Source organism: Brevibacillus brevis, assembly GCF_031583145.1.
GTDB lineage: Bacteria > Bacillota > Bacilli > Brevibacillales > Brevibacillaceae > Brevibacillus > Brevibacillus brevis_E.
On record NZ_CP134050.1, the window covers coordinates 1,894,558 to 1,952,228 of the forward strand.

Annotated in this window: 51 protein-coding genes, 1 pseudogene, 1 riboswitch and 1 other annotated feature (2 of these 54 only partly in view); of the genes and pseudogenes, 39 read left to right on the forward strand and 13 right to left on the reverse strand. The window is 56.5% G+C overall.

The features are described 5' to 3' along the window. The 3 genes in view from RGB73_RS09475 to RGB73_RS09485 are tightly spaced (at most 13 nt apart) and all read left to right on the forward strand, a layout consistent with a single transcriptional unit that may run on beyond the window. A protein-coding gene (locus RGB73_RS09475) for a GerAB/ArcD/ProY family transporter (RefSeq protein ID WP_310771270.1) crosses the window boundary here: on the forward strand, nt 1-861 show its 3' portion. It extends 300 nt beyond the left edge of the window; only the last 861 of its 1,161 coding nucleotides appear in the window; the start codon falls outside the window, past its left edge; the stop codon is at nt 859-861. After that, nucleotides 854-2,014 (forward strand): Ger(x)C family spore germination protein, encoded by a 1,161-nt coding sequence (locus tag RGB73_RS09480; protein ID WP_310771272.1) that lies wholly within the window; start codon nt 854-856, stop codon nt 2,012-2,014. The genes RGB73_RS09475 and RGB73_RS09480 overlap by 8 nt, the downstream gene beginning before the upstream one ends. 13 nt (nt 2,015-2,027) lie before the next feature. Further along, a complete protein-coding gene (locus tag RGB73_RS09485) occupies nt 2,028-3,179 on the forward strand; it encodes a GerAB/ArcD/ProY family transporter (protein ID WP_310771274.1) in 1,152 nt (383 codons plus the stop codon). Between the two features lie 46 nt (nt 3,180-3,225). On the opposite strand, the gene sspI is transcribed toward RGB73_RS09485, so the two are convergent. Continuing rightward, nucleotides 3,226-3,465: a small acid-soluble spore protein SspI gene (gene sspI, locus RGB73_RS09490; RefSeq protein ID WP_310771276.1), complete on the reverse strand. Its 240-nt coding sequence runs from the start codon at nt 3,463-3,465 to the stop codon at nt 3,226-3,228. A 168-nt stretch (nt 3,466-3,633) separates the two neighbouring features. Between sspI and RGB73_RS09495 the strand changes: the two genes are divergently transcribed. Together RGB73_RS09495 and RGB73_RS09500 are read left to right on the forward strand one after the other, a co-directional pair. Further along, a complete protein-coding gene (locus tag RGB73_RS09495) occupies nt 3,634-4,287 on the forward strand; it encodes a potassium channel family protein (protein WP_310771278.1) in 654 nt (217 codons plus the stop codon). Between the two features lie 4 nt (nt 4,288-4,291). Next, nucleotides 4,292-5,119, forward strand: coding sequence for a TrmH family RNA methyltransferase (locus RGB73_RS09500; protein WP_310771279.1), 828 nt, complete (start codon nt 4,292-4,294; stop codon nt 5,117-5,119). Here the strand turns inward: RGB73_RS09500 and RGB73_RS09505 are convergent. Continuing rightward, nucleotides 5,116-5,835: a DUF2225 domain-containing protein gene (locus tag RGB73_RS09505; protein ID WP_310771281.1), complete on the reverse strand. Its 720-nt coding sequence runs from the start codon at nt 5,833-5,835 to the stop codon at nt 5,116-5,118. The two genes, RGB73_RS09500 and RGB73_RS09505, sit on opposite strands and share 4 nt — an antisense overlap. A gap of 172 nt (nt 5,836-6,007) precedes the next feature. Then, nucleotides 6,008-6,286: a binding site (T-box leader), on the forward strand. 51 nt (nt 6,287-6,337) lie between these two features. Between RGB73_RS09505 and pheS the strand changes: the two genes are divergently transcribed. From pheS to larB, 5 genes are all read left to right on the forward strand, one after another. Beyond that, nucleotides 6,338-7,372, forward strand: coding sequence for a phenylalanine--tRNA ligase subunit alpha (pheS, locus tag RGB73_RS09510; RefSeq protein WP_310771283.1), 1,035 nt, complete (start codon nt 6,338-6,340; stop codon nt 7,370-7,372). Nucleotides 7,373-7,387: 15 nt separating this feature from the next. Then, nucleotides 7,388-9,811 (forward strand): phenylalanine--tRNA ligase subunit beta, encoded by a 2,424-nt coding sequence (pheT, locus tag RGB73_RS09515; protein WP_310771285.1) that lies wholly within the window; start codon nt 7,388-7,390, stop codon nt 9,809-9,811. An 83-nt stretch (nt 9,812-9,894) separates the two neighbouring features. Next, nucleotides 9,895-10,173 carry a cell division protein ZapA gene (zapA, locus tag RGB73_RS09520; protein WP_310771287.1) on the forward strand — a complete coding sequence of 93 codons (279 nt, stop codon included), beginning with the start codon at nt 9,895-9,897 and terminating at the stop codon, nt 10,171-10,173. A 66-nt stretch (nt 10,174-10,239) separates the two neighbouring features. Then, on the forward strand, nt 10,240-11,085 hold the full coding sequence (gene larE, locus RGB73_RS09525) for an ATP-dependent sacrificial sulfur transferase LarE (protein WP_310771288.1): 846 nt from the start codon (nt 10,240-10,242) through the stop codon (nt 11,083-11,085). Next, the gene (gene larB / locus RGB73_RS09530) at nt 11,078-11,824 is read left to right on the forward strand and encodes a nickel pincer cofactor biosynthesis protein LarB (protein WP_310771290.1); all 747 of its coding nucleotides are present in this window, start codon (nt 11,078-11,080) and stop codon (nt 11,822-11,824) included. The genes larE and larB overlap by 8 nt, the downstream gene beginning before the upstream one ends. Nucleotides 11,825-11,872: 48 nt before the next feature. Here larB and RGB73_RS09535 read toward each other — a convergent pair whose 3' ends face one another. Continuing rightward, nucleotides 11,873-12,247, reverse strand: coding sequence for a phage holin family protein (locus tag RGB73_RS09535; RefSeq protein ID WP_310771292.1), 375 nt, complete (start codon nt 12,245-12,247; stop codon nt 11,873-11,875). A gap of 212 nt (nt 12,248-12,459) precedes the next feature. On the opposite strand from RGB73_RS09535, the gene RGB73_RS09540 reads away from it, so the two are divergent. The 4 genes from RGB73_RS09540 to RGB73_RS09555 all read left to right on the forward strand — a co-directional run bounded on the left by RGB73_RS09540 (nt 12,460) and on the right by RGB73_RS09555 (nt 17,183). Next, a complete protein-coding gene (locus tag RGB73_RS09540) occupies nt 12,460-14,817 on the forward strand; it encodes an endonuclease MutS2 (protein WP_310771294.1) in 2,358 nt (785 codons plus the stop codon). Between the two features lie 16 nt (nt 14,818-14,833). Then, the gene (locus RGB73_RS09545) at nt 14,834-15,244 is read left to right on the forward strand and encodes a DUF350 domain-containing protein (protein ID WP_310771295.1); all 411 of its coding nucleotides are present in this window, start codon (nt 14,834-14,836) and stop codon (nt 15,242-15,244) included. 35 nt (nt 15,245-15,279) lie between these two features. Beyond that, entirely contained in the window at nt 15,280-15,594 is a 315-nt protein-coding gene (locus tag RGB73_RS09550; RefSeq protein ID WP_310771297.1) for a 2Fe-2S iron-sulfur cluster-binding protein, read from the forward strand. Nucleotides 15,595-15,884: 290 nt separating this feature from the next. Then, entirely contained in the window at nt 15,885-17,183 is a 1,299-nt protein-coding gene (locus tag RGB73_RS09555) for a nucleotide sugar dehydrogenase (RefSeq protein WP_310771299.1), read from the forward strand. Between the two features lie 56 nt (nt 17,184-17,239). On the opposite strand, the gene RGB73_RS09560 is transcribed toward RGB73_RS09555, so the two are convergent. Continuing rightward, the gene (locus tag RGB73_RS09560; RefSeq protein WP_310771300.1) at nt 17,240-17,407 is read right to left on the reverse strand and encodes a hypothetical protein; all 168 of its coding nucleotides are present in this window, start codon (nt 17,405-17,407) and stop codon (nt 17,240-17,242) included. Between the two features lie 136 nt (nt 17,408-17,543). On the opposite strand from RGB73_RS09560, the gene RGB73_RS09565 reads away from it, so the two are divergent. Beyond that, nucleotides 17,544-17,744, forward strand: a complete 201-nt coding sequence (locus RGB73_RS09565) for a cold-shock protein (protein ID WP_310771302.1) — start codon at nt 17,544-17,546, stop codon at nt 17,742-17,744. A gap of 142 nt (nt 17,745-17,886) precedes the next feature. Here the strand turns inward: RGB73_RS09565 and RGB73_RS09570 are convergent, their stop codons facing one another. Both RGB73_RS09570 and RGB73_RS09575 read right to left on the reverse strand, forming a co-directional pair. After that, nucleotides 17,887-18,714 carry a M55 family metallopeptidase gene (locus RGB73_RS09570; protein WP_310771304.1) on the reverse strand — a complete coding sequence of 276 codons (828 nt, stop codon included), beginning with the start codon at nt 18,712-18,714 and terminating at the stop codon, nt 17,887-17,889. A 153-nt stretch (nt 18,715-18,867) separates the two neighbouring features. Continuing rightward, nucleotides 18,868-20,001, reverse strand: a complete 1,134-nt coding sequence (locus RGB73_RS09575; protein WP_310771305.1) for a glycosyltransferase — start codon at nt 19,999-20,001, stop codon at nt 18,868-18,870. 128 nt (nt 20,002-20,129) lie between these two features. Between RGB73_RS09575 and RGB73_RS09580 the strand changes: the two genes are divergently transcribed. Beyond that, nucleotides 20,130-21,488 (forward strand): glycosyltransferase family 4 protein, encoded by a 1,359-nt coding sequence (locus RGB73_RS09580; protein ID WP_310771306.1) that lies wholly within the window; start codon nt 20,130-20,132, stop codon nt 21,486-21,488. A gap of 59 nt (nt 21,489-21,547) precedes the next feature. Continuing rightward, on the forward strand, nt 21,548-22,699 hold the full coding sequence (locus RGB73_RS09585; protein ID WP_310771309.1) for an MFS transporter: 1,152 nt from the start codon (nt 21,548-21,550) through the stop codon (nt 22,697-22,699). A 48-nt stretch (nt 22,700-22,747) separates the two neighbouring features. On the opposite strand, the gene RGB73_RS09590 is transcribed toward RGB73_RS09585, so the two are convergent. The 3 genes from RGB73_RS09590 to RGB73_RS09600 are packed head-to-tail and all read right to left on the reverse strand — an operon-like array spanning nt 22,748 to nt 26,452. Next, entirely contained in the window at nt 22,748-23,563 is an 816-nt protein-coding gene (locus RGB73_RS09590; protein ID WP_310771311.1) for a hypothetical protein, read from the reverse strand. Beyond that, nucleotides 23,556-25,184, reverse strand: a complete 1,629-nt coding sequence (locus RGB73_RS09595) for a hypothetical protein (RefSeq protein WP_310771313.1) — start codon at nt 25,182-25,184, stop codon at nt 23,556-23,558. Before RGB73_RS09595 ends, RGB73_RS09590 begins: the two co-directional genes overlap by 8 nt. A 5-nt stretch (nt 25,185-25,189) precedes the next feature. Beyond that, complete coding sequence (locus tag RGB73_RS09600) at nt 25,190-26,452, reverse strand: O-antigen ligase family protein (RefSeq protein ID WP_310771315.1); 1,263 nt, start codon at nt 26,450-26,452, stop codon at nt 25,190-25,192. Between the two features lie 169 nt (nt 26,453-26,621). Between RGB73_RS09600 and murJ the strand changes: the two genes are divergently transcribed. Next, nucleotides 26,622-28,148 (forward strand): murein biosynthesis integral membrane protein MurJ, encoded by a 1,527-nt coding sequence (murJ, locus tag RGB73_RS09605; protein WP_310771317.1) that lies wholly within the window; start codon nt 26,622-26,624, stop codon nt 28,146-28,148. Here murJ and RGB73_RS09610 read toward each other — a convergent pair. Next, complete coding sequence (locus RGB73_RS09610) at nt 28,123-29,502, reverse strand: phenylacetate--CoA ligase family protein (RefSeq protein ID WP_310771319.1); 1,380 nt, start codon at nt 29,500-29,502, stop codon at nt 28,123-28,125. The two genes, murJ and RGB73_RS09610, sit on opposite strands and share 26 nt — an antisense overlap. A 176-nt stretch (nt 29,503-29,678) precedes the next feature. On the opposite strand from RGB73_RS09610, the gene RGB73_RS09615 reads away from it, so the two are divergent. From RGB73_RS09615 to RGB73_RS09625, 3 genes are all read left to right on the forward strand, one after another. Continuing rightward, complete coding sequence (locus RGB73_RS09615) at nt 29,679-31,316, forward strand: putative polysaccharide biosynthesis protein (protein WP_310771321.1); 1,638 nt, start codon at nt 29,679-29,681, stop codon at nt 31,314-31,316. Between the two features lie 225 nt (nt 31,317-31,541). Further along, complete coding sequence (locus RGB73_RS09620; protein ID WP_310771323.1) at nt 31,542-32,132, forward strand: TetR/AcrR family transcriptional regulator; 591 nt, start codon at nt 31,542-31,544, stop codon at nt 32,130-32,132. Between the two features lie 33 nt (nt 32,133-32,165). Beyond that, nucleotides 32,166-35,348, forward strand: a complete 3,183-nt coding sequence (locus RGB73_RS09625) for a bifunctional cytochrome P450/NADPH--P450 reductase (RefSeq protein WP_310771325.1) — start codon at nt 32,166-32,168, stop codon at nt 35,346-35,348. A 59-nt stretch (nt 35,349-35,407) separates the two neighbouring features. On the opposite strand, the gene RGB73_RS09630 is transcribed toward RGB73_RS09625, so the two are convergent. Next, nucleotides 35,408-36,655: an MFS transporter gene (locus RGB73_RS09630; protein WP_310771327.1), complete on the reverse strand. Its 1,248-nt coding sequence runs from the start codon at nt 36,653-36,655 to the stop codon at nt 35,408-35,410. Nucleotides 36,656-36,789: 134 nt separating this feature from the next. Here RGB73_RS09630 and RGB73_RS09635 point away from each other — a divergent pair, with 134 nt between their 5' ends. Then, nucleotides 36,790-37,668 carry a LysR family transcriptional regulator gene (locus tag RGB73_RS09635; protein WP_310771329.1) on the forward strand — a complete coding sequence of 293 codons (879 nt, stop codon included), beginning with the start codon at nt 36,790-36,792 and terminating at the stop codon, nt 37,666-37,668. 95 nt (nt 37,669-37,763) lie between these two features. Here the strand turns inward: RGB73_RS09635 and RGB73_RS09640 are convergent, their stop codons facing one another. Together RGB73_RS09640 and csaB are read right to left on the reverse strand one after the other, a co-directional pair. Then, on the reverse strand, nt 37,764-38,612 hold the full coding sequence (locus RGB73_RS09640; protein WP_310771331.1) for a class I SAM-dependent methyltransferase: 849 nt from the start codon (nt 38,610-38,612) through the stop codon (nt 37,764-37,766). Between the two features lie 21 nt (nt 38,613-38,633). After that, a complete protein-coding gene (gene csaB / locus RGB73_RS09645) occupies nt 38,634-39,737 on the reverse strand; it encodes a polysaccharide pyruvyl transferase CsaB (RefSeq protein WP_310771332.1) in 1,104 nt (367 codons plus the stop codon). Between the two features lie 436 nt (nt 39,738-40,173). Between csaB and RGB73_RS09650 the strand changes: the two genes are divergently transcribed. The 17 genes and pseudogenes from RGB73_RS09650 to RGB73_RS09730 form a co-directional block, all read left to right on the forward strand. After that, a complete protein-coding gene (locus RGB73_RS09650; RefSeq protein ID WP_310771334.1) occupies nt 40,174-41,097 on the forward strand; it encodes a 50S ribosomal protein L11 methyltransferase in 924 nt (307 codons plus the stop codon). Between the two features lie 75 nt (nt 41,098-41,172). Next, nucleotides 41,173-42,348, forward strand: a complete 1,176-nt coding sequence (locus RGB73_RS09655) for a thiolase family protein (RefSeq protein WP_310771336.1) — start codon at nt 41,173-41,175, stop codon at nt 42,346-42,348. A gap of 131 nt (nt 42,349-42,479) precedes the next feature. Continuing rightward, on the forward strand, nt 42,480-43,469 hold the full coding sequence (locus RGB73_RS09660) for an LCP family protein (RefSeq protein ID WP_310771338.1): 990 nt from the start codon (nt 42,480-42,482) through the stop codon (nt 43,467-43,469). Nucleotides 43,470-43,677: 208 nt separating this feature from the next. Further along, a complete protein-coding gene (locus tag RGB73_RS09665) occupies nt 43,678-45,378 on the forward strand; it encodes a long-chain-fatty-acid--CoA ligase (RefSeq protein ID WP_310771340.1) in 1,701 nt (566 codons plus the stop codon). Nucleotides 45,379-45,566: 188 nt separating this feature from the next. Further along, nucleotides 45,567-46,157 carry a fatty acid metabolism transcriptional regulator FadR gene (locus RGB73_RS09670; protein ID WP_310771341.1) on the forward strand — a complete coding sequence of 197 codons (591 nt, stop codon included), beginning with the start codon at nt 45,567-45,569 and terminating at the stop codon, nt 46,155-46,157. Nucleotides 46,158-46,266: 109 nt separating this feature from the next. Beyond that, nucleotides 46,267-47,040: an enoyl-CoA hydratase gene (locus tag RGB73_RS09675; RefSeq protein ID WP_310771343.1), complete on the forward strand. Its 774-nt coding sequence runs from the start codon at nt 46,267-46,269 to the stop codon at nt 47,038-47,040. A gap of 42 nt (nt 47,041-47,082) precedes the next feature. Next, nucleotides 47,083-47,850 (forward strand): electron transfer flavoprotein subunit beta/FixA family protein, encoded by a 768-nt coding sequence (locus RGB73_RS09680; RefSeq protein ID WP_310771345.1) that lies wholly within the window; start codon nt 47,083-47,085, stop codon nt 47,848-47,850. 20 nt (nt 47,851-47,870) lie between these two features. After that, nucleotides 47,871-48,830 carry an electron transfer flavoprotein subunit alpha/FixB family protein gene (locus RGB73_RS09685; RefSeq protein ID WP_310771347.1) on the forward strand — a complete coding sequence of 320 codons (960 nt, stop codon included), beginning with the start codon at nt 47,871-47,873 and terminating at the stop codon, nt 48,828-48,830. 220 nt (nt 48,831-49,050) lie between these two features. Further along, a complete protein-coding gene (gene trxA / locus RGB73_RS09690) occupies nt 49,051-49,368 on the forward strand; it encodes a thioredoxin (RefSeq protein WP_310771349.1) in 318 nt (105 codons plus the stop codon). A gap of 300 nt (nt 49,369-49,668) precedes the next feature. After that, nucleotides 49,669-50,865 carry an ABC transporter substrate-binding protein gene (locus RGB73_RS09695; RefSeq protein ID WP_310771351.1) on the forward strand — a complete coding sequence of 399 codons (1,197 nt, stop codon included), beginning with the start codon at nt 49,669-49,671 and terminating at the stop codon, nt 50,863-50,865. Between the two features lie 258 nt (nt 50,866-51,123). Further along, nucleotides 51,124-51,990 carry a branched-chain amino acid ABC transporter permease gene (locus RGB73_RS09700; RefSeq protein WP_310771353.1) on the forward strand — a complete coding sequence of 289 codons (867 nt, stop codon included), beginning with the start codon at nt 51,124-51,126 and terminating at the stop codon, nt 51,988-51,990. A gap of 12 nt (nt 51,991-52,002) precedes the next feature. Further along, complete coding sequence (locus RGB73_RS09705; RefSeq protein ID WP_310771355.1) at nt 52,003-52,962, forward strand: branched-chain amino acid ABC transporter permease; 960 nt, start codon at nt 52,003-52,005, stop codon at nt 52,960-52,962. Between the two features lies 1 nt (nt 52,963). Next, a pseudogene (locus RGB73_RS09710) lies at nt 52,964-53,724 on the forward strand (ABC transporter ATP-binding protein). 3 nt (nt 53,725-53,727) lie between these two features. Next, entirely contained in the window at nt 53,728-54,441 is a 714-nt protein-coding gene (locus RGB73_RS09715; RefSeq protein WP_310771357.1) for an ABC transporter ATP-binding protein, read from the forward strand. A 133-nt stretch (nt 54,442-54,574) separates the two neighbouring features. Continuing rightward, complete coding sequence (locus RGB73_RS09720; protein ID WP_310771359.1) at nt 54,575-54,826, forward strand: DUF2164 domain-containing protein; 252 nt, start codon at nt 54,575-54,577, stop codon at nt 54,824-54,826. A 39-nt stretch (nt 54,827-54,865) separates the two neighbouring features. Beyond that, entirely contained in the window at nt 54,866-56,647 is a 1,782-nt protein-coding gene (gene uvrC, locus RGB73_RS09725) for an excinuclease ABC subunit UvrC (RefSeq protein ID WP_310774202.1), read from the forward strand. An 85-nt stretch (nt 56,648-56,732) separates the two neighbouring features. Then, a riboswitch (Lysine riboswitch) is annotated at nt 56,733-56,919 on the forward strand. A 237-nt stretch (nt 56,920-57,156) separates the two neighbouring features. Next, nucleotides 57,157-57,671: the start of an aspartate kinase gene (locus RGB73_RS09730; protein WP_310771361.1), read on the forward strand. It continues 727 nt past the right edge of the window; the window shows 515 of its 1,242 coding nt (coding positions 1-515); it begins with the start codon at nt 57,157-57,159; its stop codon lies off the right edge, out of view.

The following is a 57,671-nucleotide window of genomic DNA, read 5'->3' on the forward strand; positions in this document are numbered from 1 at the left end:
GTGGTCGGCTACCTGGCGTACATGTACTTTTCCACAGCCATTGTGTCGCGGATATTCGGGGAGGTGGTGGTCACTTCCGTATTGCTGGATACACCATTGGAAGTGATCATCATCACGATGTTTCTCCTTGCGCAAATCCTCTGCATGCACGATCTGGAGGTAGTGGCCAGGATCAACGAGCTCCTGATCCCGCTCATCGTGATTCCGGTTCTGATCATTGCGTTCGCCTCCTTTCAAAAAGCGGAATGGGACAACGTGTTTCCGCTATATCGGGCTTCGGGTAAGTCGCTTTATGAAGGCGTGTACGAAGCCGTCTACTCCTACTCCGGCCACGAAATCATGCTGATTTTCTATGCCTTCGCTCACGAGAACAGCAGCAAGGTGAAGGCCGGCCTTTCAGGAATCGGGATCACCATTTTCATATACACGCTCATCGTGCTCGCGGGAATCGTCGTCTTCGGCTACGAGGAGCTGCAGCGGGTTTCCTGGCCGACGCTGGAGCTGGTGAAGACGACGAAAGTCCCGGGGCTTATCCTGGAGCGGCTGGAGTCCGCTTTCCTGGCCGTTTGGGTAGCGGCTGTGTTCACGACGGTAGCCAATGCCTACTACGCCTTCGTGTACGGTCTGCGCCAGCTGTTTCACAAAGGCATGGTTTTTCAACGCATCGTCGCCGCACTCCTGTTTATCCCTCTTTTTTTCGTTGCGCTGTGGCCGCAAAACATCGTGGAAATCTTTCGGTTGAGCTCTTATTTGGGCACATTGAGCATCGTGATCAATATCGGCATACCGACCCTATACCTGCTCATCATGTGGACACGCGGTCTCGGGCAGGGGACAAAGGAGAGGAAAGCGGATGGCTAACAAGTGGTGGCGATTCGCCATGTGCATCAGTTTTGTGATGCTGCTTTCGGGCTGCTGGGACAGGCGCGAGCTCGAGGAGCGTTCCTCCGTTCTGGCTGTGGCCATCGATACGGTGGAAGGCAGGGAGGACTTGTACAAGCTGACCGTCCAGATCCCCATCCCCATCAAGATTGCGGGCAGCAGCGGCCAGGGCGGCGGAGGCAACTCCAATGCGGTCAAAATCATGAGCGTGACAGGCAAGACCGTCAATGACGCGGCGACCAACCTTCAGCTTCGGCTGAATCAACGGCTGTTTCTCGGTCATACACGGGTGCTTGCCATCAGCGAAGAGGTAGCGAGAAAAGGGATCGAGGACATCATGGACGGCTATCGCCGGGAGCCGCAAATCAGACGTCTGCTGTGGCCCATCATCGTGAAGGGCGAGGCGGCTTCTCTCCTGAAAATCAAGCCTCAGCTCGCGCAAATTCCCGTCGTCTTCTTGATGGATCTGATCGAGAACGGTGCCAAAATGGGGACGCTCCCCGACCAGACACTGGGCGATTACTTCAACCAGACCTCAAACAAATCGATGGAGCCGTTTTTGAACTATGTACAGGCCAGCGAGAGGGAGGTTCGCTGGATGGGCATTGCCGTGTTCCGGGGGCACAAAATGGTAGGCGTGATCAACGATGTGCATTCGTGGACGCTGCTGCAGCTTCGCAACGAGCAACGGGGCGGAGACGTCATCATCCCGTTGCCTGACACGAAAAATGGTTATATCATGTTTCGCCCCCACTTTGTAAAGACCAGGCTCGAAGTCAAGCAAAATCAGGGAAGCGGGAAAAATGCGAGCAATGGGCATGCTGCCGTCTATCACTGCGAGCTTCAGGGTGACATCGTGGAGGTGACGGTCAACATGAAGATGAAGCCTGAGCAGTTCATCCAGAAAATGCAGGTGTTGATCAAAAAGGATATGGAAAGTCGAGCCAAAAGGCTGTTTACCCAGCTGCAAAAGGACTATGACAGTGACGTCATCAAGCTGGGGCTTTCACTGCGTGCCCATCATTATCGCGACTACTGGCAGAAGCATAACTGGAAAAAGGATTTTAAAAACTTCCCGATCAGTGCCGACTACACGATCAAAATTCGTCGCTTAGGGATGGAGATGCAATAGGAGCGAGACAGACATGGCTAACCAGGGAAGAATCGTCAGTACTTGGCAACTGACTACCATTATGATAAATTCCATGATCGGGGTGGGCATTCTATCCCTTCCACGAACAGTGAGTACGACTCTCCATGAAACGGGATGGTTGGGGCCGTTGATCGGAGGGTTCATCGCTGCGCTTCCGATCATGGCGATCCTGTACTTGAGCAAGGAATACCCTGGGCTCACTTTGGTCGAGTACAGCCCGCTTGTTCTGGGCGGCAAGGGTTCTCGGAAATGGGGGAGGATCCTTAGTTATCCATGGATGTTTCTTTTTGTATCGTTTCAGTTTTTAAACGCGGGGATGGTCGTAAGAGGTTTCGGCGAGGTGGTCGTGACGGCGGTTTTGCTGGAAACCCCCCTCGAAGCGATTATCATCACGCTCATCCTGATTGTCCTGTACCTGTGTATGCACGAGATCGAGGTGGTCGTGAGGATCAACGAGCTGCTGTTTCCGATCATGCTCATCCCCGTCTTTCTGATCCCGTATGTATCCTTGGTCAGCGCGGATTGGAACAATTTGCTTCCCGTTCGCGTTGACTCGTGGAAAGATGCGCTCAAGACCGGAATTGGGACGTTTCAGCTCTACACGGGGTTTGAATTGCTCCTGATCTTTTGCGGTCTGAGCATGCAGGGGGCCAAAATCGGCCTGGCCACCTGGTTTGGCCTCGTGTTTACGATTATTTCTTACGTCCTGACCGCTGTTGCGGGTATTGTCGTATTCGGATACGAGGAGCTGCAACGAATGATCTGGCCGACACTGGAGCTGGTCAAAACCGCGCAACGGACCGGCTGGCTTTTGGAGCGGCTGGAGTCGGCCTTTTTGGCGATCTGGGTTTCCTCGGTATTTACGACTTTGGGCAACATGTACTATTCGACGGTGTACAGCATACGCATCTGGTTTCACAAAGGCATCTGGTTTCAGCGAATCACGGCGATCTTGCTGGCCGTTTTGCTGTATTTCGTCACGCTGCTGCCGCAAAATATCGTGCAGTTTTTTTCGTTCGCAAAGCACCTGACCCACTACGGCTACCCCGCCACGATCATCATGCCGATCTTTCTTGCCATGATCCACTGGCTCAAAAAACAAACTGCAGATGAACCGAGCGACAGAAAAAAGGGAGGGACATGAGAGTCTCTCCCTTTGATGCTTTGGCTTGCATCGATGAAACGCCTTCCTACAGCACAGGCTTTTGCGCTTGGGCAGGCAGATGCTCGGCAATCGTTTCGACCATTTCCTGGCGAGCCGAGTTATCGCTGTTTTGCCACAGCACTTCGAACAGGACGCCGAGACCGGGCAGTGTCTTCTCCTGGCCGCTGGTGATGGCATCGGAGATCGTCTCTTCGACGGCGTTGGCATTCGACCCTTGCATCTTGTACATGATAGCCTGACGCAGATTGAGCGAGGCAATGTTCATGGCAGACCGTACACCTCTCTTGTGAAATGAATTCGGACATAGTATTTGTTCCGTTTGGATGGCTCATACCTCTTTTGTAGACGCGCTCTGCGATGTGATATAATGCTTGGTATTGGAAAGAGTGACCTATTTGCATGTGTGGTTGCGGCTAAAAGGAGTAGATGGTGGATGTCAAAGCAATTTGCCATAATCGGGATGGGGCGCTTTGGTTCCAGCGTGGCCCGGACGTTGTACGAGATGGACTATGAAGTCATGGGCATCGACGAGAACGAAGAGCGCATCAATGAAAACATTCAATACGTTACCCACGCGGTCGCGGCAGATTCCACCGATGAGCGGGCTTTGAAGGAGATCGGCATTCGCAACTTCGATGTCGTCGTCGTTGCGATCGGTGTAGATATTCAGGCCAGCATCTTGACTGTGCTGACCTTGAAAGAACTGGGCGTGAAAAAGATCGTCGCCAAAGCGCAAAATGAACGCCACGGACAAGTGCTGTACAAGGTGGGAGCGGACCGCGTCGTCTTTCCGGAGAGGGATATGGGAGTGCGTGTCGCCCACAATCTCATTTCGGCCAACGTACTGGATTTCATCGAGCTGGCGGAAGATTACAGCGTAGCGGAGGTCGTGGTTTCCTCCAAGCTTGTCGGCAAAAACCTGCGGCAGCTCGACATCCGCAAAAAGTATGAAGTGAACGTCATCGCGATCAAGAGCGGCGACAAATTCAACATCGCCCCAAGTCCGGACGAAGTGATCCAGTACGGAGACGTGCTCGTGGTCATCGGGAACAACAAGGATTTGAAGGCATTCGAGGAGCGGGCGTAAAGAAATGGCACAAGAAGGAATTACCTCGGTTCAGAATCCCCTCGTCAAGCGGCTCCATCAGTTGTTGGAGCGCAAGGGAAGGGAAGCGCAAGGCCGTTTTCTCATTGAGGGAGCGCACCTGGTGGAAGAGGCGCTGAAAAGCGGAGCGGAGGTGACGACGATTCTGTACGACGCTGAGCGGGACATGGATGCGGCCCTGAGACGGGAGCTCGGCAACCACGCTCGGGAAGTCCAGGTCGTAGCTGCCTCTGACGCCGTTTTGGCCAAGCTCTCGGAGACCAAATCACCTCAGGGGATTGTGGCGGAGGTGAAGCGGGCTGAGCGGAGCTGGGCGGAGTGGATGCAGGAGAGGGAAGCGACCGGCGACGGGAAGCTGCTCTTGCTGCTCGACGAGATCCAGGACCCGGGCAACCTCGGGACGATTCTGCGCACAGCGGAGGCGGCAGGAGTGGATGCTGTCGTGCTGGGGAAAGGCTGTGTCGACCTGTACAACGGAAAAGTCGTGCGGGCCACGATGGGGGCCTTGTTCCGCCTTCCGGTATTTTCCCGTCCGTTGCCGGAAGTGGCGGATGAATGGAAGGAGAGGGGAGGCCGTCTGCTCGTCTCGACCCTTCATGAGAAAAGCATTTCCTACGACGCGGCAGACTACGCACAGCAAACGGCGATCGTGATCGGCAACGAAGGGCGCGGCGTGTCCCGGGCGATGGTGGATCGTGCGGACCAGCTCGTCCACATTCCGATTTACGGTCGGGCCGAGTCTCTGAATGCTGCGGTGGCGGCGGGCATTTTTGTATACGAAGCGAAAAAAAAGCTCAAAGACCGGCTGTCCTAGCCGATTTTTGAGCTTTTTTGCTTCTCCTTGTACTCCTCGCGGGCCAGCTGCCATTGATCCTGCGCCATGCGGATGATGCCGCTCTCGATCGTCGTGTTCCGGTATGAGAGCGCTTTCCCGAAATACCGGATGGCGAGATCGTATTTTTCCACACGCCGGTACAGCTCGCCGATCAGATAAAGCAGCCGCACTTCCGACATTTCCTTGTCCCCCCTGGAGTAGTCGGAATGGATGTACGAGAGCTCGTATTCATCCACAGCCATCCCGATGAGACGGAGCTCCTCCGCAGTCATTTCCAGTGAGCGGTACAGCCAGGCGAGGCGCAAATACAGACCGGCTTTGACGGAGTGCGGCTGGTCGGTCAATTCCGCGGCGAAGATGGCGAGCTTGTAGCTGACGATCGCTTCCGGTACGTTCCGTATGCGTCCGAAGTCCTTCGGCGTCCATTTTGCCGCGATTTGCTCGTTTACCAGGTCTTTCTCACGCGGCGTCAGCTTTTCTTTGAACTGGTCGGTGAAGGAAAAACCACATGCCGGGCAGACGTTTACGGTGTAGAGGATCGGGTTGAGGGACTGCTCCTTGAAGCGGGTGTAGAAATCGCTGTCGCGATGTTCCATCGTCAGCGACCCTCCTCTTACCCGCTTGGTGGTAAAGGAAGCCTGGCAGTGCCTGCATTTGCACGTTTTCTCGTAAAGGGAGCTAGCTTTATCAATCACGGTAGGAGTCCCCTTTCTCTTCGCGGAAGGCATTCGCAAAGGCTTGTCCGCTGTGGCGGACGTTTTTCGCGGATGTTTGCGCGTGTGAGCGGATGGGCATGCTAATAGGTATCATTTGTGGAATTGAAAGTTCATCTGTGTTGCGCTATAATTTTCCTACGTCTAATTATAACGTAAAGCGATGATGGAGACTAGTACGCAGGACCTATTCGTTTCCAGGGAGAAGGTGCCGCAGACTGAAAGCACCTTTACTGCAATAGCTGCCGAATTCACTCCAAAGCCGCGCTCTGAACCGTATTTTTACGCAGTAGGAGTACGCCGGGTCACTCCCGTTAGCAGTGGTCTTAAGTGAGACAAAAGTCACGCTGTTCGGCAGTCGTTTCGGACTTGCCGGAGGGTGGTTTGTCTAACAAGGGTGGTACCGCGAGAAAAAAAGCAACTCGTCCCTTTTGGGGGCGGGTTTTTCTTTTTTTCCCAATGAACAATAAAGGAGCGATATGAAGTGCAAACTCGGTTGCAAGAGATGAAAGAGTCCGCGCTCGGCCAGATCGGCCAGGTCACGGAATCCGCACAACTCCAGGAATTGCGCGTGAAGTACTTGGGCAAAAAGGGAGAGCTGACAGAGCTTTTGCGCGGCATGGGAAGCCTGTCGGCAGAAGAGCGCCCGCTGGTCGGACAGCTGGTCAACGAAGTCAGGGGAGCCCTGGAGGCGGCCTTTGCGAGCAAGCAGCAAGCGCTGGAGGAAGCGGCATTGAACGCGAAGCTGTCGTCGCAGACGGTGGACGTCACACTGCCGGGCCGTCCGCTGCCATCCGGAAGCATGCACCCGCTCTCCCGCATCATTGAAGAGATCGAGGACATTTTCGTAGGTCTGGGCTTCGAGGTGGCGGAAGGACCGGAAGTGGAGATGGACCACTTCAACTTCGAAATGCTCAACCTGCCGAAGGATCACCCGGCACGCGACATGCAGGACACGTTTTACGTCACCGATGAAATCTTGCTGCGCACCCACACCTCACCGGTACAGGCGCGCACCATGCTGAAAAAAGAAGGCAAAACCCCTGTGAAGATCATCTGTCCGGGGAAAGTGTACCGCCGCGATGATGACGATGCGACCCACTCCCACCAGTTCACGCAGATTGAAGGCCTGGTGGTGGACAAAGGCATCGGCATGAGCGACCTGAAAGGGATCCTGCTGACGTTTGCCCGCCAAATGTTCGGAGAAAACCAACAAATCCGCCTGCGCCCGAGCTTCTTCCCGTTCACCGAGCCGAGTGCGGAGGTCGATCTGCAGTGCTTCAACTGCGGCGGCCATGGCTGCCGCGTTTGCAAGCATACAGGCTGGATCGAGATTTTGGGGTCCGGGATGGTGCATCCACGCGTATTGGAGATGGCCGGATACGATCCGCAGGAAGTGAGCGGCTTCGCGTTCGGGATGGGCGTGGAACGGATCGCCATGCTGAAATACGGGGTAGAAGACATTCGCCATTTTTATACCAACGACGTTCGTTTCCTGCGTCAGTTCAATCGAGAGTAGAGAGGAGAGGCAAAGATGAAGGTATCGTACCAATGGTTAGCGGAATACGTCGATCTGAGTGACTGCACGCCTCATGAGCTGGCAGAAAAGCTGACTCGCAGCGGAGTAGAGGTGGATGCGGTAGAGTCGCGCAACGCCGGCGTATCCGGTGTCGTGATCGGCTATGTAAAAGAGCGGAGCAAGCACCCGGATGCGGATCGGCTGAACGTCTGCATCGTGGATGCGGGACAAGGCGAAGACCTCCAGATCGTCTGCGGGGCGCCAAACGTGGACAAAGGGCAAAAGGTGCCGGTGGCGCTCGTCGGGGCCAAGCTGCCCGGGGGCCTGACCATCAAGCGTTCCAAGCTGCGCGGCGTGGAATCCCAAGGCATGATTTGCTCGGCCAAGGAGCTGGGTCTCAATGACAAGCTGCTGGCGAAGGACCAGCAAGAAGGCATCATGGTATTGCCGGAGGAAGCGGAGATCGGGATGGACGCCGCCAGCTACCTCGGCATGGACGACTACGTGCTGGAGCTCGGTCTTACGCCGAACCGTTCCGACTGCCTGAGCATGATCGGGGTCGCTTATGAAGTCGCTGCGATTTTGGGCAAGGAAGTCGTGCTCCCGCAAATCGAGCTGCAAGAAGACGGCGGCGCAAATCCGCTCAGCGTCAAGATCGAAGCGACGGAAGCGTGCTATCAGTACCATGGCCGCCACTTCACAGGAGCCAAGATCGCGAGCTCCCCGCAATGGATGAAAAACCGCCTGATGGCGGCGGGAATCCGCCCGATCAACAACGTGGTGGATGTCACCAACTACGTCCTGCTCGAATACGGCCAGCCGCTGCATGCATTCGACGCGAAACAGGTAGCGGATCGCTCCATTGTCGTCCGCATGGCGCAGGAAGGCGAAAAGCTGGTGACCCTGGACGACCAGGAGCGCACGCTGGACTCCCAGACGCTGCTGATCGCCGACACGACCAAAGGCCTGGCGATTGCCGGAGTCATGGGCGGCGCCAATTCCGAGATTACCGGCGACACAAGCGAGATCATCCTCGAAGCAGCCTGGTTCACGCCAAAAACCGTGCGCCGGACAGCCCGCACGCTGGGCATGCGCACGGAAGGCTGCGTGCGTTGGGAAAAAGGAGTCGACCAGCTGCGCGTCCAGGAAGCGGGAGAGCGCGCAGCTGCTCTGATTCAGCAGCTCTCCGGCGCTACCGTCTCCAAAGGCATCGCGTCTGCCGTCGTGACGGAGGCCAAACCGGCAGCGGTCAGCATCAGTCTGGAAAAAATCAATCAGCACCTCGGTACGTCCCTCGTGGCATCCGATGTGTCGCCGCTCTTTGACCGCCTCAAGTTCCCGTATGAAGTGGCGGGTGACCGCTGGACCGTCACGGTGCCGACCCGCCGGGGAGACATTACCTTGCCGGAAGATCTGGTCGAGGAAGTCGCTCGCCTGTACGGCTACGACAATATTCCGACCAGCTTGCCGGCTGGGACGACCACCCAGGGCAGCCTGACCCCTGTGCAAAAGCTGCGCCGGACCATCCGCCGCCACCTGATCGGCCTCGGAATGAACGAAGCGATCTCCTATGCGCTGGTGCATCCGGATCGTGTGGCTGACGCAGCAGGCCTGCATACCGAAAACGTGCATCCGATCCCTCTGCTCATGCCGATGAGCGAAGAGCGAAGCGTGCTGCGCACCAGCTTGATCCCGAGCCTGCTGGAGACGATCGCCTACAACAAAAACAGGCAGAACCATGATGTCGCGCTTTTCGAATTGGGACGCGTATTCCTCAGCACGGAAGAAAAACTGACCCAGCTGCCGGATGAGCGGCTGTATGTAGCCGGGGCCTTGACGGGCCAATGGGTGCCGCAAAACTGGATGGGTGCGCGCCAGCCGGTTGACTTTTACCAGGCAAAAGGAGTCGTCGAGTCCCTTCTGGCGCGCCTGGGTATCACGGACGTGCAATACAAGGCCGTCTCCGATCTCGCCGGCATGCATCCGGGCCGCACTGCAGAACTGTGGTCGCAGGATCGCCGACTCGGATATGTGGGCCAAATCCACCCGGGAACGGAAAAAGCGTACGATCTGAACGAAACGTACGTATTCCAGATGGATGTGGAGAAACTAGTGGAGTCCGCGGCGAATGTGGGCTTCTACACTCCGCTGCCGAAATTCCCGGCGGTGACACGCGACCTTGCTCTCGTCGTAGACCGGGCCGTGCCGGCAGCCGCTCTGGAAGCTGCAATCCGCGAAGCTGCGGGAGATCTGCTCGAATCGCTCACCCTGTTTGACGTGTACACCGGAGAGCGGATCGCCGAGGACAAGAAGAGCATGGCTTTCGCTCTCGTGCTGCGCCACTCCGAGCGGACACTGCAGGACGAAGAGATCCAGCAGGTGACCGGCGCGGTAGTCGAAGCGCTGAAATCCAGCACAGGCGCTGAACTGCGCATGTAAGCATGGCTTGACGAAATCTGACATTTTCAGTAACCTAAAAAGGATACAAGTAGAGCAAAGGTCGCAGTAGGGAGGAACCCCTCGTGCAAGGTGATGGGAAAAATCGTTTGACGGTGGATATCTTCGGCCAACAATACCGGCTCAGTGGAAAGGCAAGTGTCAATCACATACGCATGGTGGCCGGTTTCGTTGATGACAAGATGAACGAAATCGCGAACGGCAACCATCGTTTGGACACGGCCAAAATCGCCGTACTTTCTGCTGTCAACATAGCGGATGAATACTTCCGCTTGCGCCAGGAGTACGAAGAGCTGCTGAAAATCCTTCAGGAAGATGCAAATAGCAAAGAAATAGATTCGTAAAAAGAGGGGCTTCTTGCCTCTCTTTTCACATTGGTGAAAAAGAGCTTGGACGAGGGGGAAGAAGAGATGAGTCTGCCTGTCACGGAGTCAATCGGCGTAAAAAACGAAAAACTCGGACAGATTTTGCGCGGCATGGGAACGGCCTTGATCGCATTCTCCGGCGGTGTCGACAGCACCTTCCTGTTGGCAAGGGCCGTGCAAGAGCTGGGAGATGCGGCGATCGCTGTCACTGCCGCATCCGAGACATTTCCCACCCGCGAGTTTGAAGCAGCCAAACAGCTTGCGAAGCAGCTCGGGGCGCGGTTCGTCACAACGGAGATTCGAGAAATGGAAAATCCGAATTTCGTCTCCAACCCCGTAAACCGTTGCTTTTTTTGCAAAGACGGGCTGTATGAGCATCTCGGGCGGATGGCGGAGGAAAACGAGTGGCACGCTGTCATTTGCGACGGCGCCAACATGGATGACCGGGGTGACTACCGGCCCGGACGTGTGGCAGCCGCACAGCGGGGCGTGAGGAGTCCGCTTCAGGAGGCAGGCTTTTACAAGGAAGAGATCCGCGCGCTCTCGAAGGAAATGGGGCTTCCGACGTGGAACAAGCCGTCGTTTGCCTGCCTTTCTTCCCGGATCCCGTACGGCTCGCAAATCACGCTGGAAAAAATCGATCAGATCGACAGAGCGGAAGGCTACCTGCTCAGCCTGGGCTTTCACCAGGTGAGGGTGCGCCATCACGATACCATCGCTCGCATCGAAATCAGTCCGGACGACTTCGGCAGACTGCTGTCCCAGCATGACCAGATCAACCGGACGCTGAGGGAGATCGGTTTTTCCTACGTGACCCTGGATTTGTTTGGCTATCAGACAGGCAGCATGAACGCGGTGCTGGGAGGAGACGTGAAGAAGCAGCATGGCTGACGTACAAGCGATTTTGCGCGAGGTGCAGGCAGGACGCCTCAGCGTCGAACAGGCGAGCGAGCTCTTGCAGGGAGCCGGCAAGCTGGATTACGCCACGCTCGACCTGGATCGTGCCCGCAGGACCGGCTTCCCCGAAGTGGTTTACGGAGCGGGCAAGCGGATCGAGCAGCTGATCGGGATCATGGAACGGCTGCGGGAGCATCAGGAGCTCGTATTGGTGACCCGCGTTAGTGAGGAGCAAGCGCAGCGGGTGCTGGAGCGCTGGCCGGACGTCCGGTACGAACAGGAAGCCCGCCTGCTCATATCCAGCAGAAAACCGCTGGAGCCTGTACGTGACGGCTACGTCGCTGTGGTGGCAGCCGGCACCTCCGACTGGGGAGTGGCCATGGAAGCGGCGTGGACCATCCGTTGCTTCGGAAGCGAGGCCCGTGTGATTGCGGATGTCGGCGTAGCCGGAATCCATCGCCTGTTCGACCGTCTGGAGGAAATCAGGGGCGCAGCGGCCATCGTCTGTGTGGCGGGCATGGAGGGGGCTCTTGCCAGCGTGGTAGCCGGCCTGGTTGACAAACCGGTCATTGCCGTCCCGACCAGTGTGGGGTACGGGGCCAATTTTGGCGGGATGTCCGCCTTGCTGACCATGATCAACTCCTGTGCGACGGGAGTGGCCGTCGTCAATATCGACAATGGCTTCGGAGCAGGGTACATGGCCGGGATGATCCACAGGCAGATGCAAGCGTAGAAAAACAGAAGGGGCTGTCCAATGAGGACAGCCCTTTTTCTTCCTGTGCTACGTCTCTTGCTTGTTTCCCGCATCGCCGTTGCGCATATCCATATGCGTCTTGATCGGAATGAACAGGTCGATGATCCCGATGACCAGGGAAGCAAGGAGGGCACCCAGAATCGTGACGCGGAAACCGTGTACGACAAACTGGGTCAGGTAGATGACGACGGCGCTTACGATGAATCCGACAATCCCGCGGTTGTATGGCGAAATGCGATCGCCGAACATCGCTTCGATGACCCAACCCAAGAGGGCAATGACAACAGCGGCCAAGAGCGCTGTCCAAAAGCTGCTTACGGAAAAACCGGGAACCAAGAACCCGACAAACATCAGGACTACGGCAGCGACGATAAAGCGAACAATATGGCGCATGATCGTCAAGGTGTACTCCTCCTTTTTAAATTGTTTCATTTTCATTCTGGCTAATTAGGTGTCGAACTATGCCAGAGAAGGGCGTGTAAAATTATCCTTGGAACGCCTGGCATGATATAATGGATAGATCGTATGGCCCCGCGCAGTTCGACCGTCGCTCCCTGCCGCTTATTGGCTGAAAGCGCGTGTGAGCCGACGGAGGAAAGGTAAGGAGGATCTAAGTGGAACCACGGGTATTGAAGACATTGGAATTCGACAAAATCGTCGCCCTTTTGGTAGAGAAGGCGACCTGCACATATGGAAAAGAAAAAGCCGCGCAGCTGCATCCGTTTTGGCGCATCGAGGAGGTCAGCGCCGCCCAGAAGGGAACGGCTGAAGCCGCCACCGTGCTCCGCTTGAAAGGGAGCGTGCCGCTGGGAGGTATACGCGATATTCGCGGCGCCGTCCAACGCGCACGCCTCAATGCCATGCTCGCCCCTCTCGAGCTTTTGGACATCGCCAGCACTGTCTCGGCAGGCCGCAAGCTCAAGCATTTCCTGCTCGACATGTGCGACGACCATGAGCTGCCGTTGCTGCAGGGGCAGGTGGAGCGGATCGAGGGCTTGCGTGAGCTGGAAATGGAAATTCGCCGCTGCGTGGATGAAGGCGGCGAGATATTGGATGGCGCGAGCGTCGAGCTGCGCCAGGTCCGCCAGGAAATCAGGCAGCTGGAAGCGAGAATACGGGAAAAGCTGGATCAAATGACCCGCTCTTCGTCTTACCAAAAAATGCTGATGGAAAATATCGTGACGATCCGCGGCGATCGTTTCGTAATTCCGGTCAAGCAAGAGTACCGCCATGTGTTCGGCGGGATCGTCCACGACCAATCCGCATCGGGCGCGACGCTGTTCATCGAGCCGGAGGTCATCGTCTCGATGAACAACAAGCTCCGCGAGCTGCGCCTTCGGGAGGAGCGCGAGATCGAGCGGATCTTGTACGTGCTGACGGAGCAGGTCGCATTTGCGGTAGAAGCGCTGGTGGAAAACATCGACGCGCTGACAGAGCTGGATTTCATGTTCGCCAAGGCGCAGCTGGCCTGGAGCATGAAGGCTGTCTGCCCGAAGCTCAATGATCGCGGCTACCTGCATTTGAAAAAGGCGCGGCATCCGCTGATTCCACGCGATGTCGTCGTCCCGGTCAACGTGGAGCTCGGCGGCGAGTATCAGGCCATTGTCGTTACCGGTCCGAACACGGGCGGGAAGACGGTGTCGTTGAAAACCATCGGCCTGCTCTCCCTGATGACGATGGCGGGCCTGCACATCCCAGCCGAGGAAGAGAGTGAAATGACCGTCTTTTCCTCCGTTTTTGCCGACATCGGGGATGAACAGTCAATCGAACAGAGCCTCTCCACATTTTCCAGCCACATGACCAACATTATTCATATCCTGGAGTCGATGGATGAAAAAAGTCTGGTGCTGTTCGACGAGCTGGGAGCAGGGACCGACCCTACCGAGGGGGCGGCGCTGGCGATGTCGATTATCGACCATGTGCTTGCGTCGGGGGCAAGGCTGGTCGCAACGACCCACTACAGCGAGCTCAAGGCATATGCGTACGACAGACCGGAAGTCATCAATGCGAGCGTCGAGTTCGACGTAGAGACGCTGCGGCCGACGTATCGACTCCTGATCGGCGTGCCGGGACGCTCCAATGCGTTTGCCATCGCGAGACGGCTTGGGCTGCCCGAGCACATCATCGAAGCAGCGCGCGGCTCGATCAGCGACGAAGACAACCAGGTGGAGAGCATGATCGCTTCACTCGAGCGCAACCGCAAGACCGCCGAAGCAGAGCGGCAGAAGGCAGAGGCATTGCGCAGGGAAGCAGAGGAGCTGCGCCGTGAGCTGGAAGAAGAGAAGGCCCGCTTCGCGGAAGAAAAGAACAAACGGATGGAGAAGGCGGAGGACGAAGCCCGCATCGCGGTTCAGCTCGCCAAGGAAGAGGCGGAGACGATCATCCGCGAACTGCGTGAAATGATGGCGGAGGGCGTCGAGATCAAGGAACACCGTCTGATCGATGCGAAGAAACGCCTGGGCAACGCCGTGCTGGAGCTGGAAAAGGAAAAGGTGAAGAAACCGGCCAAAGCTGTGCGCGCCACGCAGATCAAAGTGGGCGACGAGGTGATGGTGACGACCTTCGGGCAAAAAGGTACGGTTCTGGAGAAGGTCGGGAACGACGAATTCCTCGTGCAGATCGGGATTATGAAAATGAAAGTGAAGCGCGAGGACATGCACGTCCAGAACTCCGTCCAGCAAAAGCCGCAGGCTGCCCCGTACACCTCGGTCAAGCGCAGGAGCGACAATATCAAGATGGATCTTGATTTGCGCGGCTACAACGTGGAGGACGGAATTCGCGAAATCGAGCAGTTCCTCGATGACGCGCTGTTGGCCGGCCTGCATTCGGTATCGATCATCCACGGCCACGGAACGGGCGTGCTGCGCAAGGGTGTACACGAGTATTTGCGCAATCACCGCAACGTGAAATCATTCCGCCTGGGTGGCCAAGGAGAAGGCGGAGTGGGTGCCACCATTGCCGAACTGAAATAAAACGGGAGGGGACACCATGGGGAGCCTGCTGCACAATCAATATTTTGCTACGGCTGCTTATTTTACCGTGACAGGGCTGATGATGATCCTGTTCCTATCCATTTTTGAATTGGTGACCCGCTACCAAGTCTGGAACGAGCTGAAAAAGGGGAATCTGTCGGTAGCCATGGCGACCGGAGGGAAAATTTTCGGGATTGCCAACATTTTCCGTTACTCGATCCAGGAGCACGCTTCCATGGGGCAAGCGCTCATCGGCGCTTCGTTCGGATTTTTTCTGCTTCTGGTCAGTTACTTCATTTTCGAGTTTATGACGCCCAGCTACAACATCGACGATGAAATCGCCAAGGACAACCGGGCGATCGGATTTACGGCCATGGTGTTGTCCATCGGTTTTTCCTATATTATCGGCGCGAGCTTGACCCGCTAGTTCGACCATTCTGGAGAGGCGTGGGGGGAAGAAACGTGGAGCAATCCGAGAGCAAGGAGTTCGTAGTGACAGTGGTGCAAGGAGACGTGCAGACCGACGTGCCCCTGAAGTCAGGCGAAAACCTGTTGATGGGGCTGGTGCGGGCAAACATGCCAGTCGAGTTTTTTTGCACGACAGGGAAGTGCACGACCTGTCGCCAGCGGATGGACATTCCGGAGGGCTCGGCCGAAGCGCCTTCCGAAACGGAGCAGTACCGGCTGGGAAGGGAAGCGATCGCAAGCGGGTACCGTCTGGCTTGCCAGGTGTATGTAAAGGGCCCGATCCGCGTTTATCTGGATGATCCACGGTGAAACCGACATTGAACGTGAGCGGATTCGAGAGTATAATTAGGCTTTGGCGGCGTGCAGCATCAGCTCCTTGTGTGAACCGGCTGGTAGGCGATGCTGCCAGGCCAGCTGAGAATCGATTCCACGGGGGGAGCCAGCCTTGGAAACGCTGTACAAGATCCTCATCGGATTGTGCGTGATATTTGTCGCGGCAGGCATTTACTATCTGTCGTAGCTGTAACCAATTGGCAAGGAGCCGCGTAGAACCATTCAAGCGGTTTAGACTCAGAGAACGTTGAAAGAGGAGATACACAATGACTCAGCCTGTACGCGTAGCTGTTGTGGGATTGGGGTTTGTCGGCCTGCCACTGGCGCTTACCTACGCCATGAAAGGAGCGAATGTGGTCGGCGTGGACATTGTGCCGCGCGTCGTCGATGAGATCAATGCGGGGCATTCGCATCATCTGGAGTCGTACCAGGGGAAAACGCTGGCGCAGATTCTTCGCGAGCAGATCGACGCCGGACGATTCCGCGCGACGACTTCGTACGCCGAAGCGGCGGCAGAGGTAAATCATTACATCGTGACAGCAGGATTGCCAGTCCACAACGGTGACCCGGATCTTGGTCCGTTGAAAAACTGTGCGCAGACGCTCGGCAGCGTCCTGAAAAAAGGCGACACCGTGATGATCCGCAGCACCGTCGTTCCTGGTACAACCGAGGAAGTAATTTTGCCGATCCTGGAAGAGGCGAGCGGCCTTGTCGCCGGCACCGATTTTTACCTGACCTACTGCTCCGAGCGCATTGCAGAAGGACGAGCCTTCGAAGAGTTCATCCACATGCCGCTCGTTTTGGGCGGAATCAATGAGAAAAGCGCTGAAAAAGGGAAAGAACTGCTCTCCGTCATCAGCGAGACTGAAGTGACGATCTCGGATATTCGCGTGGTGGAGACCGCAAAAGTCATTGAAAATATTCAACGAGATGTCAATATTGCGATGGTGCAGGAGTTCGCCCGCTTTGCCGAGGCGTTCGGCATCGATACGTTCGAGCTGATCAAGGTGGCCAACACGCATACGCGCGTGAACCTTTTGACCCCGGGACCGGGCGTAGGCGGCTTCTGTCTGCCAAACGCGCTGTATTACCTCCAGCCAAAGGCCAGAGAGCTGGAAGTGGCTCTGCCGCTGCTGCAGCAAGCCCGGATGATCAACGATTCCGTGCCGGAAGTATTGATCGGCATGCTGGAGCAAGCCTTGAAGGAAAAAGGCAAATCGCTGGCAGGAAGCCGCGTGGCCGTGCTTGGACTGGCGATGAAAGACTTCTCCAATGACGACCGTGTCAGTCCGGTAAGCGATGTGATCAAGCTCCTGCAAGCAAAAGGAGTCGATGTACGTTCGTATGACCCGGCTGTACCGACTCGTTATGAACATAAAGTGGACAGTCTCGAGGAAGCGGTTCGAGGCGCGGATGCCCTGATGTTGACTGCGGTGCAAAAAGAATTTGCCGAAGCCGATTGGGCAGCGATCGCCAGCCAAATGGCGGCTTCTCCAATCTTGTTCGATACGAAAAACCGCATTCCAAAAGGCCTGGACAGCCACGCGACTGTGATGCGAATCTAATGACAACGAAAAGACCTCGAAGACACGACGTCTCCGGAGGTCTTTTCCTTTTGGGCTCAATCCTTCAATTCCGTTATCTCTTTGGCTGCGAATGTTTCATCGGGTGTCGGAAACATTTGAAACTGCTGGCGAATCTCGATCTCCTTCTCCTGGCTGGCAGCTTTCCTGTTGTTTTGCACAGCGTTGTTCAACGGCTGCGCCCCTTTTTCCTGGCGGTCAGTCATGATTCGTTCACCCCCACACACGTATCATGTCCAGATTCTGGCGGGCCATGCCGTATAGATTGCTGGCCGGGTGGTAAAGATAAACGGGTAAGACAAAATTTAATTCCATGTAACGGTTACATGCTAGGAGGCAAAAATGGAACGCGGTAGAGTCAAATGGTTTAACAGTGAAAAAGGCTTTGGATTTATCGAGCGCGAAGGCGGAGAGGACGTGTTTGTCCACTTTTCCGCAATTCAGGGAGAAGGGTACAAGACGCTGGATGAGGGGCAGGAGGTCACGTTCGATGTTGAAAATGGCCAACGAGGTCCCCAAGCGACCAATGTAACAAAAGTGTAGCCATGCCAAAAGCGATAGACTCGAGTGACGGAGTCTGGTTTTTTTAGAGGGATGAAAGCAGGGCATAGCCAGACGCACCAATCAAAAACGGATGGAGTAGAGCCTCAAGCTCTTGCTCCATCCGTTTTTTAGGGTGACGGGATCAGAAAAATTCGGCCTCAGAGGCCAGGTTGAGCATGGCCCGCATGGTTTTGTACATGTCGTGCGGATCATGGGCCGTGTAGTAGACGGTGCCGGTCTCGGTCTCGTAGCGGCTTCCTGGCACGATGGCTGCCATTTCCGCCTGGCCGGTATGAGAGAACTGGATGCCCATTTCCAGCGGCATGGCCGTTTGCACCGGGGCGATTTGCTTGGCTTTGGACAAGGCGAGCTTCGTCTGCTTTTTCAGCTCTGCCGTGGCTTCTCCGCGAGACAGACAGTGTGCGGCGGTGCGGGAGACGGCCTTTTTGACGACGGCAGTGGCGATATCCGGGACCAGCTCCCGGGCTTCCTTGGCGACGAGATCGTCTCCGGACACCATGACGACGGGGACGTGGTACAAGCCGGCATAGATCGCATTGAAGCCGAATTCGCCGACGAGGCGGCCGTTGATCGTCAAGTTGCGGATCACGCCGGACATCGTGTGGCTGAGTACGCCGGGAACGCCTTGGCGGGTATGATAGCCGATGAACAGCGCCGCGTCAAAGCTGTCGTCCAGACCGTGAACCATCGAGCAATCACGGGGAGATCCGGCCAGCAGCTGCGCTTTTGGATGCAGCGACTCCCACAGGATGTTGTTCATCGTGTTGTGGCTGTCCGCCACGAGAATTTCCGTAGCCCCCGCTTCGATCGCGGCTTCGATGACGGCGTTTGCATCGTCTGTCATGAACTGGCGGCCGCGCTGGTAATTGACGCCGGCATCGGGATTGATATAGGTGTTGTCGACAATGCCAGAGATCCCTTCCATGTCGACGGAAAGAAATACTTTCATCTTGGTTTCATCCTTTCACGAACGATTCAAAACGTTTCCTCAGTTCTATGTAACCAGATTGTCCTGCCCGTGGCAACCAGGAGATCAAAAAAAGCACGGCTGCGCCTTGGCTTGCGCGTCGTGCTTTTTGAAGACCCGCGGAGCGAATGAGTCCTAACCCAAAAGCTGCCGGTACAGGGAAACGATTTGTTTGGTCATCTCCTCAATGGTGAAGGAGCTCTCGACCTTCTCCACTGCCTGCTTGACCATGGATTGGCGCAGGTCGGCCGATTGCTGCAGGCGAGCCATGGCCTTGGACAGAGCGGCGTGATCGCCAGGATCGACGACAAGGCCGGTCTGTTCATCAAAGACGAATTCCTTGACTCCTCCGACATTGCTGGCGACGACCGGCACTTCGGACGCCATGGCCTCGATGATCGTGTAGCCGAGCCCCTCATAAAAGGAAGAGTGGACGAAAGCATCGCAGGCGTTCAAGCAAGCGGGAATGTCCTGACGGAAGCCTGCAAACCGGACGAGGGCTTCCAGACCGCGCTCGCGCACCTGTTGCTCCAACCGGGCCCGCTCCGGCCCATCCCCTACGAGAACAAGGGATGGAGGCGTCTGCATGCCTTGCACCAATTCGGCGAACGCATCCACCAGGACGGGCAGCCCTTTTACCGGGACGAATCTCGCTACAGTGCCAAATAAAAAAGCGTCCTCTGCAATGCCCCACTCGGCGCGAAGCCTTGCGCGATCCGCCGCACGCGTCGCGGACTGACGGTATGGAGACAAGTCCATCCCGTTGTAAATGACGCTGATGTCCCGAGCGGGAACGCCTTGCTCGCGAAGAATGGCGGCCAGCGCTTCGCTGATGGCGATGTAGTGCCGATTCCAATGCCGCGTGCCTCGTTCCATCAGGCTGACGATGGCGTAGGCGAGCGGTGAGGCGTAGTCGTAGCGCAGAGAGCTGTGGACGGTCGTAAGCAAAGGAACGCCCATGCCGCGGGACGCCAGTCGGGAAAAGAAATTGGCCTTGACGCCGTGCGTATGGATGATGGCAGGATCAAAAGCATGAAACGTATCGCGCAGCGCGCGCAGCAAACGAAGGTCGAATCGTCCGAATTGGTTCAGCGCGTAGACCGTGATTCCGGCTTCCCTCAGCTTGCTGGCGAAGAGGGAGTCGTAAAAACAAACGACCGCGGCCTCCACATCTTCCTTGGAAAACGTGGAAACCAAATTGAGTATATGTTGTTCCGCACCGCCAAATTCCCCCCCGCCGATGACGTGGAGGACTCGTAATTTGCTCATCTAATTTCACCCGAATCGTAGTAAGAAAGCCATTTTCACTATATCAGATGGCTGATAGATTCGCAATAAGACAGCACTTATGGTATCGTGTATGATGGAGAATGAATAGGACAAGGACGGTTGCAAACATGAATGACCACAATGTGCTGATCATATGCTACATCTTTCCGCCCATCGGCGGCGGCGGGGTCCCGAGACCATTGAAAATGGCCAAATATTTGGGGGAGTTCGGCTGGAATGTCCATGTGCTGACAGTCGAGCCTGCCTACCATGCGACATTGGACCCGTCGCTGTTGGCTCAGCTGCCGCCCGGGGTGAAAATTCATCGGGCAAAGGAATGGAAGCTACTTCCCAATAGAGGGGCCGCAGCGGCTTCCGCTTCAGGGACCTCGGCGGAAAGTGGGCAACCGTCCCGAACATCGGTGAAGACGGTATTGAAAAAACAGGTCGTCTCCTTGCTGAAAAAGGCAAAGCCGTACCTGCTGATTCCCGACGACCAGATCCTGTGGCTGCCAAACGCAGTCAAGCTGGGTCGGGAAATCATGGAGAAAGAAAAGATCGATGTCATCTTTTCCACATCCGGCCCCGTGACCAATCATCTCGTCGCACGCAAGCTTGCCGGCGAATTTGCGTGCAAATGGGTAGCCGACTTCCGCGATCCGTGGACGCAAAACATGCACACCTCGGGCATCGCTTGGCGGGAGCGCATGGAAGAGCGCATGGAGGCCGACGTCATGCTGGAGGCTGACGCCATTACGACTGTCACCGCGACGTTTGCCCAAAACTTCCGCAGCAAGCACGGGGAGCGAATCAAACGTCTCGAGCTGATCTACAACGGCTTCGATCAGGCGGATTTCGAAGGATTGACGCCGGGCCACACGGCAGCTGGCAAGTTCCATGCGGTATACGCCGGCATTTTGTATCAAAAGCGCAATCCGCGCTTGCTCCTGCGCGCCATCCGCGAGCTGATCGACGCGGGGCAGGTCGATCCGGCCGATGTGCAGCTCAGCTTTGCGGGAGTGTTCGATTATCCGGGCTATTCCGAAAACCGCGACTGTGTCGAGGAGCTGGGACTCGGGAGTATCGTACGGGTGTTGGGCAACTTGCCGCACAAGGAAGCGCTGGGTCTCATGAAAGGGGCGGACGCGCTGCTCCTGATCGGCGACGTCTCTTCGGACGCGGGTGCCTACATTCCGGGCAAGCTGTACGAATATATGGGCATCGGCAAGCCGATCCTCGCATTGAACAAGGCGGGGGAAGCGACGGAAATCATCGAGAAATTCCGATTGGGACGAGTAGCGGATCCGGAGGATAAAGAAGCGATCAAGCAGGCGTACTTGCAGCTCTACCAGGAGTGGAAACACCAGGGAAGCGGAGGCCAGGCCGAACGCGGGGAAGACTTCGCCGAACGGGTCAAGCCGTACGAGCGGCGCGAACAGGCTCGTCAACTGGCGGCGCTCATGGACGATTTGCTGGAAGAAGCCTGAGAGACACCCCCGCAGCCAGAGGTTGCGGGGGATTTTAAACGGGACGGGGAGAGTTCCAAGTGAAGCTAGGGTTACATAGCCTTCGAGCCTACAACTTTTTTTATTTTTCGCTCTTGTCGATTTTCATCTCGTTTTTGCCCGTGTATCTGACCCATCGCAACGTTTCCCCGGGAGAGATCGGGATGATGATCGGCGTCGGATCCTTTGTCGGAATCCTGTCTCAGCCGTTTTGGGGGATGGTCAGCGACAGATACAAGACGATCAAGCGAATCATTTTGCTTACGCTTGGCGCGTCGATCGCTGTCGGGATGCTGCTCTTTACGACCATGCATTTTTCTCTGCTCTTTCTGCTGGTAGCGGCCATGTACTTTTTCCTGCTGCCGACAGATCCTTTGACAGAAAGCCTGAACTACCGCATCGCCGAGCAGCGCGGGATCAGCTTCGGCTCGATCCGCACGTTCGGGGCTGTCGGGTACGCCACCGCGTCCCTGTACATCGGGTGGACGGTCGACCAGCTGGGGATGGACAGGCTGGCGTGGCTCTTCCTGGGCTACGGCCTGCTGGCGTTCGCCTGCGCGCTCGTTGTCGCGGATGCTCCCGCGAGCAGCAAAGCCTTGTCTTTGCAGGAGCTGAAACAGTTCTTCCTCTATCCAAAGACGCTGCGTTTCTTTTTGCTGGTGCTCATTGCGGCCACGCCGCACCGGACCAACGACAGCTTTCTCGGCGTCTTCGTTCAGAGCCTAGGAGGCAGCACGGGTGCGGTCGGCCAGGCGTGGTTTCTGGCGGCGATCAGCGAAGTGGCGTTCTTTGCGCTCAGCGCCCGCATCTTGCAAAGGTGGAGCGAGATCAAACTGATAGGATGGGCGACAGCGCTGTACACGATCCGTTATCTGTTGTGCGCGCTTGCCCCTTCCGCCGAGTGGGTTGTCTATCTTCAACTCACGCAAGGCGTGACCTTCGTCATCTTCTATACAGCGACGATCCAGTATTTGTACCGGATCATCCCCGAAGAGTGGAAAGCGACCGGTCAAACGGTGCTGGCAGTGCTGTTTTTCGGCATTTCCGGGATCATCGGCTCGATCGCAGGCGGATGGGTATTCCAGCAGTTCGGGGGAGCGGCGTTGTACATGGCGATGGCGGCATTTTCGCTGGTGGCCTGTATTTACAGCCTGACTCTCAGCAGGTCGCTGGGAATGAAAAAAGAGAGCTGACCATTCGTCAGCTCTCTTTTTTATCGGCCGCATGAGCGGGAGTATTCTTTAATAAAGCAGGTACTTCTCGACCTCGTGCGGGTCCTTGATCTCGATGCCCGGATCGCCGTACTTGTACATCTGGAACAGCACTTGCTGGTCCATCGTTCCGGCTTCCGGCAGAGGCAGAATGATCCACGTCTCGTACTGGTGAATGAGGCGGTCTTCCTTGCCGATCCAGAACGTCGTCTTGATCGTGGATTCGCTCAGGATGTAGTCCAGATCGGGACGGCTGCCGAGCTGCTGCTTCAGCGGGTCGAGCAAGGGGCTCTTGCTCGTCTTCATCCATTGCGCTCCGGTCATTTTCAGCTGGAAGGGGACGCATACCGTTCCGTAGACTTTGTCGTCAGGGAGCTGCACGGCAGCGTCCATGAACGGCAGCCAGTCGTCAAAGCCGGCCAGGACGTCGAAGGCCAGCGGATCTTCCTTGGCTGTCAGCCAGTAGTCGTTCGCCCGGATGTAGCGCTTGTCGTCGATGCGGTAGTACTGGTAAGGCTGGGCCGCGATGCGCGCGTCCACGTTGTAGCCCTTGCCGTTCACCACCGCGCCGTTGAACATGCTGGTCGTCGAGCGGGAGAGGATCATGTTCTTCACATGGCCCTTGTACCAGTACGATTGGGCCTTGGTGTCGGTCTTTGCCTTTTCCAGCGCGGTTTTCAGCCACTCGGCACCTGACTCCGTCTGGGGCGTGCTGGTTTCCTCCGGCTTCGTCCCAAAGTTCGTGGAGGCGAAAGATTTCGGACCGGACTCGTAGGTGCATCCGCCGAGCAATGCCGCTGCGCAAATGCCAGCCACGAGCGCCGCCGCTTTCGAAAATTTACGCATGACGAACCCTCCTTACTACGCCATATCCCAAGAGTCCGACAAACAAGACGATCGTGAGCGGGAGGACAGGGATGTTGTGTTTTTTGAATACGAGCACCCGATGGGTATTGTAGATCGTCGCGACGATTTCGTTCTGCTTGTCGCCGTCGATGTCGCCTACCTGCACGTTGATCAGCGGCAAGTAGATGCGCCAGTTTTGCGACAGCCCGTCCGGAGTGTAATCGTATCCGCTCAAGTAGCGGCTGTCCGTGGTGCTGACCCAGCTTTTCGCCTTGGCGATGATCTCAGGCTGGCCACTTCCCACCGCAGCGAAGTTGGAGAAGCGGAAGCTTTGGTCGCCCTCGGCGCTCGCCCACAAAATGTCCCACGTGCCATCCGGCTTGGGCTTCAGGATGTAGGAAGGCTTGCCGGCGATGAGCAGCTCGTCTGCGTTGTCGTGATCGATGTCCGCCGGGATGAATTCGGCCGTCGCCAGCTCCGCTTCCTTGCGGGTCAGCGTGTAGGCTTCCTTCAGCGTGCCATCCGGCTGCACTTCCATGACGCTCAGGTGCTCACCCATGATCAGTAGGCCTTCCTGCCCGTCCGGCAGCATCATGGTCGTGACCAGCTTGGTCGCCTTGGTCGTGCCGCTAAACGGCTTGCCGTCGTACGTTCCGGTGAGCACGCCGTCTTTGATGTGCAAATCTTTATACTTGCTTCCCAGTTCATGGCGGACATCCATGCTGCCGCCGTTTTCCTGGAGTTGATTCGCGATGTTGGCCATGTCCAGCATGAACGCGCGGTATGGCGCGGTGCCGATCTGCATCATGCCTTCCGCGTACGATTGCCGCTGTACATTTGGCACCAGCTGGCCGTCCTTCATCGTATAGTAAGGGAATCCAGGGTAGTCGGACGGCATTTTCTCCTTGAGGAGTGCCATGGTTTCAGGCGAAATCTGGTCGTTTGGCATCCGGACCATCTTCCCGTCCTTCCAGGTCAAGACGTAGAGGGCGACAGGCTCAGCCTGCAGATGCAGCAGCTTGTCAGCCAGCTCCTTTTTCTCCTGTTCGGTTTCCGGCTTCTTCGCCGGTTCCTCCGGCAAGGGAAGCTCCTCTGCATTTCCGTACGTGATGATCTCCTGCTTGCCGTCTCCGTCGACATCGAACAACGTCATGGGGAAGTAATCGACCCACTGGCCGTTGTACAGGCGGTCAGACTCGTATTTCACGGTGAAGTGGCTGAGCGCCGCGAGCGTATCGCGGTTGAAGGTGACGTTGGCGAGCAGCGCCACGATGACGAGCGAGCCGACTGCTTTCCAGTTCAGTTTTCCGTACCACTTCGCAAGCAAGGCGACGACGAGGATCGCGACAGCACCCCCGATCAGCAGAGCGGACGTCGTCTTCACGTCGACGCGCGGCAGAGCGCGGTCGAGGAGCAAGATGCCGACCGTAAAAACGAGGACTTGCCGGCGCTCTTCGGGACGAACAACCCAGTAGCAAAACCAGAGCAGGGGGAGAAACACCACGAGAGCGATCCAGGTCAAGTCGAGAAATGCGGGTTTGACAAGCAAATGATAGATGAGCAGCAGGGCAATGGCGTACAGCGCCCAGCCGATCGTAGTGAGAATAGGATTGCGTCGCATGGGATTCACCACCTTTTCGTTTGTTTCTGATCGACGTACAGCGCGCAAAGAAAACCGCCGAACAACCAGAAGTAAAGGGCCATGAACGGCACCTCGAAAATGTTTTCAACAAGGTTGTGCAGGGCGACGGCGAACAATCCGCCGAACAGGCCCAGCAGCGGGAAGAAATACGGCGATCCGGTCATGCCGCGAATCGCTTTGATCGCGTAGCGCAGCATCTGTCCGACCAGTCCGAGCAGCATGATGATTCCAATCAGACCGTATTCCGCCAGGCTTTTAAAGAAGTAGCTGTCCGAGTAAATCGTACCGAAGTGCCGGGACGCTACCGCTCCGCCATGGTGGCCGAGGCCGACGCCGAACAGCGGCTCTACACGCATTTTGTCATAGGCTTCGCCCCAACGGCCCAGGCGTCCGCCGTTCATGCTCGACTCAAAATAGTCTTTCGTGAACAGGGTGAATATTCGATTGCTGATCTTGCCGACTACCGGAACCGTTTCTGGAACGAAGTAGAGCACGACTGCGCCAATAATCCCGATGAGCACTAGAAAGAGAGCAACCTTTCTCTTCCAAATGTAACAGCAAATGAATACGGAAAAGGCAAGCGCAAACCAGGCGCCGCGCGACCCGGTCAACAACATGGCGAGGATTGTCACCACGGTCACGATCGCCCACAGCCCTTTTTCCTTGAGGGACTTCGCTTTCATAAACAGGCCCGCTGCTACCGGGGCGATCAAGGCCATGTAGCTGCCGAGCACGTTCGGGCTGGTCACGAAGGAAAAGGCGCGCGTCGTGACTGCCTCGCCCTCCTGCACCCACGATTCCGGGGTCTTCACGCCCAGGACGACCTGCGCTACACCGACGAGCGCCGCTAAAAAGCCGACGAGCGCCAGGACTTTCATGAGCCTGTCCAGCTGCTCCATTGACTGAAGGAGATAGAAGCCCATCAAGAAGGCAAGGATGTACTGGTAGACGGAGCGGAAGCCTTCGACGCTCGCGTCCCAGTTGCTCATGTCGGTCACGGTCAGAGCGATGCCGAGGACCAGAAACGCGACCAAAAGATGCTTGATCGCAGGCATCGTCCGTGTGCCCGAGATGAAGGCAAAGAACGTGAAGCCTAGCAGGATCAGGAGCAGGGCCTCATCCCAAAAAGACGAAACGACAGGAATCGGTAGAATTTTCCGCAACACAAAATCGATGACAGGATAGGCCAAAAGCAAATACAACCACGTGGTTGACTGGCTTCCCCACTTCAACACGGTTTCTCTCATTTTAATTGTAGTCCTCCTACACGCAGGGATTAACCCGTCTATTATAATGAATCCGCCATGCTCACCGCAAGTTGGCGGGAAAGAGCTTGGTAGGATCGGTAGAAATAAGATATGATAAACAAGGTATTTGCCAAGCATTTGTCGTTTACGAGGGATAGGAGATACGTACATGAGTTTGCTGAAAACCGCTTCAATGATTGTCGTGCTGACGCTGGTCGGCAGGCTGCTGGGCTTCTTCCGCAGCGTTTACCTGAACAGCCTGTACGGTACCGGAATGGAGTCCGACGCCTTCAACATCGCGTCCACAATTCCGCTGACGCTGTTCCTGGTCGTGCCGGGGGCCGTGAACGCGATTCTCATTCCGACCATGCGCGGATTGATGGAAAAGAGCCAGCGCACAAACGAGCTCTACCATAAAATGCTGACGATCATCCTCGTCGTCTTCGCCGTGATGGCCGGACTGGGAGTCGTCTTCTCGACACAGCTGGCGGCGATGTTCGGTGTGACAGGGGCCAAGCTGGAGCTGACGGCTGAGATGCTGCGCTGGATGTGGCCATCTGCCATTTTCATCGGTCTGACCGGACTGTGGTCGAGCATATGCAACTCGCATCAGCATTTCTTTACGCCGACGTTCGGTACGGTGGCAAACGGCGCGGTGGTCATCGCCAGCATGTATGTGCTGGTACCGGTCTATGGCCCGAATGGCCTCGCGATCGCGACCACCCTCGGTTACCTGGCCGCGATGCTGACGATGCTCCCGACTTTGCGCCGGTTTGGCTACGGGCACCGCTTGTCGTTCGCCTGGCGCGAAGACGACGCCTTGAAAGGGATGGGGGAGCGGGTCGTACCGATTCTGATCGGCGCCGTAGTCGCTCAAGCGACGACCTTCCTGGAGCGCGGATTCGCGGAAGGGGTCGGAACCGGCGTCATCTCGGCTCTGGCCAGCGCCAACCAGATCGTGCAGATCCCGATGGCGATTTTCGTAGGAGCGTTCACCTTGCCGCTCTTCCCGCTGCTGGCAAGTCACGTGAAGCGCGGCGAGATGAACGAAATGAAACAGATCTTGCAAAAGGGCCTGGCGTATTTGCTCATTTTGCTCGTCCCCGTGACGGTCGGCCTTGCCCTGTACGCCGAGCCAGTCGTGCGGGCCGCTTTTCAACGGGGCGCCTTCGGTGAGGAATCGGTCGCCCTGACCGCCTGGGCACTGCCGTTCTACGCGCTGGGCCTTTACTTCCTGGCCGCCCGCGATTTGCTCACCCGCGCTTTCTATGCGCTGGAAAATACGCGTACCCCGGTCGTCATCGGAGCGATCGGGATCGGGGTGTACGCGCTTGCCAACTGGCTCTTGATTCCGCGGATGGGACATGGGGGAATAGCCCTTGCCAACGCCTTATCCGCCCTCAGTCAGGCTGTCCTGCTCTTTGCATGGCTTTGGCGGGCAGTCGGCAGACCGGTTCGGGGAGGCTTCCTCAAGACACTGGCGAAGACGCTGCTGGCCAGCCTGATCATGGGCGGCGCCATTTGGATTGCAGATCCATGGCTGTCTCTATTGCCGCTCTGGATGTACCTTTCGCTCGGCATCGCCGGCGGGGCGATTCTGTACGTAGCCGCGATGGCGCTGATGCGGGAGCCGCTCGTCTCCGAGCTGCTGCAAAAAGTGCGCAGGCGCGCTACTCCATCGGCTGGACGCTCGTAAGCGGACACTCGCGGATCGCATAGCGAATCTTGCCGGAGCTGGTAGGGGGAATGTGGTCGACGTACGCTACCTGTACGCTGACCTCTCCCAGAGCCGTGCGGATGCCTGCCAGCAGGCGATCCTCATCGGAGCGGCGAAAGCGCCCCGGCTCCTTCACCAGCTTGAGGCTGAGGCTGTGCGGCTGGTGCTGGATGATCTGAAAGGTGCGAAAGCTCTCCATGTTGCGGACGATATGGTTGAAATAGTGACCGTGCACGTACTGTCCGCTCAGGGAGACAAACATGTCGTCTTCTCTCCCGTCAATCGCGGCCAGGAGCGGATAGCCGATGCCGCAGGAGCACGCTTCCCCCGAGAGGGCGGCCACGTCGCCCAGCTGGTAGCGCAGCCGCGGCATCACCGTATTGTGCAGGTCCGTGACGAGCAGCGCGCCGGACTCACCCGGATAGAGCGGCAGCTTGGTGATCGGATCGACGACCTCCAGGTAGCAATTCTCGGTGAAGGCGTGCATTCTCCCTTCCGGACATTGATAGGCGATGATTCCGCCGTCGCGGGCTCCGTATTCGTTGATGACGGGTGCCTGAAACGCCGCCGCGATCTTTTGCCGCTGATGCTCGTGCAGGCTTTCTGCTGTCGATACGACCCCTCTAAGCGGAATCTCGATCGTCCAGCCGCGCTTCAGCATCATCTCCGCCAGCGTGTGGAGGGCGGAAGCGTAGCCGTACAAATAGGCAGGTCGAAAGCGGCGGATCAGGGTCAGCTGCGTCTCCAGCCGGCGCTCGTCCAGCTCATAGGCCGAGAGGAGCAGCCGGTTTTTCAGCCAGCGTTCCTTCCAGCGGTATTTTCGCTCCTGCTGCTGATTCAGCTCCAGCGGAGAGCCCCAGATCATCACGCACGGATCGCCGATGCGGATGCCGTGCCAGGACAGTCCCAAAAAGCGGGCAGCCTCGTACCGCTCCACGGATGGGCGGTCGAGGTAAAAACGGGTCGGTTCTCCGGTGGAGCCGCCTGTACGGTTGCCGATCAGCTTGGACAAAGGGGTTCCTTTCGCCAAATAATCGTCCGCATGCAGACGGAAATGCGTTTTGTCCAAGACAGGGATGCGCTGCAAGAAGCGTTCAGGGGCTGTGTCGCCTCTGTCCCACTCCGCTGCCAAAGACGCGTATGCCGGCACGTGGCGCACCGCATGCGCAAGCAAGCGCCCCAGCTTCTGCCTTTGTCGGAGCAGCAGCTGATCGGCGGGCAGCCCCTGCGCCTGCTGCAAGTCCCGCATATAGTGGCGGGTGCGATTTTCTTTCAATCGTTCCATCAGCGGCCAATGCACGTGACGGATCAAAAAACCGGTTACGGCCATCATTACCCCTCCTGTTTGTGGCAGACGATTCGAAGAAGTCGCTCCTATCTGTGTTTCATCAGTATTCCTGCCAAATTCCATCGTTATACCTGTTTGCCGGAAAGGGTAATTATAGTAGGATAGAGAATGGGTTCATGCCGATTCGGGGGAGCACCCCCTTACGATTAAAGGAGTTTCCCATGTTGAAAAAAAGTCATTTTCTCGCAGGCGCTTTGATACTAGCGATTGCGGGAATCTTGTCCAAAGTGATCGGGATGTTTTACCGCATCCCTCTGCAGGAAATAGTGGGGGACAACGGTCTTGGTCTCTACCAGGAAGTCTATCCTCTCTACCTGACCTTTTTGATCTTGGCCACAGCGGGAGTACCCGTCGCTTTGTCACGGGTCATTGCCGAAGCGCTGGCTGAGGGCAAGAGGGGCTCGGTAGGGCAGATTTTGGCGCGCAGCATGGTGATGATGGGAGGCATCGGCCTCGTCCTTTTCGCGATTCTGTACGTCACATCGCCTTTGATCGCCGGTCTGATGGGGAACCCTCACTTGACCCGGCCGATCCGCGCGATTTCCTTGTCGTTGCTGTTCGTCCCCTTGATCGCCGTCATACGCGGTTTCTTTTACGGCTACCAAAAGATGATCTACGTAGGACTCTCCCAAATTGTCGAGCAGACGCTGCGGGTCGTGTTTATTCTGGTGGCTTCGCTCTACCTCGTATCGCTGGGGGAAGATACGGACTCGGTCATCACCGGGGTCAACTTCGGGACGATGATCAGCACGTTTTTGAGCCTCGGCTTCCTCACCTTGCTTATGTGGCTGCACAATCGCAAGAACACCATCTTTTCGGAAGCGAAATGGAACCGGCTCGACTGGTGGTACGACCGCGCGTTTTTCGCGTCGATGTGGCGGATCGCCTGGCCCATCTGCGTCAGTGCGCTGGTCATTCCGATTTTCAGCCTGACCGATTCGTTTCTCGCCATTAATATTTTCCGCTATATTTGGAATGTCGATGGACTGACGGCGGATACGTGGTTCGGGATCTATAGCCGCGGGGGACCGCTCTTGCAAATGGCGAGCCTGTTCGGGTCGTCGATTGCGCTGTCGATCGTGCCTGCCATCGCGGAGGCGAAGAGACAGGCGGACGGGGAGCGCGTCACGACGTTGACCAAGCTGTCTCTGCGCTTCGCCTGGCTGATCGGCTTGCCGGCCGGCCTCGGACTGACTGCAGTTGCCGAGGGGGCAAACCTCGCTCTCTACGGAGATGTGGAGGGCACGCGTGCCATGGCCATACTCGGGGTCAGCGCCATTCCTCTGTCGCTCTTGCTTGCGACGAACGGTATTTTGCAGGGGATCGGCAAGGAGAAGATTCCGGCGCTGCACTTGCTCTACGGCGTTCTGGTCAAAGTAGCTGCAACGCTGGTGTTCACTTCGCTGTTCGGAATGGACGGGCTTTCCCTGTCCTGGCTGTGCGCGACAGCGTTTGTCTGCATCCTCAACATGCGGACGATCAATCGTCTGATCACCGTGCCGATCCATTGGCGCTTCGATACGCTGTATCCGCTGCTCGTCGCCAACCTGATGCTGCTGCTTGCTTGGGGAGCTACGGAAGCGACCTCCTTCGTGCTCGCCGGCAAAGAAAAGCTGCGCTTGCTCGGCGCGGTGGAGACGGTGATCGGAGTCGGGGTGGGCTTGATCGTCTACCTGGGTCTCCTCTTGGTCGTCCCGCTGATCGAGGACAAGGAGCTGGATTGGCTGCCGGGAGGGGCAAAGCTGCGCGCTTTGATGAACGCGCTCCGCAAAAAAGAAGCGCAATCCAAAGTACCGTAGTGCCGCCTATCATGCAAAATCTGCTCTGTGGAGAAAAGGGTGTTCCTTCGCCAAAGCGAGGGGATGCCCTTTTTTTGCAGGCATGGGCATTCGGGATGAATGGATTTTCCACTGCAGGAGAATCTATGCTTTGGAGGGAAAATGCGCGGGTTGAACGGCGGGGGAAACGGGTGTACAAAGTAGTTAGTAAGCATTCACTAACCAAACATAAAGAGAGTGATTCCGTTGCAGCATCAAGTAGGGACGAAAGAAAAAATCATCCGGGAGGCACGTGCCCTGTTTGCCGAGCGGGGGTACAACGCAACGACCACCGCTGAAATTGCCAGGCGCGTGGGAGTGACGGACGCAGCGCTTTATAAACATTTTACAGGCAAGAAGGAGATTTTCCTGGCCTGTGTCACACCCTCCACCCATGTCGAGGTCGAAATGGCCGGGCAATCGTCTCCCGAGCTGTTGCGGGATCTGATCCGGGCGAGAGTAGACTTGATTCGCAGCAATCTGGACAACTTCAATATCCTGTTTCGGGAATCTCCCTACCATCCAGAGCTTGCACGGATGTTCTGGGAGCAGCTTTACACGCAAGGAAAGTATATGGAAAACCTGTTGAACAAGTTTTCGAACGAAGATGTGTCTCCTATGCAAATCATCATTTATGAATTGGGTATCACCAGCGCGATCTGGTTTATTCTCAACTTCGAAAAGCTGCAGGACGAATTCACTTTGGAGAAAGTGCCGTTGGAAAACATCGAGGAAGGCATCGCCGATTTCGTCCTGCACGGTTTGCTGGGAGCAAAACAACGCTCGGAGTGCAAGTGAGTGCCAAAACCTTTGGGTAAAGGAGTTTTTTTCATGGAAAATAACAATCCGATTCCCCAACCGAAAACGTACGGTGTCCTGGGGAACATCCCCTTGATCGACAAGGATTCGCCTACTTTGTCTTTCTGCAGGCTTGCGGACGAGTACGGTCCGCTCTTCCGGTTCGAAGGCTTCGGCAGATCGGTGCTGATCGTCTCCGGCCCAGACCTGGTGGCGGAGGTATGCGATGAGTCGCGTTTTGACAAAGCCATCGGTCATCTGCTGAAAGTTCGGGACTTTGCCGGAGACGGGCTGTTCACAAGCCTTACGGAGGAGCCAAACTGGAAAAAAGCGCACCAGATTCTGATGCCATCCTTTAGCCAGCAAGCCATGAAGGGGTATCACGATAGGATGGTGGACATCGCGACGCAGCTTGTCCAAAAATGGGAGCGATTGAATCCGGATGAGAGCATCGACGTGCCGGACGACATGACACGGCTCACGCTCGATACGATCGGCTTGTGCGGGTTCAATTACCGGTTCAACAGCTATTACAGGGAAACGCCCAACCCGTTCATCGTAAGCATGGTCCGCTCCCTGGATGAAGCGATGCACTACAACAACCGCCTGCCCATTCAAAACAAGCTGATGCTGAAAACAAAACGCCAGTACGAGAGCGATATCCAATCGATGTTCTCTCTGGTGGACAAGATCATCGCGGAGCGCAAAGCCCGCGGAGATCAAGGAGAAACGGACCTGCTGGCGCGGATGCTGAATACCGAGGACCCTGAAACCGGGGAGCGGCTCGACGACGAAAACATTCGCTACCAAATTATTACCTTCCTGATTGCCGGACATGAAACCACGAGCGGCTTGCTTTCCTTTGCCACTTATTTTTTGCTGAAAAACCCGGATGTGCTGAAAAAGGCCTACGAGGAAGTGGATCGGGTCCTGACGGGTCCAGTTCCGACCTATGAGCAAGTCCTGCAGCTCACCTACGTCCGGATGATATTAAACGAGTCGCTGCGTCTGTGGCCGACGGCTCCGCAAATTGGCCTCTTCGCGAAGGAGGATACGGTCATCGGGGGCAAGTATCCGATTCAAAAAGGGGAAGGCGTTTCCGTACTGCTGCCCCAGCTGCACCGGGACAAGGGAGCATGGGGAGAGGATGCCGAGCAATTTCGTCCGGAGCGGTTCGAGGATATGTCCAAGATTCCGAGCCATGCCTACAAACCGTTTGGAAACGGGCAGCGAGCTTGTATCGGTATGCAGTTTGCCCTTCACGAGGCGACTCTCGTTCTGGGGATGATCCTGCAGCACTTTCAACTGATCGATCACATGGACTACCAGCTGAAAGTCAAACAAACGCTGACGCTGAAGCCGGATGGCTTCAAGATGCGTGTACAGCTGCGGGAGAAAAAGACGGGCATTTCTTTCACGCCCCAACCGCAAGCAGAGGTCGCCAGCGCACCAGTCCGGGAAGATCAGCGACAAAAGGTAACCGTCGCTGGCGTGAATAACCGGCCGCTGCTTGTGCTGTACGGCTCCAATATGGGGACGGCAGAGAAGATTGCGAAGGAGCTTGCGGATCTCGCTCGCCTCCACGGGATCCGGAGCGAGGTGGCGACGCTGAACGATCGGCTGGGCCATTTGCCGAAAGAAGGAGCTTTGTTGATTGTCACTTCTTCCTACAACGGAAAACCGCCAGGCAACGCAAGGCAGTTCGTGCAATGGCTGGAGCAGGTCGAGCTGGGCGAGCTGAACGGAGTCCACTATTCCGTGTTTGGCTGCGGAGACCACAACTGGGCTTCGACGTATCAAGAAGTGCCGCGATACATTGACGAAATGCTGGCCGAAAAAGGGGCAACCCGATTTTCTCTTCGCGGTGAAGGGGATGCAAGCGCGGACTTCGAAAAGCAGCTGGACGCATGGAAAAGCCAAATGTGGGCGGACGCGATAAAGACATTCGATTTGACGCTGAACGAGAATGCGGAGAAGGAGCGGGGAACGCTCAACATCCGGTTCGTCAGCGGCTTTGCCGATACGCCTCTCGCCCAAACGTACGATGCGATCCAGGCGACGGTAACGGAAAACCGGGAGCTGCAACAGCCTGGCAGCGAGCGAAGCACACGGCATATCGAGGTGCAGCTGCCAGAGGGGGCTGCGTACCAGGAGGGCGACCACCTCGGCGTCTTTCCGCGGAACAGCGAAGCCAATGTCAACCGTATACTCCGGCGCTTCCGTTTGAGCGGCAATGATCAAGTGATTTTGTCTGCAAGCGGAGTGAGTGCCTCCCATTTGCCTTTGGATCGGGCAGTCTCTCTGTTCGATCTTCTCGGTCAAAGCGTTGAGGTGCAGGAAGCAGCCACACGGGCACAAATCCGCGAAGTGGCCGCGTATACCGTCTGTCCGCCGCACAAGCGCGAATTGGAAGCGCTGCTGGAGGAAGGGACGTACGAAGAGCAGGTGCTCAAGAATCGAGTGACGATGCTTGATCTGGTGGAAAAATACGAGGCGTGTGAAATGCCGTTTGAGCGGTTCCTGGAGCTGTTGCCTCCGCTCAAGCCCCGGTACTATTCGATCTCTAGCTCGCCACGGGTCAATGCTCGACGTGCCAGCATCACGGTTGGCGTCGTTCGTTGCCCTGGATGGAACGGACAGGGCGAATATCGCGGGGTGGCCTCGAATTACTTGGCGGAACAGGGGCCTGGCGAAGAACTGGTGCTGTTTGTTCGGACGCCCGAATCAGGGTTCCAGCTCCCCGAGGACACGCAGACCCCGATCATCATGGTCGGCCCGGGGACTGGAGTAGCGCCTTTCCGCGGGTTCCTGCAAGCCCGCTCGAGGTTGAAGCAGGAAGGAGCAGTCCTTGGCGAAGCGCATCTGTACTTCGGCTGCCGAAACGAGGCGGATTACATTTATCGGGAAGAGCTGGAGCAATATCAACGGGATGGCGTGGTTGTCCTGCACACGGCTTTCTCCCGGATGGAAGGCGTTCCGAAAACGTACGTGCAGGATTTGATGGCCCGGGATGCGGCAGGAATCATTCGCATTCTGGATCAGGGCGGACGGCTGTTCGTGTGCGGAGACGGGAAAAGGATGGCTCCGGATGTTGAGAGCCAGTTGAAAAAGGGGTATCAGTCCGTGTACGGGGTGGATGAGCAGTCAGCCGAGAAATGGTTGGACAGCCTTCAGACTCAGGGGAAATATGCGAAAGATGTTTGGTCGGGTGTATAAGAGACAGGGGCTGCCGGTGTGCAAACCGGCAGCCCCTTTACTGTTTGGATGCCAAGCCGTTAACGAGCGCTGGATCCACGCAGACTGGAAGCTGCCTGCTTTTCGGAACGGACGGACTTCTCTTTTTTGTTCCCGATCCGCAGCTGGACGATCATCATCGCGACGACGACGGCTGTCAGGACCAGGAGCGGGGCGGAAAAATTGCCGGTGCGGTCATGGATCAAGCCAACCAAAAAAGGGCCGAAGGAAGCGAGAATATACCCGCCGGACTGATTCATCGCAGACAGCGCGCTTGCCTCTTCCGCCGTGGACGTCTCATCGATGGGCAGCATGAGCGCCATCGGGAACAGTCCTCCAGCACCAATACCCAGAAAAATGCAGACAAACCAGGGCGACACGTGCAGCTGGAGCAGGATCAATCCGATCAGCTCCATGACCGAGCAGCCGACCAGCCAGACGACTCTGCGCTGAAAACGGCTGACGAGGATCGGCAGGAAAAGGCTGACCGGAATCTGCACCAGCGTGAACAGGCTCAAGACCATTCCGGCAGTCTGTTTGTCGTAGCCCAGTTCCTCGACCATCGGAGCCAGCCAGGCGGTCACGGAGTAAAACATGGAAGCCATCATGGCGAAGAAGCAAGTCAGGAGCCAGGCGCGTTTGTTGGACAGCAGACGCCGCAAGTCGCCTCTTCCCGATTCGGACGAGGGCGCCGTGTGGACGTTTGAGGCATTCGTGTGCGCGTGCTTCGGTGCCTTTCGGACAGGCTTCCACCAGAAGATCAGCGCCAGAAAGGCCAGGACGGACCAGGAAGCGACGGAAGCCTGCCAGGAATCGTCCAAGACGGTTTGCAAAGGCACGGCCAATCCCGACCCGAGAGCGGCACCGAAGACCATCGCCATGGAATAGACTCCGACGATCGCAGAGGGGTTGGGGAACTTTTCTTTGATAAAACCGGACAATAAAGGCCCGATGATGGCAATCCCGATGCCGGCGAGAAATGCGGTGCCAAGCATCAGCCAGGATGAGCCGGTGAGATACCTGGCGGCCGTAGCTGCGCCAATCAGCAGAAGGCAGTAGGCAATCGTCCGCTCCATGCTCCAGCGCTGGCCCAGCTTCACGGCCGCTGGCGCGAAGAACCCCATGCAAAGTACAGGCAGGGAAGTCAGCAGACTCGCCGTGGACCCGCTCATGCCCAAATTTTCGCGGATCGTCCCCAGCAGCGGGGAAACGGAAGTGATGACCGGGCGCAGATTGAGGGAAGCGAGGAAAAGGGCGGTCAGTGGAAGAAGGTATCGTTTCAGATCCAAAATCAATCATCTCCATGTTTCAGTATCAGGCGGCAATCCGGGTCTCATCCAGTGTATAGAGCGAAGAATGATTGATCAATATTATGGTTTCTATTATAATCATTGGAATTACCAATGATAAAAGGAGAATGCTCTTGGAAATCCGGCAGCTCCACTATTTCATGGCCGTTTGCGAAGAAATGCATTTCACGAAGGCAGCCGAAAAAATTGGCGTTTCCCAGCCGACGCTCAGCCAGCAAATTCGGGCTTTGGAGGATGAGCTCACCATCCCGCTGTTTGATCGGATCGGCAAAAAAATCGCGCTGACCGAGGCGGGGGAGCTCCTGTTCAAATACGGGACCGAGATCATGGATACCTTGCAAAACGTCAAGGATTCCATCGCCGATTTGCGCCACATGCAGAGCGGGACGCTGCGGCTGGGAATTATGCCGTCCGATCTGGATTACCGGATCACACAGCTCGTCATCGACTTTCATCGGGAGTATCCCAACGTGAAGTTGATGGTGATCGCCTCCATCGCTATCGAAGCGCAGGTATTGGAGAGCGAGGTCGACATCGGGATCGGCACGAACGTACTGCCCGATGAACGGCTGGTTACGATCCCGCTGTGCACGGAGGAGTACGTGCTGACCGTCTCGGAAAAGCATCATCTGGCGGATCGGACGAGCGTGACGATCGACGAGCTGAAAGATCTTCCCATGGTCATTTATCCCGAAGGCTTCATGGGCCGCGAAATCGTCGAAGAGACGGTACGACGACATGGCTTTCGGCTGAATTCCATTCTGGAAACCAGCTCGGCTACATCGATCCTCAATCTGGTGAGGGCGAATATCGGGGCGACCGTCCAGCCGGAGCCGTTAATCCGGCAAATGGGGGATCCGAGCCTGCGGACGATCCGCATCGAAGACCACCCTCCGAGCCGCAGCCTGTCGATCATCTACCGCCACGATCGGTATGTGACCCAGGCGGCTAAAGCCTTCATGGAACAGATCAAACGCTTCTTTCAAGGCTAAGGATGCCGCAGCCGCTTCCCTTCGATGAAAAAACCGGTCGATCACGGCGTGTCCGTGTTGTCGACCGGTTTTTCGGCTTCTGAGCATATTTCCCATTATCGTTTCTGGTACACACACACGACCATTTTCACGAAAAACTCACGGAAGCCCGGGAGCTTTGCAAGACCTTTGAGCTGGCCGCGCAGCGGAATTTCCTTCTCATAGACGGCAGGTTGGGTCACGCCCTGCTGAATCCGGCGAAAACGCTTGATGGTCATCCGGTTGATGTACGAGATCGTGTCACTGCCATCGGGCTTTTTATCAAAGCGGAACGAAACGCGGTCAGAACCGTCAGGCAAGTCGCGAACGAGCTCTTTGTACGCATCGATCAGCGCTTGCTCGGAAAACAGCGCGTGAACCCACGGGATTCCGATCGCATCCGAGAGATGGGCGCCGTACGGATGGTAGTAGGGAGGGAAGTTGATGTACAGGTGCCCGCCCGGCTTCAGGACGCGGAAGCACTCCTCCAGCGTCTTCTCCGGCTCGCCTACGTGCTCCATTGCATCGTTCATGATGATCGTGTCGAAGGTGTTGTCTTCAAACGTCATGTTCGCGGCGTCGCCGGTCATGAAGGAGACGACATCGGAAAGCCCTTTTTGCTTGGCAAAGGCGTTCCCTTCTTCCGCGTAGTGCGGCACGATGTCGATTCCGATCATTTTCTTCGGCCCGAAGGTCGCGTAGTAGCACGTCTTTCCGCCGCCGCCGCAGCCGATGTCCAGCACGGTTTTGCCTTGGAACATCTGCTCCTGGGAGTGGAAGGGGAGGAAGAACTGAATGGTCTGGTCCCCTTTTTGAAATTGCCATTCGGTATAGCTCATCTCGCCGTCGTTGGCCAGGTTGAACGGGTGGACGGGGAGAGGGAAAAAGCGGTTGATTCCAATCAAGAGTTGAGAGGAAAAGGACATGGGTTTGTCCTCCTTTCCAGATCAGCCTTTTTTTCGCAGCGCTTGCAGCACCAATTTGCTGCTTTTGGCCGCTTCCATTTCCAGCAGACGGGAGTGCTCGGTCACCACGTCTACCTCCTGCTCGAGACGGTCCAGCCGATCGGACAGCAGTTCGAGCAGAGCGGCTTCGTCCAGCCGGGTGATGTGTCCGGCATTCGGCATGCCGGCACGCTCGACAAAGCGGTCGATTTTCGGATCGTAGGAGATGCCGATGAAAGGCGTACGCAGCATGCACGCGAGAATCAAGGAGTGCAGGCGCATCCCCACGACGTAGTCGCACTGCTTCAAGACGGCCATGATGTCATGGAAAGTGACGGGCGCATCCAGCAGGCGCGCGCCCGAAGCTTCCATTTTCTCCATGATGTCTCTAGATGGCGACAAGTCGCTGGGAAAGTGCATCGGCAAAAACAGGACGTTCCAGCCTCGAGCGAGAAACCAGTCGGCCGCCTTGGCGATGACTTTCTTGAAATGCTGTTCCTGCTTCCAATCGCGTACGGAAATGGCGACCAGCGGCTTCGCAGGATCATCGAACAGTCCGTGCAAGAGCTCCTTGCCGCGCTCGTCCGATATGTCGTCGGCGGATATGGTCAAAGCAGGGTCTGCTGTTATATGGATCGGGGCTTTTTTTACCCCGCACGATTTGAAGTCTTCTCCCGATTCGTAATCGCGCACGGTAATGATGTCGACCCGATTGACCACCCGCTTGATCATCGATCGGCTAAGTGGCTTCAAGATCGGGCCAAACCCTTGTGCGTAAAAGACGACAGGTTTGCCCAGCAGCTTGGCGATGGTGACGATGCCCAAGTAGTAGAGGACGCTGCGCGGACTCGTGACGTCCTGCATCAGCGTACCGCCCCCCATCACCAGCATGTCGCTTCGCATCAGCTCGCGGACGATGGTACCGAAACTCCAGCGGTTGTAGGCCTCAATCCCAAACAGTTCCGCTGTACGATCTGGCTGATTGGACAACACGGCCAGGGAAATATTGGGTTGTTCCCTTTTGAGGGAGCTGATGATGCCGTACAGGACCACATCGTCTCCGGCATTGTTGAAGCCGTAGTACCCGGAGATGAGAATTCGCGACATGGAGTGAACCTTCTTTCTATATCAAACGTACAGGAAAAATACATTCTCAAGTATAATCGAGTAAACAAGGGGAAGTAAAGCAACCCTAGCAAAATCATGGGCCCCTACATCCCGCCGTTTCGGGTAGGGTATAATGAAAGGACCGCGCTTACGAGAAAATATAGAGGAAACCCATTGCAAACATTCCGATGCCAAGCACAGTCAGGGCGATCATCGCAATGAGCATGCCTTTGTTTTTTCGGCGCCGATAAAAGAATTCGTCAAACATGGCAAACCTCCCAACGGAAAAATAGTCCATTCTACTATCATACCATGTAGAGCGTCCTCCTTGCTATTGGCAGATGGATACATACAAAGGGCGCATGGCCAGTGCTCGCATAGAAAGACACGAGCTGGCAGTCCGATGGGGCGGCACGGAAAGGAGACAGACGAGACGATGGAAAAAATGTGGCTGAAATACACCTTGCTGCTGGAGCGGGAAATAGAGGACCTGTTTGTCGCGGAAGTGCTCACGAGTCCGTACACGCTGGGCTGGATCGAACCGCAGATCGAGGTGCTGACGACGGAAAACGGGTACGACTATGCGGAAAATACGGATGGACCTCTCGCTGGCTATTTGTTCGAGCCCATGCAGGATACGGAAGAGGAGCACAGACAGCGCCTTCGGACATATATTCTTCGGTGGGAAGGGAAGGTTTCCATCAAGGAGGTCGAACTGGTCCCGGAAGAAAATGAGTCCTGGAAGGAAGAATTCCGCGAGGTGCAGGTCGGCGAATGGTGGATCGCTCCGACGTGGACGGACCCTGAGGCGTTGGCTGCGGCCAAGCACGTGCTGTGGATCGATCCGGGGGCTGCTTTCGGGACTGGCTATCACGGTACGACCCAGGACATCCTCCTGTTTCTCCAAGAGCTTTCTTTGGAGGACAAGCGCGTCCTGGACATCGGAGCGGGCTCGGGAATCCTTTCCCTGTACTGTGCACGCAACGGAGCGAGCCATCCGGTGTGGGCGGTGGACATCAATCCGCAAAGCGAATACCAGGTGAGGGTGAATGCCGAAAGCAACCATTTGCCGGAATCGGCGGTGCGCATCGTGATCGGGGATGCATCCGAACCAGCCGTGGCAGACTCACTTCCCGAGCAGTTCGATCTCATCCTGGTGAATATCGGGGGAGACGAGGACGTGGCGATGCTGCCGGTCGTCGACGCCCATCTCGCTCCGGAAGGTCTGGTCATTCTCTCGGGCATCGTGGAATGGAATTTGCACCACGTGCTTACTTCGTATGAAAAGGCCGGTTATCAGTTGGAAAAAGAGCGCCAATCGGAGGAGTGGGTCACCTGCATGCTGAGAAAAAGCCGCTAGTTTCTCAGCATGCGGATTTGTAACTGACAGATGCGACAATAGAGAAAAATGACAATCTAAATGGAGGGGACAAACATGGAGCATGTGGTGATCGCTGCTGCCGGACGTACGCCGATCGGTTCGTTTGGCGGCGTCCTGAAAGATGTAAGCGCTCGCAAGCTGGCGGAGACCGTCATTCGCGGAGTGCTGGAGAAGTCCGGGCTCGAAGCCGGCAAGATCGACGAGGTGATTCTCGGGAATTGCATCCAGCGCAGCGATGAGGCCAATATCGCCCGGGTCGCCGCGCTGGACGCCGGGCTGGGCAAAGAAGTGACAGGCTTTACCGTGCAGCGCCAGTGTGCTTCCGGGATGCAGGCACTGGCCTCCGCTGCTTCGGAGATCCTGCTCGGCGACAGTGAAATCGTGATCGCCGGCGGTGTGGAGAGCATGAGCAATGCACCGTACGTCTTGAAAAACGCCCGCTGGGGCAAGCGGCTGGCGCATGGGGAAATGACGGACGCCATGTGGGAGCTCTTGACTGACCCGCATCACCAAATTTTGATGGGTGAGACGGCGGAAAGACTGGTCGACCGCTACGGGATTACCCGCGAGGAGCAGGACGAGATCGCGCTGCGCAGCCAGCAAAACGCGATCCGGGCGATTGACAGCGGCTTGTTCGCCGAGGAGATTATCGGGGTGCCAGTCAAAAAGCGGGGAGATGAGCAGGTGGTTACCACAGATGAATTCCCTCGCCGCGACGTGTCCATGGAAGGACTCGCCAAGCTGAAGCCGGGATTCCGACCGAACGGCACCGTGACGGCAGGCAATGCTTCCGGGCTCAACGACGGAGCTTCCGCCGCCGTGCTGATGAGCGAAGGAAAAGCCAGACAGCTCGGAATCGACCCGTTGGGCAGGATCGTCTCCTGGGCGTGGGCGGGAGTAGAACCCGATTTAATGGGCTACGGTCCTGTACCCGCTGTCAAAAAAGCCTTGGCTAAGGCAGGTCTTTCTTTGTCGGACATCGAGCTGATCGAAGTCAACGAAGCGTTCGCCGCTCAGTATTTGGCGGTGGAAAAACTGCTGGAGCTGCCCCGCGAGATCACCAACGTAAACGGCAGCGGCATCTCGCTCGGCCATCCCGTCGGATCGACCGGATGCCGGATCGTCGTGACTCTGCTGCATGAAATGCGCAGACGCGGCCTCAAACGCGGCCTGGCAGCCCTGTGCGTCGGCGGCGGCATGGGAATGGCGATGGTAGTCGAACGTCCGTAAATTCCGGAATTTCGGTGAAAAATCCCGAGTGGCTCACGTTTAAACAATGCCTCCCCTGTTAAGAATGGAAGCAAGTCCCTGCCTTTGCCCGACAAAGACGGGGGTTTTGCTCGAGGGGGAGGCTTTTTGCCATGATGTTTCTTTCATTCATGAAAAAACGGTGGAAGCAGATTGCGTTTCACACGCTTTCGTGTCTGACGCTTGCAGCGTTGGTGGCGGTAGCGTACACAGCCTATCAGTACAAGCAGATGACGCAGAAGTGGTACGCGCCGATTGAAGGGAGCCCCGGGAGTGTGCAGCACGCAGCCGCTGCCTTGCCGCCCCGCGACCTTTTGACCGCGGCCGAGCCTTTGAAGCCGTTTTTGCTGCTCTTGCTCGGGGTCGACAGCCGCGACGGCGAGAGCGCCCGCTCCGATACAATCATGCTGGCGGCCATTCATCCGGAAAAGCAGTCGGCCTACCTCATTTCCATCCCGCGCGACAGCTATATGCAGCTGAGCGGAAAAGGCTACGACAAAGTCAATCACGCCATGGCGTACGGCGGCCCGAAATTGGTGAAGGAAACGCTGGAGAAGTTTCTGGACGTAAAAATTGATCGCTACCTCTCTGTAGACTTTGAGGGGTTTCGGCAAATCGTGGACGAGCTCGGCGGCGTGTCGATCGACGTGAAAAAGCGTATGAAGTACAGCGACCCGAGCGACGACACGTACATCGACATCCAGCCCGGGCTGCAGACACTGACTGGCGAGCAAGCCCTTGACTACGCCCGCTACCGCAAGAGCGATCTGGGAAAGGAAGACAGCGACTACCAGCGCATCAACAGGCAGCAGGAGATCATCCGGGCGCTGGCGGCCAAAGGCGCTTCCGTGCAAGCGTATGCCAAAGCGTTTTCGCTGATGGAAATCGTGGGCAACCACGTCAAGACGGATCTCACCGACGAGGAAATCGCCGCGCTGCTTTTGGCATACGGGGATCCGACTCCGAACGTGATCCGCACCGATACGCTCGTCGGACAGGACGAACGCATCTGGCACAACGGCATCCTGGGCTGGTATCACCTGGTGCCAGGAACCGAGCGGGAGCGGGTCCATCAGCAGATCGTCCAGACGCTGGCCCGTTAGCAGAGGAGCACGGCAGAGAAGGAAGGCGGGAATCCGCCTCTTCTTTTTTTGTACGGAAAAAGCCGCACAGTCTTCGAGCAAGCGGGGAAATGAGTCTGCCGACTAGTTGTAAAATTGGATATTTTTCGAATAGAATGGAGATGGGAAGAGATTATGACTGCGGATCGTCCGGGAGAGGCAAGGCCACTTAGGGATGGAGGGAATACCCATGTCAAATGCCAAGCCTTGGATTGCCAATTATCCGCCCGAAACTGCACCGTCTCTGGAATACCCCCGTGTTCCACTGACCCGTTTCCTGGAACAGTCAGCTGCTGACTTTCCGGACAGTTTCGCGATCTATTTTCTAGGCAAGCGCATTACATATCGCGAGCTGCTGGCGATGTCGTACCAATTCGCCCACGCCCTCATCAGGCGCGGCGTAAGGAAGGGCGATCGCGTGGCCATCATGCTGCCCAACACTCCACAGACGGTCATCAGCTATTACGGCGCCCTGTTTGCGGGAGCCACTGTCGTGATGACCAATCCTCTCTATACGGAGCGGGAGCTGATCCACCAGCTGAACGATTCCGGAGCCGAAACCATCATCACCCTGGATATGCTCTACTCGCGGGTTTCCTCTGTCCAGGCGTCCACACCTCTGAAACGACTGATTGTGACCAGCATCGGCGATTTCCTTCCGTTTTTCAAAAAGCTGCTGTATCCATTTGTTCAGAAAAGGGAAAGGCACAATCCGCAAGTTCCGTACGGAAGTGAAGTTGAGCCTTTTCTTTCCTTATTAAAAGAAAGCGCTCCCAATCCCGTGAAAACGGAGATTGACGCGGAGAATGACATCGCGCTGCTGCAGTACACAGGCGGCACGACAGGCGTAGCCAAAGGCGTCATGCTGACCCATGCCAATCTCATCGCCAACGCCGTCCAGTGCCAGGCCGTGCTGCACAAGGTGAGGCGTGGCCGGGAGCGCATCATGGGCGCATTGCCGCTCTTTCACGTGTACGGAATGACCACGGTCATGAATAAAGGGATTTCCATTGCGGCAGAAATCATTCTCGTTCCCAAATACGACGTGAAGCAAATTTTTGACATGATCGACAAGGTGAGGCCCACGCTTTTTCCGGGTGCACCGACGATGTACATCGCCCTGATCAACCATGCGGATCTGCAAAAGCACGACCTGTCTTGCATCGAGGTGTGCGTGAGCGGCTCGGCGCCCCTCCCGGCTGAGGTACAGCACAAGTTCGAGGAGCTGACGGGCGGCAAGCTCGTCGAAGGCTACGGATTGACCGAGGCATCCCCGGTGACGCACTCCAACCCCATCTGGGGCAAGCGGGTAGCAGGCAGCATCGGTTTGCCGTGGCCCGACACAGACTGCCGCATCGTCGATTCCTCCACGGGCGAAGCATTGCCTCCGGGCGAGGTAGGCGAGCTGGCCGTCAAAGGCCCGCAAGTGATGAAGGGCTACTGGAACCGGCCGGAGGAGACGGCTGCGGTCTTGCAGGATGGCTGGCTGCTCACCGGGGATGTGGGCTATATGGACGAAGACGGATATTTTTACATCGTGGATCGGAAAAAAGACATGATCATCGCGGGCGGCTACAACATCTATCCGCGCGAGGTGGAAGAAGTGCTGTTTGAGCATCCGGCGGTTCAGGAGGCCGCTGTCATCGGCGTGCCCGATCCGTACCGCGGCGAGACTGTCAAGGCGTTTGTCGTGTTCAAGCAAGGCAAGCAGGCGTCGGAGGATGAGCTGGAGAAGCATTGCCGAAACCGTCTGGCCGCCTACAAAATTCCCCGCCAATATGAATTTCGCTCCGAATTGCCCAAGACGATGGTCGGCAAGGTGCTCAGGAGACAGCTGCAGGAAGAGGACAAACAACAGCGGGTCGCAGACGACCAAGAAAAGAGCAGCTGACGGCCGCCATGTGTCCCGAGAGGATGATTTCGCCCGTTCCCGGGAAAGGGAGCAGGGCTTTTACCCTTGTCCTGCAGGCCAGAGGCGCAGCACACAGGGATTGACAGGAAATTTTGGGTATACTACACTTACGATATGAATGAATAGTCATTCAGTTATGGTCAGTGCTAGTAAAAATGGAGGTCGTTATGGCAAAGAAAACGGGGGAAAAGTATCAAGCCATCATCGATGCTGCTGTTCGCGTCATCGCTCGGCAGGGCTATCACAACGCCCAAGTGTCCAAGATCGCAAAAGAGGCGAAGGTAGCGGATGGCACCATCTACCTCTATTTTGAAAACAAGGACGATATCTTGATTTCGCTGTTCAACGAAAAGATGGGCCATTTCGTCGAGACCAATCGGCGGCATATGGCAGAAGCGTCATCCACCGAGCAAAAATTGTATGTCCTCGTGCATGCGCACCTGAGCCAATTGGCCATGGACCACGACTTTGCCAGAGTGACGCAGATCGAGCTGCGCCAGTCCAATCCCCAGATCAGCGAAGGCATCGGAAACGTCATGAAGCAGTACTTCGACCTGATCGATGAAGTGATCCGGGAAGGGATGGAAACCGGGGTGTTCAGCCCCGATCTGGACGTGCGGGTGGCGCGGAAAATGATTTTTGGGACGCTGGATGAAGTGACGACATCTTGGGTAATGAAACAGTGCAAGTACGACCTTGTCTCCTATGCCGATTCCATTCATAGCCTCTTCCTGAACGGTATGAAGGGAAAAAGATGAAAGAAAAAGCTTTTTTTGCGTAAGCTCCTTTGTTACAATAAAAGAGCGCACTGAACGTACGCTCAGTTAAGAATCGTTCCTTTTTTGGATATAGTCTGGGGGGAGAGAAATGGATTCGCGTTGGAATGTGCAGACTCTGGATCGCGTTGCTGTGGCGACGATCGCCAATCCGCCTGCCAATGCGCTTGGCAAGCCGGTGCTCGCCGAGCTGGAAGAATGGTTGAACAAGTGGGAAAACGACGCTGAAATCAAAGCGATCGTCTTGACGGGAGAAGGCCGTTTTTTCATAGCGGGAGCCGATATCAAGGAATTCACCGAGCTCGCCTCACAAGAAGCGGAGGCCATGGCCAAGCGGGGACAAGCGCTGTTTGACCGATTGGAGAAATTTCCGAAACCGATCATTGCAGCAATCAACGGCGCATGCCTGGGAGGCGGACTCGAGCTGGCGATGGCTTGTCACATACGGCTCGCCGCGCAGGAAGCCAAGCTGGGACTCCCCGAGCTGAATCTGGGTCTGATCCCCGGCTACGGCGGGACACAGCGTTTGCCGCGCCTGGTCGGCCGGGGGAAAGCGACGCAGATGATCCTCACCTCGGAGATGATCGGCGGAGAGGAAGCACTGCGCATCGGGCTTGTGGAAGCGGTTTATCCGGCGGAGCAGCTGCTGGACGAGGCCAAGAAGCTCGCCGCCCAGATCGCGGCCAAGAGCGCGGTCACGCTGAAGCTCGCGCTGTCTGCCATCCAAGGAACAGTAGAACTCCCGTTGTCAGAAGGTTTGGCATACGAAGCGAAACTGTTCGGCGAAGCATTCGCCTCGGAAGACGTAAAAGAAGGCGTGGGTGCCTTCCTGGAAAAGCGCAAGCCGCAATTCGCCGACCGCTGATCCGGTCACTTTTGCAATGCCACTTTGGGGGAGGGACTTGTCATGAATATCGTAGTAGTGTTGAAACAAACCTTTGACACCGAAGAAAAAATCGTCATCCAAGACGGAAAGATGTCCGAGGAGGGTGTCGAGTTTATTATCAACCCGTACGACGAGTACGCAGTCGAAGAAGCGATCAAGCTGAAAGAAGAGCACGGCGGGGAAGTGACCGTGATCAGCATCGGGCCGGATCGTGCGGAAAGCGCGCTGCGTACTGCCCTTGCGATGGGTGCTGACAAGGCTGTTCTGGTAGACGACGAGTCGCTCTTGGGAGACGAGTTTACCACCGCAAAAGTGCTGGCGGCCGTCGCGAAGAAAGTCGGCTTCGACATCATCCTCGGCGGTCAGATGGCCGTGGACTCTGGCGCCGGTCAAGGCGGACCTCGCCTCGCCGAAGAGCTGGGGATCAACCACGTTTCCACAGCGGTGAAGCTGGAGGTGAACGGGACGTCCGTTCGCGTGGAACGCGACGTCGAAGGCGACCTCGAAGTGGTGGAAACCAGCCTTCCGGTACTGATTACCGCGCAGCAAGGCTTGAACGAGCCGCGCTACCCATCCCTTCCTGGGATCATGAAAGCGAAGAAAAAACCTCTGGAGCGCCTCTCCGCAGATGATCTTGGACTGTCTGCAGAAGATGTGAAGGCGAAGACCGAGATCGTCGATCAGTCGCTGCCGCCGAAGAAGCAGGCAGGGCGCATTCTCTCCGGCGAACTGTCGGCACAAGCGTCTGAACTGGTGCAATTGTTGCGCAACGAAGCGAAAGTGATCTAAGCGAGAGGGAGAGGATATCGATGAAAAAAGTACTGGTACTGGCAGAAGTGCGCGACGGTCAGCTTCGCAACGTTTCGCTGGAAGCTTTGGCTGCAGCGCAGGCATTGGCAGAGGGCGGTGAAGTGGTCGCGGCGGTTTTTGGAGCGGATGCAGCGGCACACGCGCAGGCTCTCGGACAGCACGGCGCAAGCCTCGTATACACATCGGACCACAGCGCGCTTGCTCAATATACGGCAGATGCCTACACGCAGGCGCTGACGCAGATCATCGAACTCGCGGGTCCGGACGCCGTGGTCCTCGGGCACACTGCGATCGGCCGCGACGTGGCACCTCGCGTGGCGGCGAGACTCGGTTACGGCCTGGTGTCCGACGTGACCGGCCTGGAAGCAGGTCCGGTGTTCGTCCGTCCGATCTACGCGGGGAAGGCATTCCAGCAGCGTAAATTCGTGGACGGCAAAATTTTCATCACGATTCGTCCGAACAATATCGCAGTGGGTGCAGCCGATCCGGCCAAAACGGCAACGGTCGTTCCTGTCGAGCTGGACATCAAGGATCTGCGTTCCATCGTCAAGGATGTCGTGCGCAAGACCAGCGGCAAAGTGGACCTGTCCGAAGCAAAGGTCATCGTCTCAGGCGGCCGCGGCGTGAAGAGCGCGGAAGGCTTCAAGACGCTGTACGAGCTGGCTGACGTGCTGGGCGCAGCGGTCGGCGCGTCCCGGGGCGCTTGCGATGCGGATTATTGCGATTACTCCATGCAAATCGGCCAGACCGGAAAAGTGGTGACGCCAGACCTGTATATCGCGTGCGGCATTTCCGGAGCGATTCAGCACTTGGCGGGAATGTCCAGCTCCAAGGTTATCGTCGCGATCAACAAGGATCCGGAAGCTCCGATTTTCCAGGTGGCGGATTACGGCATTGTCGGCGATCTGTTCGAGGTCGTCCCGCTGCTCACCGCCGAATTCAAAAAAGTGTTGGTATAGAAGGCTGGGTAGGCCTGAACATGGGAAGCGCTCCTCGATTTGCGGGGCTCTCTTTGCCAAGCGGGAACGCACGACTTGAAATAGGGCAGCAGCCAACTGGACAGACTAAAGCGTGAAGTGCGCACAAAGTGCTCAGCGCCGTAGTCATAATCAGGATTGGATGATATACTGTGCGTGTGGAACCTTTTTCCGAAAGTCGAATTCAAGGAGGTAACTTCCCATGGCAATTGTAAATGGAACGGACCAAAACTTTACCCAGGAAGTAGAGCAAGGCGGTACAGTCCTGGTTGATTTCTGGGCACCATGGTGCGGCCCTTGCAAAATGATCGCTCCTGTGCTGGAACAAATCGATAGCGAAGTGGGCTCCAAGCTCAAAATCGTGAAAGTAAACGTGGATGACAACCCGGGTTCTGCCGGACGCTTCGGCGTTATGTCCATCCCGACCCTGATCGTGTTCAAAGACGGTCAGCCTGTCGACAAGGTCATCGGCTTCCAACCGAAAGAAGCGCTGATGGCGACAGTAGGCAAACACCTGTAAAAAATCGAGCAGTTCAGCGAGAAACGGCATTTGCAGCTTTGTGCAGATGCCGTTTTTTTTAGTGTGGGTAAAATGAATGCTAGAAAAAGGCAAGCCCCCTTCAGACGGCCTCGTTTTGTAAAGGAGAGGGAAGGCCCGGAAATGCTGAAAATTCGACGGAAAAGGACAAAATCTGAACGCCCGTTTGTCAAAAAAAGAAGTTTAAAGAGAGAAAATTGTTTGCGTTTTCGTACTACAACGATTAAAATTCTTATATTCAATTTTTTAGAAAGATTTATGAATATTAAGGGAGGCTTTTCGATGAAAGGGTTCAGTTTATTGAAATCACTGGCGACCATTTCCCTCGGCGCCGTGCTGATGGTGGGCTGCTCCAGCGGAAACAATGCAGCGCCGGCATCAAACTCGGGAGGGTCGGCTCCGGCACAGACGCCAGCGGCTGAAGGCAGCGGCGGAGAAATCACTGCGAAGATCGGTGTCGTCGGATTCCTGTCCGGTTCTGGCGCAGCTTACGGCGAAGCGCAAAAAGCAGGTCTCGAACTCGCGCTCGGCGAGCTCAACGAAGCGAACAAGGGCAAACTCAAGATGGAATTAAAGTTTGAAGATTCTGGCGGTGAAAAAGAAGGGGCCATCAACGCCGTAAATAAACTGATAAATCAGGATAATGTGGTTGCCATCATCGGACCTACTCTCTCTGGTGAAATGTTCGCGGCCGGTCCGGTGGCAAACGAGGCGGAAGTCCCGATTTTCGGTATCTCCAATACGTCCGAAGGCATCAATGACATCGGGGAGTACGTATTCCGCAACTCGCTGCCTGAGTCGATCGCCATCCCGACTGCCATGAAGTCAGCTGTCGAGAAAAAAGGTCTGAAGAAAGTGGCGCTGATCTACGCGTCCAACGATGACTTCTCCGTAAACGGCTACAAAGTCATGAAGGCGACTGCCGAAAAAATGGGTCTGGAAATCACGGGCGAAGCGACTTTCTCCAACGGCGACGTCGACTTCTCCGCACAGCTGACCAAGCTGAAACAGACCAACCCGGATGCTCTTCTGGTGTCCGCTCTGTACAAAGAAGGCTCCATGGTCGTGAAAAAAGCGCGCGAGCTGGGCTTCCAAGGAACCATTCTTGGCGGCAACGGCTTCAACAACCCGAAAGTATTCGAAATCGCAGGTCCTGCAGCTGACGGTCTGATCGTGGCGACTCCGTTCAGCCCGGAAAAGCAAGATGAAAAAGTACAAGCCTTCGTAAAAGCATTCGAAGCGAAATACAACAAAAAGCCTGACCAATTCGCAGCACAAGCGTACGACTCTCTCTACATCATGTCCCAATCCTTGCTCGGCGCTGGCAAAGCAGACCGCGAAGCACTGCGCGACCAGCTGGCACAGTTGAAAGACTTCACTGGCGTATCGGGCAAGCTGTCCTTCGACGAAAAGCGCAACCCGATCGGGGATGCGGTCGTCGTAGTCGCAAAAGACGGGAAGTTTGTACCATTCGAATAAGAATGCTGCCCGGGGATTCCCGGGCTCTTTTTAAGAAAGACGCATGTCAGCGAGAATGCGTGTCCTGAAATGGCAAGGGAAGGGCTCCGCCTGCGATGGCGGAGCCAAGTTTTCTAACTGGATCAGGAAGTATAAGGCCGGGCCTTCGCTTGCTGATCCAGCGAGAACAACTTTCCGTAAGTGCACGGTCTCCCATGCGAGGCAGGAACGAACGCGGCGCGGAGCACATGCAACCACTTTACTGTGAGGTGAGGCAGTTTGTTTTGGCAGCAATTAGTCAACGGTTTGACCGTAGGCAGTACCTATTCATTGATCGCATTGGGCTATACGCTCATCTTTGGTGTTCTGGGCATCATCAACATGGCGCACGGACAAATCTTTATTTTCGGCTCGCTGGTCGGTCTCGTCCTGATGACGAGCATGCAGATGCCGCTTGGAGTAGCTCTCATCGCGTCCATCGTCATTTCCGCGCTGCTCGGCTTGCTGCTGGAGTATGCGGCGCTGCGCCCCCTGCGCAAGAAAAACGTACCGCACTTGGCGTCCCTGATCAGTACGATCGGTTTTGCGACACTGGTGGAAGAGGCGATGCACAAGTTTTTCGGCGCAGATTCGCGCGCGTTTCCGCAATCCTTCGGGGATAAGGCTTTCGATCTGGGCATCCTGCAAATTCGCAGTGTGGATCTCGTCATCCTTGGAATTTCGCTGGTGCTGATGTTCGTCCTGCACTTCTGGATTCAAAAGACGAAAATGGGGAAAGCGATCCGGGCAACGGCTGAAAACACGGACACCGCCAATATTTTGGGAATCAATACAAACATGGTCATCATCGTGACCGTCATGCTGGCGTCCGCACTGGGCGGCGTGGCAGGCATCCTGATCGGCATGGCGTATTCCGCTCTGATTCCGACGATGGGGATGACACTCGGCTTCAAGGGCTTGGCCGTGCTGATCCTGGGCGGTGTCGGAAGCATTCCGGGGGCCATGGTCTGCGGTGTGCTGCTCGGCATCATCGAAGTCTTTACCGTCGCCTATGGCGATTCGTCTTACCGGGACGCGGTCGCGTTTGGCTTGATCATCGTGATTCTGCTGTTGAAACCGGAAGGACTATTCGGACGCAAAGCGTAAGGAGGTGCACTCATGGATATTTTGAATCCCTACAATTTACAAGTACTCACGTTTATTCTATTAAACAGTATTCTGGCCATCAGTATTTACATCACGCTCTCCACCGGTCAGCTCTCGTTGGGACACGCCGGATTTATGAGCATCGGCGCCTTTACCGCGAGTATTTTGACGAAGCAGGCAGACATGCCGCTGTTTGTCGCCATCCTGATCGGAGGATTGGCAGCCGGTCTGATCGCGCTTCTCATCGGTGCACCTACACTGAAGCTGCACGGTTTGTACCTGGCGATCGCGACGCTCGGCTTTGGCGAAGTGATTCGCGTCATTTTCCTGAATATGAAAATTACGAACGGGGCCCTTGGTCTCACCGGCCTGCAGTCTATCGGCAACTACCTGTACGATTTTGAGAAGGCGATGGGACTGAAGGCGCAGGCGGTCGGCGTCTCGGTCATGCAAATGAAGTCGCTCTCCACCTTTGTGTTCATGCTGCTGCTGTTTCTTGTCATCCTGTTCCTGACGCTGCGCCTGAACCGCTCACGCCTGGGACGCGCCTTTGAAGCGATCAAGGCGGACGAGACGGCCGCCCGCGCCATGGGGCTGCAGGTCGCTTACTACAAAATGCTCGCGTTTATCATCGGCTCCGTCCTTGCGGGGATTTGCGGCGGCTTGTTCGCCCACATCACCACGACGATCACGCCGGACGATTTCAACTACCACAAGGTCGTAGAGATTTTGTCCTACGCGGTAATCGGAGGAAGCGAAGTGGTCTGGGGACCATTGTTCGGTGCTCTGGTGCTCACGGCACTGCCTGAAGTCCTGCGCGGCCTCGCGGAATACAAGATGCTGATGTACGGCTTGATCATGGTTGGTGTCATGGCGTTCCGTCCGCACGGCCTCATCGGCACGGACACGTTCCAAAAGCTGTTCCGCCGCCGCAAAGGCAAGACGGGAAATGAAGCGAAGGAGGGAATGTGACGTGCTACTGGAACTGACGAATGTAGGAAAAAGCTTCGGCGGGATCACTGCCCTGCGCGACGTTTCCTTCGGCGTGCGGGAAGGGGAGATCGTCGGCCTGATCGGACCGAACGGAGCAGGTAAAACAACGATCTTCAACATGGCGACGGGCATTTTTGCTCCGACGACCGGGACCTTCTCGTTTGCGGGGCAGCAGTTGAACGGCATGGCCCCGAACAAATTACCGAGATGGGCATTGCCCGGACGTTTCAAAATATTCGCCTCTTTGGACATATGAACGCGCTGGACAATGTGAAGATCGGCTGCCATTCCCGGATGAAGGCAGGCTTCTGGTCGTCGCTGCTTCGCACGCCGGCCCAGCGAGCCGAAGAGCGCGAGGTGGCGAAAAAGGCGGAGGCACTGCTCGAATTCGTCGGGCTGTCTGACGTGCGCGATGTACGCTCCGATACGCTGGCGTACGGGCAGCAGAGACGGCTGGAGATCGCCCGCGCCTTGGCGACAGAGCCCAAGCTGCTCCTGCTGGATGAACCGGCAGCGGGGATGATCGAAAGCGAGACGGTAGCGCTGATGGAGCTGGTCCGGAAAATCCGCGACGACGGCGTCACAGTGCTCCTGGTCGAACACGACATGGGACTGGTCATGAACCTGTGCGACAAGGTCGTCTGCATCAACTTCGGCGTCAAGATCGCAGACGGCACGCCGGCGGAAGTGCAGACGAATCCGGACGTAATCGAAGCCTACCTCGGCAAGGAGGAGGAATAACGCATGCTGAGCATACAAAACTTGACGACTTCCTACGGGCAGATCAAAGCGATCCGGGGAATTTCCCTGGAAGTGCCGGAGGGCAAGATCGTCTCGCTGATCGGGGCGAACGGAGCGGGCAAGACGACCACGATGCGGACGATCGCGGGACAGCTGAGACCGGAGAGCGGCAGCATCGTCTTTCGCGGCCAGCGCATCGATGGAGCAAAACCGCATCAGATCGTCAGCACCGGGCTTGCGCTCGTGCCGGAAGGCCGTGCGATTCTCGGGAAGATGACCGTGCTGGAAAACCTGGAGATGGGCGCCTTCCAGCGCAAAGATGCACAGGGGATCAAGGACGACATGGAAAAGATGATGGCCTGGTTCCCCATCCTGAAGGAACGTCTGACGCAGCTCGGAGGGACGATGTCGGGCGGCCAGCAGCAAATGCTGGCGATTGCCCGGGCGCTGATGTCCCGCCCCAAGCTGCTTTTGCTGGACGAGCCATCCATGGGGCTGGCGCCGATCGTCGTGGCCGACATCTTCAAGGTCATCAAGCAGATCAATGCGGAAGGCACCACGGTTCTCATCGTCGAGCAGAATGTGAAACAGGCGCTGAAGATCGCCGATTACGGCTACGTGCTGGAAGCCGGCCAGATCGTGCTGGATGGCACAGCCGAATCGCTTCTGAACGACGAGCGGGTCAAAGAGGCTTATTTGGGCGGACGAAAGCATTAAGAAAACGAACGCAGTGCAGAAACTGTCGCCATTCCCATCGGCGGCAGTTTTTTTCGCGTTCAATCCGTGGTAACATGGAAATGGAACGTATATTCCTATCGGGTTTGGTAAAAGGAAGGGGGCATATCGTCCCATGGCAGAAGCAATGTCGCGAGAACAAAAAGAGTATCTCGTGTCACAGGTCCAGCGATACTTCCACGAGCAGCGTGGAGAAGAACTGGGAAATCTGGAAACGGAAGAACTCATCGATTTTTTCTGGAAGCAGCTCGGCCCGCTCCTCTACAATCTGGGGGTGCAGGATTGCCGCACGCTGATGCTGGAGAGGTTTGCTTCCCTGGAAGACGAGCTGTACGTGCTGGAAAAGCCGCTCGCATCCAAGCGGTAAGCTGGCCTCGAATCATTCACGCAAAAGGAGGGAGCAGCCCTGAACAGCTCCTTGAAAGATAAACTGGCTGTGCTGCCGGAGAAGCCAGGCTGCTACCTGATGAAAAACGCGAGCGGGGACATCATTTACGTCGGAAAGGCAAAAGTCCTGAAGAACCGCGTCCGCTCGTATTTCACCGGCAGCCATGACGGGAAGACCCAGCTGCTTGTCAGCGAGATAGTCGATTTCGAATATATCGTCGTCTCCTCGGCGATTGAAGCCCTGGTGCTGGAGTGCAACCTGATCAAGCAGCACAACCCGCGCTACAACGTCATGCTGAGGGATGACAAGACGTATCCCTATATCAAAATCACCAATGAAAAACAGCCCCGCCTGGAAATCACCCGCAAGGTCGTCAAGGACAAAGCCCGTTACTTCGGGCCGTATCCAAACGCGGGAGCGGCTTCCGAAGTGAAGAAGCTGCTCGATCGGCTGTATCCGCTGCGCAAGTGCCGCACGATGCCCAAGCAGGTCTGCCTGTACTACCACATGGGCCAATGCCTGGCTCCTTGCGTGCAGGAGGTCCCGGCCGAGGAGAATCAGCGTCTCGTGGAAGCCATCAGCAAGTTCCTCGACGGCGGACACGAGGAAATGAAGCAGGAGCTGACCGAGAAAATGATGCAGGCCGCGGAAAACATGGAGTTCGAGCGCGCCAAGGAGTACCGCGATCAGATCAAGAGCATCGAAGCCGTCATGGAAAAGCAGAAGGTGACGCTCACCGATACGACAGACCGAGACATCATCGGCTATGCCGTGGAGAAAGGCTGGATGTGCGTTCAGGTCTTTTACATGCGCCAGGGGAAAATGATTGAGCGGGACACGACCTCCTTCCCCTATTACGGAGACGAAGCGGAAGATTTCATGTCGTACGTCAGCCAGTTTTACTACGACAAGCAAAACGCCCTGCCCAAAGAAATCCTTCTGCCGGAGGAAAGCGATACCGAGCTCCTCGGCGAGTGGCTGGGAGTCAAGGTAGTCGCTCCCAAGCGGAGCAAGAAGCGGGAGCTCGTGAAGATGGCGTCCGAAAACGCCCGGATCGCCCTCCAGGAGAAATTCGCCCTGATGTCCAAGGACGACGCCCGCACCATTCAGGCGGTCCACAATCTGGGGCACATTCTCGGCATCGGCACGCCAAACCGGATCGAGGCGTTCGACAACTCCAACATCCAAGGGACGGAGCCAGTCTCCGCGATGGTCGTCTTTACCGATGGCCGGCCGGACAAAAGGGAATACCGCAAGTTCAAGATCAAGACCGTGGAAGGGCCGGACGACTACGGCTCCATGCGGGAGGTCATCCGCCGCCGCTACACGCGCTTGCTCAAGGAGAACGGACCCATGCCCGACCTGATCGTGATCGACGGCGGCAGAGGGCAAATCAGCGCCGCCATGGACGTGCTGGAAAACGAGCTGGGCTTGTACATTCCTGTCTGCGGTCTGGCCAAGGACGAGAAGCACCGGACGGCGCAGCTGATGTTCGGCGACCCGCCCGAGCCTGTCGAGCTGAAGCGGGACAGCTACGAATTCTACCTCCTGCAGCGCGTCCAGGACGAGGTGCACCGATTCGCGATCACCTTTCACCGCCAGTCGCGCTCGAAGACGATGCTCTCCTCTCAGCTCGACGATATTCCGGGCATCGGGGAAAAGCGCCGCAAGCTGTTGTTTACGCACTTTGGCTCCTTGAAAAAAATGCGGGAAGCGACGGTGGAAGACTTCCGGCAATTGGGAATCGGAGACAAGCTCGCCAAGGAGATCATTTCCCATCTGCGCAAACTGGAATCGTGACAGCCTGGCAAAAACCGATTGATCCTCTCCCTGCTCCGTGATATAATGCGATTCAAACAGAATAGTTAGCCTCACTTCCATAATGGAGTGAGGTAGAGGCGCGAAAACCAAGAGTACCTCCCTGAGATCGGGTGTCTGTGAAGGGTGCGGGAAAGGGGAATTCGCCGAAGTGTGGAGAAGGACCCGCTTTTCTCCATGCTGGGTCTGCGTTGAACAAGCGCAGGACTGTCATCTGTGCAATCACCGTTGCCAGATGGAGAGCTATCTCACGGTGCGATAGTGCGAGTCATGACGCTCATTTTGTCATGCAGCGCGCTGTCCGCGTGTATTGGAAGGGAGGAACCGGGATGTCGAAACAATAGGCAGCGGCAGGTACTATTCCTTGTCGGTGCCTTTTTTATCAATAGGGAGTTCGCAGTATATCGCTTTACCCATAGAGAAAACATAAACCATACGAATGGATAAAAACTACCAACGAATTGGATAAACGGAAAAGGGAGAGAAGCCGCATGGGGTTGATCGTGCAAAAATACGGGGGAACCTCCGTAGGTACCATTGAGCGAATTTTGCGAGTAGCGGACCGGATTATCAGCTACAAAGAAGAGGGACACGATATCGTCGTAGTGGTCTCCGCCATGGGGAAATCCACGGATGTGCTGGTGGATATGGCCAAACAGATCACGGCGTACCCGTCCGAGCGCGAAATGGATATGCTGCTGACCACGGGGGAGCAGGTATCGATTGCGCTTTTGGCGATGGCGCTGAACACGAAAGGCTACGACGCGATTTCGCTGACGGGCTGGCAGGCGGGAGTCACAACAGAATCCATCCACGGACGGGCGCGGATCCAGAAAATCGATACGGACCGGATTCACTCCGAGCTGGGACGGGGGCGCGTCGTCATCGTCGCGGGCTTCCAGGGCATCAGTGAAGAGGGCGAAATCACGACGCTGGGGCGCGGCGGGTCGGATACGTCGGCAGTGGCGCTGGCGGCCAGCCTGAATGCCGAGAAATGCGAAATTTT

What these genes read in the sequence shown, in the direction of transcription:
- RGB73_RS09655 (WP_310771336.1), top strand. Translation starts at nt 41,173, where the DNA reads ATGGAGCATGTGGTGATCGCTGCTGCCGGACGTACGCCGATCGGTTCG.
- RGB73_RS09595 (WP_310771313.1), bottom strand. Translation starts at nt 25,184, where the DNA reads ATGCGACGCAATCCTATTCTCACTACGATCGGCTGGGCGCTGTACGCC.
- larB (WP_310771290.1), top strand. Translation starts at nt 11,078, where the DNA reads ATGGCTGACGTACAAGCGATTTTGCGCGAGGTGCAGGCAGGACGCCTC.
- RGB73_RS09580 (WP_310771306.1), top strand. Translation starts at nt 20,130, where the DNA reads ATGAATGACCACAATGTGCTGATCATATGCTACATCTTTCCGCCCATC.
- RGB73_RS09600 (WP_310771315.1), bottom strand. Translation starts at nt 26,452, where the DNA reads ATGAGAGAAACCGTGTTGAAGTGGGGAAGCCAGTCAACCACGTGGTTG.
- RGB73_RS09675 (WP_310771343.1), top strand. Translation starts at nt 46,267, where the DNA reads ATGGATTCGCGTTGGAATGTGCAGACTCTGGATCGCGTTGCTGTGGCG.
- RGB73_RS09610 (WP_310771319.1), bottom strand. Translation starts at nt 29,502, where the DNA reads ATGATGGCCGTAACCGGTTTTTTGATCCGTCACGTGCATTGGCCGCTG.
- RGB73_RS09720 (WP_310771359.1), top strand. Translation starts at nt 54,575, where the DNA reads ATGGCAGAAGCAATGTCGCGAGAACAAAAAGAGTATCTCGTGTCACAG.
- RGB73_RS09615 (WP_310771321.1), top strand. Translation starts at nt 29,679, where the DNA reads ATGTTGAAAAAAAGTCATTTTCTCGCAGGCGCTTTGATACTAGCGATT.
- RGB73_RS09560 (WP_310771300.1), bottom strand. Translation starts at nt 17,407, where the DNA reads ATGACTGACCGCCAGGAAAAAGGGGCGCAGCCGTTGAACAACGCTGTG.
- RGB73_RS09590 (WP_310771311.1), bottom strand. Translation starts at nt 23,563, where the DNA reads ATGCGTAAATTTTCGAAAGCGGCGGCGCTCGTGGCTGGCATTTGCGCA.
- sspI (WP_310771276.1), bottom strand. Translation starts at nt 3,465, where the DNA reads ATGAACATTGCCTCGCTCAATCTGCGTCAGGCTATCATGTACAAGATG.
- RGB73_RS09500 (WP_310771279.1), top strand. Translation starts at nt 4,292, where the DNA reads ATGGCACAAGAAGGAATTACCTCGGTTCAGAATCCCCTCGTCAAGCGG.
- larE (WP_310771288.1), top strand. Translation starts at nt 10,240, where the DNA reads ATGAGTCTGCCTGTCACGGAGTCAATCGGCGTAAAAAACGAAAAACTC.
- pheT (WP_310771285.1), top strand. Translation starts at nt 7,388, where the DNA reads ATGAAGGTATCGTACCAATGGTTAGCGGAATACGTCGATCTGAGTGAC.
- RGB73_RS09715 (WP_310771357.1), top strand. Translation starts at nt 53,728, where the DNA reads ATGCTGAGCATACAAAACTTGACGACTTCCTACGGGCAGATCAAAGCG.
- RGB73_RS09575 (WP_310771305.1), bottom strand. Translation starts at nt 20,001, where the DNA reads ATGAGCAAATTACGAGTCCTCCACGTCATCGGCGGGGGGGAATTTGGC.
- RGB73_RS09640 (WP_310771331.1), bottom strand. Translation starts at nt 38,612, where the DNA reads ATGTCCTTTTCCTCTCAACTCTTGATTGGAATCAACCGCTTTTTCCCT.
- RGB73_RS09670 (WP_310771341.1), top strand. Translation starts at nt 45,567, where the DNA reads ATGGCAAAGAAAACGGGGGAAAAGTATCAAGCCATCATCGATGCTGCT.
- trxA (WP_310771349.1), top strand. Translation starts at nt 49,051, where the DNA reads ATGGCAATTGTAAATGGAACGGACCAAAACTTTACCCAGGAAGTAGAG.
- RGB73_RS09565 (WP_310771302.1), top strand. Translation starts at nt 17,544, where the DNA reads ATGGAACGCGGTAGAGTCAAATGGTTTAACAGTGAAAAAGGCTTTGGA.
- RGB73_RS09660 (WP_310771338.1), top strand. Translation starts at nt 42,480, where the DNA reads ATGATGTTTCTTTCATTCATGAAAAAACGGTGGAAGCAGATTGCGTTT.
- RGB73_RS09650 (WP_310771334.1), top strand. Translation starts at nt 40,174, where the DNA reads ATGGAAAAAATGTGGCTGAAATACACCTTGCTGCTGGAGCGGGAAATA.
- RGB73_RS09695 (WP_310771351.1), top strand. Translation starts at nt 49,669, where the DNA reads ATGAAAGGGTTCAGTTTATTGAAATCACTGGCGACCATTTCCCTCGGC.
- RGB73_RS09570 (WP_310771304.1), bottom strand. Translation starts at nt 18,714, where the DNA reads ATGAAAGTATTTCTTTCCGTCGACATGGAAGGGATCTCTGGCATTGTC.
- RGB73_RS09665 (WP_310771340.1), top strand. Translation starts at nt 43,678, where the DNA reads ATGTCAAATGCCAAGCCTTGGATTGCCAATTATCCGCCCGAAACTGCA.
- RGB73_RS09555 (WP_310771299.1), top strand. Translation starts at nt 15,885, where the DNA reads ATGACTCAGCCTGTACGCGTAGCTGTTGTGGGATTGGGGTTTGTCGGC.
- RGB73_RS09480 (WP_310771272.1), top strand. Translation starts at nt 854, where the DNA reads ATGGCTAACAAGTGGTGGCGATTCGCCATGTGCATCAGTTTTGTGATG.
- RGB73_RS09545 (WP_310771295.1), top strand. Translation starts at nt 14,834, where the DNA reads ATGGGGAGCCTGCTGCACAATCAATATTTTGCTACGGCTGCTTATTTT.
- RGB73_RS09685 (WP_310771347.1), top strand. Translation starts at nt 47,871, where the DNA reads ATGAAAAAAGTACTGGTACTGGCAGAAGTGCGCGACGGTCAGCTTCGC.
- RGB73_RS09495 (WP_310771278.1), top strand. Translation starts at nt 3,634, where the DNA reads ATGTCAAAGCAATTTGCCATAATCGGGATGGGGCGCTTTGGTTCCAGC.
- RGB73_RS09705 (WP_310771355.1), top strand. Translation starts at nt 52,003, where the DNA reads ATGGATATTTTGAATCCCTACAATTTACAAGTACTCACGTTTATTCTA.
- csaB (WP_310771332.1), bottom strand. Translation starts at nt 39,737, where the DNA reads ATGTCGCGAATTCTCATCTCCGGGTACTACGGCTTCAACAATGCCGGA.
- murJ (WP_310771317.1), top strand. Translation starts at nt 26,622, where the DNA reads ATGAGTTTGCTGAAAACCGCTTCAATGATTGTCGTGCTGACGCTGGTC.
- RGB73_RS09625 (WP_310771325.1), top strand. Translation starts at nt 32,166, where the DNA reads ATGGAAAATAACAATCCGATTCCCCAACCGAAAACGTACGGTGTCCTG.
- RGB73_RS09680 (WP_310771345.1), top strand. Translation starts at nt 47,083, where the DNA reads ATGAATATCGTAGTAGTGTTGAAACAAACCTTTGACACCGAAGAAAAA.
- RGB73_RS09485 (WP_310771274.1), top strand. Translation starts at nt 2,028, where the DNA reads ATGGCTAACCAGGGAAGAATCGTCAGTACTTGGCAACTGACTACCATT.